This window comes from Paraburkholderia sp. BR10882, assembly GCF_040948855.1.
GTDB lineage: Bacteria > Pseudomonadota > Gammaproteobacteria > Burkholderiales > Burkholderiaceae > Paraburkholderia > Paraburkholderia nodosa_A.
On record NZ_JBFPKP010000013.1, the window covers coordinates 1 to 57103 of the forward strand.

Below are 57103 nucleotides of genomic sequence, written 5' to 3' on the forward strand. Positions count from 1 at the left end.
GCTAATTCCATTAGGGCCTGCAGGCGCATACCGACCTGCGAAAACGGGCCGGACATAAGCGTGCTGCCTTTACCTGAAAGCCAAAAATCGCAACACTGTTTGCAATCCGGGAGGCGTCCACATAAGACCTTCCCTACCCATGACGCCTCCTTGAATGCATTGACCGAGCGTATTCGGAACCGATGGATTGCACGCGATGCGCGTCACAGTATCGGTCATTCGGCGCGAAGTCGCATTGCCACACGCGCCGCCATCCTGCGAGCTGAAATTTCGTTTTTTTAGCGCCTCGAGTCGCAGTATGTGTGGGGTACACTACCGGGCGACAAAATACAGAATTACAGCGGGGGGCTGCGATGGGCGAGACGGAAACATATTCCTGGCCCGGGAAAGCGTTGTTTCGTGCATTTCCGAAGGACCCAGAGAAGGAGCAGGCCGTACTGCGCATCACGCTCGGTTCCGTCGTCCTTCTCGCCTACCTCGTTGCCTGCTCGATCTATCGCTCGACCCACGTCTACGCAACGCTTCTGGCGGTCACCGCTTATGTGGCGTTCGGCGTCATATCGTATGTAGCAGTCACCGTCGCGCCAGCGCGCTCGCTCGTACGCCTCACGCTCGCCACGTTCGCCGATCAGGCCATCGTCACCGGCGCGCTGGCCGTAGGCGGAACGGCCGCGCTGCCGCTCTTGTGGGTGGCCTTCTGGTTTCTGGTCGGCGCGGGCTGCCGCTATGGCCAGCGCATGCTGGGCCTTTCCTGCTTCGTGGCGCTCGTCGGCATCATGGGCCTGATGCATTGGCAACCGTGGTGGGGCGCCAATATCACGGCCGCGCTCGGCATTGCGCTCAGCATCGTTGCGACGTCCATCTATCTGGCGGTACTCGTCCACCGGCTGGAACGTCAGGCCTCGACCGATCCGCTCACCGGGCTCTACAACCGCGTGCGTCTCGAGCAGGCCATTGGGCGCACGCTCTTTACGCGCACCGCCGAAGTCGATCGCACGGCCATGCTGCTCGTCGATCTCGACGGCTTCAAGGAAGTGAACGACTCCTTCGGGCACGCGGTAGGCGACGAACTGCTGCGCAGCTTCGCCGCGGCACTGGTGCGCCGCATGCGGCGCGGCGACACGCTCGCACGATTGGGCGGCGACGAGTTCGTGGTGCTGGCGCGTCACGTCTACGACAAGAACGACGCGCTCACCGTCGCCAACAGCATCCACGCGATTCTCGCCAACATGCGCACCGTGGGCGGCTATCCGGTGACCGTATCGTGCAGCATCGGTGTGTGCCTGCTCACGGAAGGCAGCGGCAGCCGCTCGCTCGATGCGCGAACCTTGATGCGCGCCGTGGACAGCGCCATGTACCGGGCCAAGTCGCGCGGCATGGGCAAGACCGAGTTCGTCGATACGGTCGGTGTCGCGCCGGGCATAGTCTGACCCCATTCGCTCCCGCCGCGTTCGGGGAATTGCTGGCTCGTGCCACCGTCGTGCCCGGATTGTTCTCCTGGCGGAAACAGTGAATTCGGCTATTAGGTATTTACCCTAGTGCCCGGCCCTCCTACACTGACTTCACCGCTGCTTACAACCCTGTAGGCAGTTCAAGAAGAAAGTAAATCTGGAGGTTAGTCATGAAATCGCTCGTCCAAGCCGTCGTTATCGCTGCCGCCCTCGCCGCTCCCGTTGCCGTGTTCGCCCAGTCGAACCAGCCCGTGACGCGCGCGCAAGTGCGTGCAGACATGGTCCAGGTCGAAAAGGCCGGCTTCAATCCGGCACGTTCGAACCCCAATGAATATCCGGCGAACGTTCAAGCCGCCGAAGCTCGCGTCGCTGCGCAAAACAGCGCAGTGGGCGGCGTGAACAACGGTTCGTCGCAAGCCGGTCAGGCAGCGCAGTAAGTTGCCAGGCTGAATAGCCGCGCTTTTGTAGTCGTTGCCTTCTGGCCCGCCATCGCAGTGTGTTGCGATGGCGGGCCAGTTGTATTTCTGGCGTTTGCAACGCTTCGCGTTGCGCGTTGTTAAGCCCGAATGCGCAACACGACCTCTCCGCCGCCCGACGGCAACTGCACCTGCACGCCCGACTCTGCCGCTTGCGCCTTCAGCTCGCCGGCATCGCGCAGTTCGGGCCATTGCCGCAGGGTGAGCGGCAACGATTCGTTCACGCCGTCAGGCGCGCGACACGGCCGAAACGGACAGCTTCACTACATTGGCGAGTAGGGAGCGCTGGGCCGAAGTGGCGGAAGAAACGAAAAAGCCAGCGGACGATTTTCACGTCCGCCGGCTGTGTGCCAAGGCCTGAAACTTTGCGGCTACTGCGTCGAGAACACCGATATCCCGCCATTCGGGAATGCCGTCGACCCGGGCTGGTACGGCACGAAGACCTCACCAAGGCTGCTGTCGATGCCCACCGAGTGCGCGCCTGTCCCCACCGCCACGGTATAAATGAGCTTGCGCGTCGCGCCGTCGATCACACCCATGGTCGGCGTATAGCCCGAAGACGCCGCGGTCCCGCTCGTGACGTAGTGGCGCGCAGGCAGGAAGTAGCGATTCGACGCGGGATCATAAGCCACCTGGTCCACGCCGCCGAACGGCACCGACGCGAGTTGCGTACCCGCATTGCGATCGAGGATCAGCGTAATGAGCGGATCGCCCGCAGAAGGATCGCAACCAATCAGCACGTCGCTGTTGGGACCGAGCGCAATGCCGGAGGGGCCGCATTTGCCGAGCGCAAACGCCTTGCTCACCGCAGGCGCGCCCGACGTGACCGAACTCGCGGTGATCACGTCGAGTTCGCCGTCGGGGTTGGCGGCGGTTCCGTCGTTGTTGATGAGAAAGTTCTTCGAGACCGGATCGTACACGCAGGCTTCCAGGCCTGAAGAGCCGTTGAATACCAGTTTGTTGACGACGGCTTGCGTCGTGGTCGAAATGAAGGTCACGTAGGGCGGCGTGTCGCCGGGGCTCGCAAACATGACGAGATGGTCGTCGGGATCGTAGCAGCCTTCATCGACGCGCGAGCCCGACGTGCTGATGGGGATCGTCTTGACCGTTTGCATCGCGGACGTGTCAACGATCTTCACGCTATCGACGTCCCCTACGTACAGCGTATTCGTTCCCGTCACGCCCACGATGCCGTCGGGCCCGGACGCATCGGTGCTCGCGCCCGCACCCGTGAAGTTGCCCGGAATCTGCGCGAGCAGCGCTTTCGTTTTGGTATCGACGACATCGACGGACTTGTTGTTGCGATCGGCCAGATAGTACCGGCCCGCTTCGACATAGCCGATATCGAAGCTGAACGCCGGGCTCGTCGTATTGGGCACGACAATGTTCGAGAGCAGTTTGGGCGCAGACGGTGTGGCCGCGGCCGACGCCGGGTTGGAACTCGATGAGTCCGAGCCTCCGCAACCGGCAACGGCCACCGTCGCCGCGAGTAGAAAGGCCAATAAGGGTTTATTCATCAGTCGGCTCCTTTGAGCAACAGAACAAGTGGATCAACACGCGAATGCCTCTCGGAATCTGCGGGAGCGCCTCGATGAATCCTCATCGCGCCGCGGCTCACGTCATCCATTTTCTTGAAGCGGCGCAATGGCGGGCTTCGATATGGACGTAAGGATGCGCAACGAGCGGTAATAATGCACAGCAAAAGAAATTGATCGTTTCTATTTAAAAGCGCCTATGAATGTATGGCTGTAGAAACTTATCGAGGACTAGAAGCATCGCGCTCAGTAAGTTTCGGTTCACATCTTTTTTTCTGGAATGAAACTCAGAATTGATCAGATCGGCAAAAGAATCCAGACGTGCTGTGCCGCGCCATTTCCTGCACTGCAATGCCGCGAGGGCCTTGAAGCGCGAGCTTTAGCTTGTCTTGGGAGGTTTTGATGCGGGGGCACATCGATATGCGGCGTTTGGCGCGGCGTCGATTGAGCCGCGCGCAAACGGGACACGCATGTAAGGTTCGGTTGTGAAGTCGAAAGCGACATTGGCGGTCATTCGAAGATCAAGCCGCCAGAAATGAATTAGAGGCCAGGGAAAAGCCTGACCTCCGTTTGATTCACCACGAATATAAGCGCGCGGGAATCAGAAGTTCAAAGCGGCACATCCTCGATCAAACGCGCTTTCAACGCACGGATACGCTGATCGACGAAATAGCCGCCACCTTCCGTATAACGAAGGTAAAGCCGTCCGCACAGCGTGCATTTCCACACGCCGCAACGGTTATACGGAAAGTACCGGGGCGCGATCGGCGCATTCTCCGACCAGTAGCCCGTCTCTCCAGGCAGATGTTCGGCGAAGGTCGGTTCGGCCTCGTCCGCACTAACGAGCGTGCCGATCTGTTCCAGTTGCCGCTCGTCGAGCGAGAGCGGCTGCGATTGCCAGCCATCCAGCGGCGTTTTCGTGCAGGTACAAAGCGGCGTGTCGGTTTGCTCCGCGTGTTCGGCGAGTTCGCGCAGCGCGGCAGCGTCAAGATATCGGGTCATGGAACAAGAGGGGATCTGCGATTGAGCGAGGGAGCACAAGCTCCAGCGCGCATCTTAACGCCTGGAGCCGCCTGGGCTCATCAGGCGCCGCTTCTCATGCGCTCGATGTGGGGCATCACCCATGCGCGGTCGAAGCGCCCTTCGGCGATCGCCTGCAATGCGGCGGCCTCCTTTTCGGCCTGCCGGCGCGCGCCCGCAATGACGGCCTCCACATCCGCGGGCGCGATGGCGAGCAAGCCGTCCTCGTCGCCCACGATGATGTCGCCGGGATTGACGACCATCCTGCCGATGGTCACCGGCACGTTGATTTCGCCCGGTCCGTTCTTGTAGGGCCCGCGGTGTGTCACGCCGCGCGCATACACCGGAAAGTCGCGCTGACGAATCGCGCCGACGTCGCGGATCGCGCCGTCGATCACGAGCCCCTGCACACCGAGGCTTTCCGCGTAGCTCGACATGATGTCGCCCATCAGGGCCTGGGTCACCTCGCCCGCCCCATCGATCACGAGCACGTCGCCCGGCCGGCAGAAGTCGAACGCGCGATGGATGGCGAGATTGTCGCCGGGACGCGTGCGCACCGTCACCGCCGTGCCCGCCATCGGCCTCGGCTTGTGGAACGGCTGCAGGCCGAGAATGCCGCTCGAGCGCGCCATGTTGTCGCTCAGGAGCGACACCTGCAGTTCGCGCAACGCGGCGAGCGTCGCTGCGCCGGCCTGCGGGGCAGACTCGTTTTCGCGCCAGCCAATCTGGTTCATTTTGTGATCCCTTCCAGTGCGGTTTGTCGTTCGATCTGCGCGGAAAGCCGGCTGTACACCGCGCGCGCGTTGCCTTCGTAGATGCGTTGCCGGTCGGCGTCGCTGAGCCATTCGATCGCGTCGATATAGCGGCGCGTGTCGTCGTAGTAGTGGCCGGTTTCCGGGTCGATGCCCTGCACCGCGCCGATCGTCTCCGAGGCGAACAAAATGTTCTCAACCGGTATCACCTTGGCGAGCAGATCGGAGCCCGGCTGGTGATAAACGCAGGTATCGAAGAACACGTTCTTGAGCAGGTAGTCCTTCAGGAGCGGGCGCTTCATGTCCTGCGCCAGGCCGCGATAGCGTCCCCAGTGATACGGAACCGCGCCGCCGCCGTGTGGAATGATGAAGCGCAAGGTCGGGAAGTCGGCGAACAGGTCGCCCTGCAGCAACTGCATGAACACCGAGGTGTCGCCGTTGATGTAATGTGCGCCCGTCGCATGAAAGTTGGGATTGCACGACGACGAAACGTGGATCATCGCGGGCACGTCGAGCTCCACCATGGCCTCGTAAAGCGGATACCACGAGCGATCCGTGACCGGCAGCCCCGACCAATGCCCGCCCGAGGGGTCCGGGTTGAGGTTGCAGCCGACGAACCCCAGTTCCTCCACGCAGCGGCGCAGCTCGGGAATGCAGTTTTCCGGCGTCACGCCCGGCGCTTGAGGCAACTGGCAAACACCCACGAAATGCTGCGGGAAAAGCGCGCACACGCGATGCACGAGATCGTTGCATTCGCTGGACCAAAGCGCATTTGCCTCTGCGCCCGCCTGATGGTGGCCCATACCCGCAGCGCGCGGGGAAAAGATCGTCAGGTCCGTGCCGCGCTCGCGCTGAATGCGGCGCTGGCCGTTTTCGATGCTTTCGCGAATCTCGTCGTCGCTGATCGACGGGCGCGGCGGCATCGGCGTGCCGTCCTTGAGCGCGGCGATCTGTTTGGCGCGCCAGGCTTCGTGCTGGGGCGGCGAGGTCGTGTAGTGACCGTGGCAATCAATGATCATGTAGCAATTCCATCAGGTGTACGGATGAATCAAGTCAGCTTTCCGTCGCTTCGTCATGGCCGACGAGCGCCGGGTTCGAGGCGCCGCTCTCGGCAGGCTTCACGCGCATCACGATGGCGATGAGCGTGGCGACCACGAGAAAAGCGGCGATGGTGAGCAGCGCGAGCTTGAAGTTGCCGGTGGCGTGACGCACGAGACCGATGGTCCACGGCCCCACCACGCCGCCGAACTGGGCGATCGTGTTGATGAGCGCGATCGTCGCCGCGCCCGCCGCACCGGTTCTGAACGAAGCGGCAAGACTCCAGAACAGCGGGTTGCCCGCATAGATGAAGAGGCCCGTCACGCAAAGCAGCGCATACGCAAGCAGCGGATTCGGCGCATACGCGCTGCCCGCAATCGCCAGCGCGCTCATGCCGTAGACGAATGCGAGGTGGTACTTGCGGTCGCCGGTGCGATCCGAGCTGCGGCTCACGAGAAACGTGCCCAGCACGCCCAGCAGCGGCGGCGCGGCGGAGAGGAAGCCCACTTCGATGTTGTTGAGGTGGCCCAGGCTCTTCACGATCTGCGGCAGCCACAGGAACAGGCCATAAATGCCGACCAGCGCGCAGCCGAACAGACACGCGAGACTCCAGACGCGAATGTCACTCGCGACCTTCAGCAGCGGGAAATGCCGATGGCGTCCCAGCGCCTCGCGCTCCGTGGCGAGTGTGGCTTCGAGCCATTGCTTCTCTTCCGTGGAAAGCCAGTCGGCGTCGGCGGGGCGCTCGGTCATGATGCGCAGCGTGACGAGGCCGAGCAGCATGGCGGGCACGCCTTCGATAATGAACATCCACTGCCAGCCGTGCATGCCGAGCACGCCATTCGCGTAAGTCATGACGGTGGTCGAGAGCGGGCCGCCCAGCACGGCCGAGAACGACCCCGCGATGATGTACCCGCCCACGGCGCGGGCGCGATAGCGCTCCGGAAACCAGTAGGTCAGATACACGGCGATACCCGGCAGAAAGCCCGCTTCCATCACGCCGAGCAAAAAGCGCAGCACGTAGAAGCTCGACGCGTTGAACACGAAGGCCGTTGCGGCCGCAACGGCACCCCACGTGAGCAGAATGCGCGCGATCCAGCGGCGCGCGCCCACGCGGTGCAACAACAGATTGCTGGGCACTTCCAGCAGCATGTAGCCGACAAAGAAAATGCTGCCCGCGAAGCCGAACACGGCAGGGTCGAAGCCCATGTCCGAGTTCATGTCGAGTGCGGCGAACCCGATATTGATGCGGTCCAGATAATTGAAAAACATCATGCAGAAAAGGAGCGGCACGAGCCGCTTGTAAACCTTTCGCATGGTTGCTGCTTCATCGAAGTGACTCATGCTGTCTCCGCTTCATGGCGACGGGCGGTGCCGTCGCTGCATAGTTATCGGCCGGCAGCGGTGAGCGTTGCCGGCGGCACCCCTCGAGACAGGGCGCCTGAGTTTCGATAATAAGAAGCGGGGGGCGTCGAGTCCAAGACGCGATACTTATGCTTCTATAAGCGTGCGCTTATAGTGTGCTGGCGAGCGGCGGCGGCAGGCATTCGAGAAACGCGCGCAGATGCGGCGAGGCGTCGTCGCTGCGGAACGTCGCGGCCAGCACGGTGCGCTGTGCGGCGCCAGGGCCCGCGAGGTGGCGCGCCACGACGTCGGCGCGGCCATGACGCGCCACCGACTCGCCCACCACGGTCACGCCGAGCCCCGCCGCCACGAGCGCAATGGCGGTCTGGATCTCATAGGCCTGGTGCGCGACGAAGGGCGTCACGCCCGCGTCGCGGTAGAGCGCCTGAACCGTGCGCTTGAACTGCGCGTTCTGATGCTTCGGGTAGAGGATCAATGGCGTATCGGCGAGCTCATCGATGCGCACCATCTTTCGTTTGGCGAGCGGGTGATCCGACGCCATCAACACCACGAGCCGCTCGCGCAGCAGCGGCAAGGTCGTGTAGCCGGGCACGGCGAGCGGCTGCCGCCCAATGCCGATATGGATGCGCATGTCGCGCAACGCGTCGGTCTGCTCGTCGGTCAGCATTTCGAACAGCTTGAGCTCGACCTGCGGATACGCCTGATGAAACGCCTTGAGCGCGGGCGGCAGCACGCTGTACATCGACGAGCGCGTGAAGCCGACACTGAGCCAGCCGCGCCGGCCCACGCCGATCTCCAGCGCGCCGTGCGTCACCTCGGCGAGCGAGCCGAGAATCTGCCGCGCTTCGGTGGCCAGGTACTGGCCCGCTTCCGTCAGGCGCAGCGGGCGGCGCGTACGATCGATCAGTTGCGTACCCACCCGGTCCTCGAGGGAGCGGATCTGCTGGCTCAAGGCCGGCTGCGCAATGTGCAGACGCTCCGCGGCGCGGCTGAAGTTCAGTTCCTCGGCGAGTGTCACGAAACACTGCAGGCCCCGAAGCTCGTTCATCTCGTCATCTCCGTATCGATTTGCCCAGCATCGTAATACAGTGAACAACCTGCGAACTGGGCACGTCATTTGCTGGCGATCGAACGGCGCATGCCGATCGCCATGTTGAGCGATGGCCCTCTCGGCTCTGGAGGCTCGATGAAAGGCACGCGGGTACGGATGGCGGGCATGGCCGTCGTCCTTCTTGCTCTCGCTGCCGCCTATGGCGGCCACGTTGCGCGTGCCTGGGAGCGAGGGCTCGCGCCGGTGGCCGCGCCCTCGCCGCCTGCGGGCGACGCCGCGGCCATCGCGCGCGGCGCGAAGCTCGCGGCCGTCGGCAACTGCATGACGTGCCATACCGCGACTCAAGGTCGGCCGCTCGCGGGCGGTCTGCCGTTGCAAACGCCCTTCGGCGTGATCTACTCGACCAACATCACCCCGGACAAGGACACCGGCATCGGCGACTGGTCGCTCGACGCGTTCACGCGCGCGATGCGGCGCGGCGTTTCGCGCGACGGGCATCTGCTCTATCCCGCGTTCCCGTACCCGCACTTCGCGCAGATGAGCGACACCGATATCGCCGCGCTCTATGCGTGGCTGATGAGCCGCGCGAGCGTCAACGCGCCGGCGCCGCACAATGCGCTGATTTTTCCGTTGGGGTTCCGGCCGCTCATGGCAGTGTGGAATAAGCTCTATCTGCCGCCTACGTCTGCTCCGTCTGCCACCTCGACAGACACACAAGCGCCCGAGGTCGCGCGCGGCCGCTATCTCGTCGAGAGCCTCGGTCATTGCGGCGCGTGCCACACGCCGCTCAACCGTCTCGGCGCCGAGCGCCGCGACCATGCGTTGCAGGGCGGCACCCTCGAGGGCTGGGACGCGCCCGCGCTCACCGACCTCACGGCACGCCCAAGACCCTGGACGCAAGCACAACTGACGAACTACCTGCGTACGGGCTACGCCAGCGAGCATGGCGCGGCGGCGGGCCCGATGCGTACGGTGACGCGCTCGCTCGGCGACGCGTCTGCCGAAGACGTCGAGGCGATCGCCGCGTATCTGATGACACTGCAGTCCAATCCGAATGCCGCCGCGCCGCCCGCCGCCGCCAGCGTCCATGTCTCGACTGCGCCCGCCAACGGCGCTACCCTGTTTGCCGCGGCCTGCGCGTCGTGCCACGGCGAAGGCGCGGCGATGTCGATCGACGGCCATCGTCCGTCGCTGTCGCTCTCCACCGCCGTCAACGCCGATAGCCCGCGCAACATGGTGCGCATCATGCTCGACGGCATTGCCTGGCACGAGAGCGAAGCCGGGTCTTTCATGCCGCCATTTGCCGGCACCTTCACGGACACGCAGATCGCGGAGCTTGCCAACTACACGCGCGTGCGCTTCACCGCGCTTGGCCCCTGGTCCGCGCTCGACGCCCAGGCCGTGGCGCGTCTTCGCAAGGAAAGCCCATCACGATGATTACGCTCAACGTCAACGGCGTCAGCCATACCGTCGATGCCGATCCGTCCACGCCGCTGCTCTATGTGCTGCGCAACCAGTTGCGGCTCAATGGCGCAAAGTTCGGCTGCGGGCTCGGGCAATGCGGCGCGTGCACGGTGAGCGTGGGCGGCGAGCCGGTGTTCTCGTGCCTGCTGCCGGTCGTGGCCGTGGCCGAGCGGCCCGTGCGTACCGTCGAAGGGCTCGGCAGCGCGGATCATCCTGGGCCGCTGCAACAGGCCTTTATCGATCAGCAGGCCGCGCAGTGCGGCTACTGCATCGCGGGCATGATCATGCGCGCGCAAACGCTTCTGGAGCGCACGCCGCACGCCACGGACGACGAGATTCGCCGTTATATGCAGCCGAATCTGTGCCGCTGTGGCACGCATATGCGCATCCTCGCGGCGATCCGGCAAGTAGCGGCGGGCACGCAGTCATGAGCCGCACTCGCCCATCCTCTTCGCTCGACCCTGGCGGCCCCGACGACGCCACGCGCCGTCGCTTCCTCGTGGGCGGCTCGCTCATGGTGAGCTTCGCCATCGTGCCGGGCATGGCCGCCCTCGCCCAAACCACCACCGAAGCGGGCACTTTCCACGCGAGCGCCCCGAAGCTGCCCGGCAGCCTCAAGACCACGCCATCGCTCGACGCGTGGATCAAGGTCGCACCGGACGGTCACGTGAGCGTGTTCACGGGCAAGGTGGAGTTGGGCACCGGCGTTCGCACGGCGCTCCTGCAACTCGCCGCCGAAGAACTCGACCTCGCGCCTCACGCGATCGAAATGATCACCGCCGATACGGCCGCCACGCCGAATGAGGGCTACACGGCGGGCAGCCACACGATGGCGGACAGCGGCACGGCCATCCTCAACGCGGCGGCCCAGGTGCGCACGCTGCTCGTCGAAAGCGCAGCGGCGCAGTTGGGCGTCGATGCCGCCGCGCTCACCACGCGCGACGGCGCGATCCTCGCCGCCGACGGAAGGCGTGTGACCTACGGTGAAGCGGTGCAGAACGCGAACCTGCATCAGGACGCGCAACCCAACGCCGCGAAAAAGCCGCCCGCGCACTACGCCGTGATCGGGCACACGCTGCCGCGCGTGGATATTCCGGGCAAGGTCACGGGCGGCCCGAGCTATGTTCAGGACCTACGGCTCGCCGGCATGCTGCACGCGCGCGTCGTGAGGCCGCCCTCCTATGGCGCGCGGCTCGTTGCTGTCGATAGCGCGCGCGTGGCGGCGCTGCCTGGCGTCGTCAAGGTCGTGCGCAACGGCGACTACCTCGCCGTGGTCGCCGACGACGAATGGCGCGCCATCGTCGCCATGCGCGAACTCGCGCTCGCGGCGCAGTGGCAGCCGGGCCCTCCGCTGCCCGATCCCGCCGGAATTCACGCGTTTCTAATGAACCTGCCCGCACAGGAAATCGTCGTGGCGGATCAGGGCGCGCCCGCACGCCAGTCGGCGGTGACGTTGAAAGCCCGCTATTCGAAGCCCTATTTGACGCACGGATCGATCGGGCCTTCGTGCGCGCTCGCGCAACTCGACAACGGCGTCATGACGGTCTGGACGCACACGCAAGGCGTCTATCCGCTGCGCGCCGGCATAGCCGAGATGCTCGGCATGCCGCGCGAGAAAGTGCGCTGCGTGCACGTGGAAGGTTCGGGCTGCTACGGACACAACGGCGCGGACGACGCCTCCGGTGACGCCGCGCTCATCGCCCGCGAGCTGCCCGGCCGGCCGGTGCGCGTGCAGCTCATGCGCGAGCAGGAACACCTGTGGGAGCCGTTCGGCCCCGCGATGACCGTGGAGGCGAGCGCGTCGCTCGACGCCGGCGGATCGATCGTCGCCTGGCAATACGAACTATGGAGCAATACCCATAACAATCGCATCGAGAACGCGGGCCGGCTCTTGCCGGCGCAGCTGCTCGCGCAACCCTTCACGCCCGCGCCGCCCAAGCCGATTCCCATGCCGGAAGGCGGCGGCGACCGCAACAGCATTCCGCTCTACCGCGTGCCGATGCTGCACGTGCAGCATCACTTCCTGCCCGATATGCCGATACGCGTCTCGGCCATGCGCTCGCTCGGCGCGCATATGAACGTGTTCGCCATCGAGAGCTTGATCGACGAGCTTGCGAGTGCCGCGCAAGCAGACCCTGTCGCGTTCCGGCTCAAGCATCTCGACGACCCACGCGCGCAAGCCGTCATTCATGCCGTGGCCGATCGATTCGGCTGGCGTGCACATGCCGCGCGTGCGACGCACCCGGACGTGCGCGCGTCCGGCTCCGGCTTTGCATTCGCCCAATACAAGAACCTGATGGCCTACCTCGCCATTGCCATGGACGTGACCGTCATGCGCGATACCGGCGAGGTGCGTATCGAGCGCGTGGTCTCCGCCATCGACTGCGGTCAGATCGTCAATCCGGATGGCGTGCGCAACCAGGTCGAAGGCGGCATTTTGCAGTCCGCGAGCTGGACGCTCTTCGAGGAAACGCATTTCGACCGCGAAGGTATTACGAGCTTCGACTGGAGCACTTACCCGATCATGCGCTTCGCGTCGGTGCCCGGGCGCGTGGAGGTTGTGCTGATCGATCGCCCCGGCCTGCCGTTTCTCGGTGTGGGCGAAGCGGCGCAAGGACCGGCCGCGGCAGCGCTCGCCAACGCGATTGCCGACGCGACCGGTGTGAGAATCCGCGACTTGCCGCTGCTCGGGCCGAAGTCGCGGAACGCGCTCAAGGCGTAGCGAAGCCGCCGCGTGTTTCGCTAGTGCTGTTTAGGCGGCAGAGGCTGATCGAGGCCGGGCTCGACCGGCGTGGGCACCGCATCGCCCAGCGGCCTGGAAATGTCGTTGTGCGGCGCCCGATCTTTCTCGCCTGGGTCCTTGCCCGCCTCCTCCGTTGGCAAAGTCTTGGGTGGCAGCGGCTGATCGAGACCCGGCTCAGTGGGTGCAGGCACAGCGTCCCCAATTGGCTTGGGCAGATCCGTGCCGCGCGGTTCCGGTGCATCGTCGGGCTGTTCGGGATGTTCGGACTCGTCGGACTGGTTGCTCATCGTATCGACCTCCCTTCGCGATGGATATCGCATGGTCCCGCCAGATCATGCAGGGACCGTGCCAGTGGCAGCGGGGCCAACTTCAGTAGAATGAGGGACACTGAGCGCCGAATCCGGCGGCCGACGAAGAATCACGCCCGGAAAATCCTGGAACACGCCCTGATGCCGCACGCCCTCGATCGCCGCACCGCCGTCGCATTCCTTGTGGCCGCAACGTTCTTCATGGAGAACCTCGACGCCACCGTCATCACCACCTCGCTGCCCATCATCGCGCGCGACTTTCACACGGCGCCCGCGTATCTCTCGATCGGCGTCTCCGCGTACCTCGTCGCGCTGACGATGTTCATCCCCGTGAGCGGCTGGTTCGCCGAGCGCTTCGGCGCGCGGCGCGTGTTCGCCACGGCCATCACCGTGTTCAGCGTGGCCTCGCTGCTGTGCGCGCTGAGTTCGGGCCTGTTCGCCTTCACCGCCGCGCGCGTGCTGCAGGGGCTGGGCGGCGCGATGATGGTGCCGGTGGGCCGGCTCGTCGTGCTGCGCGACACGCCGAAGCACGAGATCGTGCGCGCCATTGCGATCCTCACCTGGCCCGCGCTGGTCGCGCCGATTCTCGGACCGCCGCTCGGCGGCTGGATCAGCACGCACTGGAGCTGGCACTGGATCTTCCTGCTCAACCTGCCGCTGGGCGTGGCCGCGCTCGTGGCCGCTCTGCTGCTCCTGCGCGACGAGCATACGCAACCGCGGCGCTTCGATACCTTCGGCTTCTTGTTGAGCGGCCTCGGCTTCGCGTTCGTCATGAGCGGCATCGAGATGGCGAGCCGCTCCGACGTCACCGCGCCCGTGTCGATCGGCACCTGCGTGGCGGGCATTGCACTGTTGGCGGCGGCCGTCGTGCATGTGCGGCGCGTGCCGCATCCGCTGTTCGATCTCGCGCCCGTGAAGATCAACACCTTTCGCGTGACCGTGTTCGGCGGCTCGCTGTTTCGCACGGCCATCGGCACCGCGCCGTTTCTGCTGCCGCTCATGTTCCAGGTGGCGTTCGGGTGGAGCGCCGTGGCATCGGGCGCACTGCTGCTGTGGCTGTTCGCCGGCAATCTATGCATGAAGCCGGGCACCACGTGGGTCATGAACCGCTTCGGCTTTCGCACCGTCTTGATCGGCAACGGCACGCTGGTCGCGCTCGGCTTTGCGGGCTTCACGCTGCTCGGGGCCGATACGCCGCGTGTCGTCGTGGCCGCGTTGCTGTTCTTCAGCGGCCTCGTGCGCTCGATGCAGTTCACCGCCCTGAACACCATTGGTTTCGCCGACGTGCCCCAGGCGCAGATGCGCGACGCGACGACGCTCTTCTCCGTGCTGCAGCAGATGAACGCCGGCATGGGGATCGCCGTGGGTGCGCTGGCGCTTTCGGTTGCCGAGGCGCTGCGCGGCACCCATGCGGGCACGGCGGGCGCAGCCGACTTCCATCTCGCGTTCTGGTTCATCACGGCGCTCGCGGCGCTTGGCGTGGTCGACAGCGTGCTGCTGCCGCGCAGCGCGGGCGCGCATATTCTCGCGCGACGCTAGCGAACCTCCGATCCCTGATTCCGTTCTTCGTTCAACACGATGCTGACCGTTGCGCTATTCGTCTTTCCAGGCGTCCAGGCCCTCGATGTGTTCGGGCCCACCGACGTCTTCTCGGAGGCCAATCGCCTGCTGCCGCCCGAGGCGCAATACCAGCTCGAGCTGATCGCAACGGAACGCGACACCGTACGCTGTTCCAGCGGTGTGCGGATCGGCGCGGACCGGTACTTCGACGAAGCAGGCGGCCATTACGATTTGCTGCTCGTTGCGGGCGGCCCATCGCTCGTTGAGCAGCCGCTTGCCGATGCGGCGCACGCGTGGCTGCGCGAAGCCAGCAGGCGCGCCCGGCGCTTCGGCTCCATCTGCAACGGCGCGCTGACGCTGGGGCGCGCGGGCTTGCTCGACGGCCGCACCGTGACGACACACTGGAACGATGCAGCCGCGCTCGCCGCGATGTGCCCGAGCGCGAACGTCGAATTCGACCGCATCTTCATACAGGACGGCAATCTCTATACCTCGGCGGGCGTGACGGCGGGCATCGATCTCTCGCTGTACCTGCTCGCTCAGGATCATGGCCCGGAAATCGCGCTGCAGGTGGCGCGACGGCTCGTGGTGTTCGTGCAGCGCGCGGGCGGCCAGTCGCAATTCAGCCCGTATCTCACGCCCTACGCGGAAGCGACGTCGCCCATCGCCCAGGTGCAGCAGTACGTGCTCGGGCATCTGAATGAAGATCTTGGCGTTGAGGTGCTCGCCGGCGTCGCGCAGATGAGCAAGCGAAACTTCGCGAGAATTTTTGTGCGCGACACCAATGTGACGCCCGCCGAATTTGTCGAGAGCGCACGCATCGACGCCGCGCGCGTGATGCTGGAAAACAGCACGGCGCCGTTGAAGACGGTGGCCTTTCGATGCGGCATGCGCGACGCCGACCAATTGCGCGTGGCGTTCAAGCGCAAGCTGGGCACCACGCCGCAGCAATATCGCGCGCACTTCGGCGCTGTCACAGCAAAAGCCAAACGCACCGCAAAGGCCGATACCTAGCAGCCTCGTTGCGCCTACGGCCCCGCCCGCACCTCGCGCCGCACCGCCTGCGGCGGCACGCCGAACCCACGCACGAACGCTTCGCGCATGTGCCGCCGGTCGCGAAAGCCGGTCTCGCGTGCGATGACATCGAGCGGATGCGTGCTCTGTTCGATCATGAGGCGCGCCGCCTCGAGACGCAGGCCTTCCACGGCGCGCGCCGGCGACTGCCCCGTTTCCGCTGTGAACACGCGGCTGAACTGGCGCGGGCTCAGGTGCACGGCCTCTGCAAGCTGCTCCACCGTGAGCGCGCTGCTCAGGTTGCGGCGCGCGTAGTCGAGCGCGTTCTGAATGCGGTCCGATTTCGGCGCGAGCGCGAGCATTTCGGAATGCTGCGACTGGCCGCCCGAGCGCCGCTGATGCATGACTAGCTTGTGCGCCACCGAGCGCGCCGTCTCAGCGCCGAGGTCGCGTTCGACCATGGCAAGCGCGAGATCGAGCCCCGCCGTCATGCCCGCCGAAGTCCAGACCGGCCCGTCGACGATATAGATGCGGTCGTCTTCCACGCGCACTTCGGGAAAGCGCTGCTGCAGATCGCGCGCGTAGTACCAGTGCGTGGTGGCGCGGCGACCGTCGAGCAGGCCCGCCTCGGCCAGCACGAAACCGCCCGTGCAGATACCCGCCACCCGTCGCGCGCGGCCGCTCGCGCGGCGCAGGAACGCCAGCACCGCGGGCTCCGCGTCCACGGTACGCGGGTCGTTCACGCCCGCCACGATCCAGGTGTCCACGCGGCTGCGCGCGGGCGCGGGGGTGCGCAGCGTCTCCACGCTCATGCCGAGCGACGAACGCACCGCGCCACCCTCCACCGAATAGTTCTCGATCGCGTAGAACGGCGAGTCGGCCATCATGTTCGCGTATTCGAAAACGCTTTGGGTTGCGAGCGCCATCACCTGGAATTCGTCGCTCAAAAGGTAGCCGATGCGGTGCATGTCCTGTTCCTGTCGCTGCATGTCCTGAATCACGACCTTATACGTCATTTGCGCCACGGTCAATCGCGGCCAGAATGTATTCACAGCAGCGCCACTTGCACGTTACCTAACCACCCGCGCCGCTACGCCAAGGAGCTTGATCATGAACCAGCCAACCCATCGCGGCACCGCGCTCGTCACCGGCGCATCGTCCGGCATCGGCGCCGTGTACGCCGCGGAACTCGCGCGCCAGGGCTACGACCTCGTGCTCGTCGCGCGCAATCGCGAGCGGCTCGCCGCGCTCGCTGAGCGCATCACGAGCGAAACCCGGCGCGACGTGGAAGTGCTCGCCGCCGATCTCAACGACCGTGACGATCTCGCCGCCGTGGAAGCTCGTCTGCGCGACGACGCAAGCCTCACGCTGCTCGTGAACAACGCGGGCATCGGCACGCACACGCCGCTCGTGGAGAGCGACGTCGATTACATGACGCGCATGATCGAGCTGAACGTCACCGCGCTCACGCGGCTCACGTATGCGGCCGTGCCGGGTTTCGTGGCGCGCGGCCAGGGGGCGATCATCAACATCGCTTCCATCGTGAGCATCGCGCCCGAGATCCTCAACGGCGTGTATGGCGGCACCAAGGCCTTCGTGCTCGCGTTCAGCCAGTCGCTGCATCACGAACTGGCGGGCATGGGCATCCGCGTGCAGGCGGTGCTGCCCGGCGCCACGGCTACGGAGTTCTGGGAGACGGGCGGCCTGCCGCTCGAACATCTCGACAGCGCGATCGTGATGTCGGCGCAGGACATGGTGCGCGCCGCCCTCACCGGCTTCGAGCGCGGTGAAACCGTGACGATTCCGTCGCTGCACGACGTTGAGCATTGGAACGCGTTCGAGACGGCTCGCCGCGCGATGTCCACGCAGCTGTCCAGCAACACGCCCGCGCCGCGCTATCGCGTCGCGCAGTGACGTTCCGGTTCGTTCAGATGGATTGAGCATGAAGCGGGGGCTCGCCCCCGCGCCCTAGACTTCGCGCTTGCTGCGCCCGTACAGCAGCAGCATGGCCGCGATCACCACGCCGTAAATGATCTGCCGCCCCGCCTCCGGCATCTGCGCGACCGAGAGAATGGACTGCAGCAGCGTGATGAGGATCGCGCCGGCGACAGTGCCGAGGTACGACCCGCGGCCGCCCAGAATGGAGGTGCCACCCAGCACCACCGCCGCGATCGCGGGCAGCAGGTAGGCGTCGCCCATCGACTGCGCGGCCTTCGACGCATAGCCCGCGAGCAGCACGCCGCCGAACGCGGCGAAGGCGCTGCACACCGCAAACGCGGCCACGGTCACGAGCCGCGTATCGATGCCGGAAAGATACGCCGCGCGCTCGGTGTTGCCGATCGCGTACAGCGTGCGGCCGAAGGTCGTGCGCGAGAGCAGGAACATCGTCGCGGCCCCGATCACCACCCACAGTGCCACGGCATTCGGCACGCCCGGCAAGAGCCAGCCCGCGGCGAGCCAGCGCATGACGAGCGGCGCGGAATCCTGCGGCGACGATCCGCCCGTATAGACGATCATGATGCCCTGCGCGACCGCGTTGGTCGCGAGCGTCGCGATCATCGAAGGAATACGCAGGAGTGCGACGAGAATGCCGTTGACGATGCCGATCAGCACGCCGCAGCCAATGCCGACCGGAATCGCGAGAATCTGCCCGAGTTCGCCATGTCCGGCGACGGCACAGGCCATCATTGCGCCCACCGTGATCGTCCACGGCAACGAGAGGTCGATGTGGCCGAGCAGAATCACCATCATCAAGCCGGTGGCGATGATGCCGAGAAACGCGCCGACCTTCAGCTGCAGCAGGATGTATTCCGGCGACGTGAAGTTGCGCGAATACATCCCGCCGACGAGCAGCAGCGCAACGATGCACCCGAACGAGATCAGGATCGGCTTGTCGATCCTGCGCGTGAGCCTCGACACGAAGGTGGTGCGGGTGCTTGCAGAAACGCCGCTCATTGGAACCACTCCAGACGGTTGCGCACGCTGAACAACCCGCACGCGCCGATCGCGACGGCAAGCAGCAGAATCACGCCCTGGAATAGCGGCTGCCAGAGCGCGTCGACGTTGAAGACGAACAGCAGGTCGCCGATGGAGCGGAACGCGAACGCGCCGAAGATCGCGCCTATCGCGCTGCCCTTTCCGCCGAGCAGCGACACGCCGCCGATCACCACGGCGGCAATCGAAAAGAGCGTGTACGAGTTCGCGCTGCCAAGGCTCGCTTCGCCGGTGTCGGTGAAGAAGGTCAGAAACAGGCCGCCGATTGCGGCGAGCAGGCCCGCCAGCGTATAGCTCGCGAACTTGGCGCGACGGATCGGCATGCCGGAGAGGAAGGCCGCGGGTTCGGAGGAGCCTGTCGCATACGCCGCGCGGCCCACCGCCGAGCGTTTGAAAGGAATCCAGACGATCACCACGGTCGCGATCAGGATCAGCAGACTCGCCGGCACGGCGCCCGCGACCTTGCCGGTCAGGGCGTCGGCGAGATCTTCGTTGATCGTGCCGCCGGGCACGGGGCGCAGCAGCAGCGCCAGCCCGTAAAACACGGCGCCGGTCGCGATCGTCGTCACGATCGGCTGCAGGCGGCCGAAAATGATGATCACGCCGTTGAGCGCGCCGCACAGCGCGCCCGCCGCGAGCACGCCGACGATACCGAGCGCGCTGTGCAGCGCGTCGCCCGTGACGATCCACGAGGCGATGCAATTCGTCAGCACGAGCATCATGCCGATCGAGAGGTCGATGCCGGCCGTGAGCACGACGAGCGCCTGCCCCATCGACACCAGCGCGAGCAGCACGGCCTTGTTCGCCGCGGTCTGAAACACGTTCGCCGATAAGCTCGACGGATAGTTGACGAGGTAAATCGCGAACATCAGCACGAACAGGCCGAACGCGAACACCGTTCCGCGATTTTCCGCATACCAGTAACGCAGCCCGCTCATGGCGCGACTCCCGTGGAAGACGAACCCTGCGCAACCTGTCCGACTTGTCCAAGCGGCAGGTCCAGTGCGCTCGCGATCAGGTTCTGTTCGGTGATCGCCGGCCCGACGAGTTCCTTCTTGATCCTGCCTTCGTACAGCACGAGCACGCGGTCGCAGCAGCCGATCAGTTCGTCGTAGTCGGTCGAATAGAACAGGATCGCGGCGCCTTCGTCGGCGAGGCGCCTGAGCAGCTGATAAAGCTCCTGCTTGGTGCCCACGTCGATGCCGCGCGTCGGGTCGCTGAGGAGCAGGATTCTGGGCTTGCGGATCAGCCACTTCGCGATGACCACTTTCTGCTGATTGCCGCCCGATAAAGAGCCCACGGGCGCGTCGACGCCGTGCGATTTGATCGCGAGAAGCTCCATCATCCGGTCGACGAAGGACTGCTGGCGGGTGCGATCGATTACGCCTGCGGTCGACATGCGATCGAGCGCGGCAAACGAGAGGTTCTCGCGCACCGACATCGGCAGCATCAGGCCTTCAGTCTTGCGGTCCTCCGGTATCAGCGCCATGCCGATTCCCTTTGCGCGCGCGGCAACGGGGCTGCCGATCGACACGGCCTTGCCGTCGATCTCGATCTTGCCCGCGCAGCCGCGCAGCACGCCGAACAGCGCGAGCAACAGTTCGCGCTGCCCTTGCCCGTCGAGACCTCCCAGCCCGAGAATTTCACCGGGCTGCAGCGAAAAGCTGATGCCCTGCAGCGTGTCGCTCCACGCGAGATCGTGACAGGCGAGCACCGGCGGGCGCTCGGCCTTTTCCGCGGGTTTGTCGGGGAAGACATGCTGGTACTTCCGCCCGATCATCATTTCGATGACCTCATTATCCGAGCGCGTGCCCGCCTCGAAGCTCATCACATGACGGCCATTGCGATACACCGTGCATTCGTCCGCGAGCGCCTTCACCTCGTGCATGCGGTGCGAAATGAAGAGCAGCGCGAGCCCCTCTTCGCGCAGCCGCTTGAGCACCTCGATCACGCGCGCCACGTCGGCGGCGGTCAGCGCCGAGGTGGCCTCGTCGAGAATCAGGATGCGCGGTTCGTGCGCGAGCCCCTTGGCCAGCTCGACCATCTGCTGGCGCGACAGCGGCAGGTCGCGCACTTTCGCGAGCGGGTTGATGTCGGCCGCGCCCGCGCGGGCCAGCGCTTCCTCGGCCTGGCGGCGCTGGGCCCGGCGGTCGATCATGCCGAAGCGGCGCGGCGGGTTCGACGCGAAGATGTTGTCGGCCACGCTCAGGTCGGGGATCAGCGACAGCTCCTGATACACGCAGACGATGCCCGCCGCATTCGCCTCGGCGGGCGAGTCGAACGCGACTTCACGGCCTTCGAGGTGCATCACGCCCTCGTCCGGCTGCACCACGCCGGACATCACCTTCAGCAGCGTCGACTTGCCCGCGCCGTTCTCGCCGAGGATCGCGTGAATGCGGCCTCGGCGCACCGCGAGGTCCGCATGATCCAGCGCCACCGCGCCGCCATAGCTTTTCGACACGCCAGACATCTGAAAGAACGGCTGCCCTGCATCCTGCTGCATGCTTCGCCTCCCGTCACGTCACGTGGCAATCACGCGGTCACTGGTTGCCCTGGCTCTGCTTCATGATTGCCTGGGCGGAGAAGTTGATGCCGCAAGTGGGAAACGAGTTGCCCACGAAGAAGTTGTCCGACTCGTTCGGGAAATAGTTGGTGCCCGCCTTCAGCATCGAATCGTCGGTGACGTCCAGCGGCAGCTTGATCGCCACGGGAATGGTCTGTCCATCGAGCGCCGCGAGCGCCGTCTTGATCGCCACGGCCACCTGCGCGGGACCGGTGCCCGCCGACGTGCACTTCAGACCCTGGGCGCCGTACTGCGCGCAGAACTTGCGAAAGCCGTTCTCCGTCTCGCCGCCGAACGGCACGAACGGATGTTTCGCATCGATCATCGCGCGCACCACCCCCGTGTCGCCGCCCTGCGCCGAAATACCGTCGAAATGGCCCTGCACGGCGATGGCGTCGGCGGTGGCCTTCTGCGCGACCGCGTCGTCCCACTTGCCGTAGACCTGCACGACGTTCCACTTCTTGCCGGTCTCGTCGAGCGTCTTCGTGAAGCCGTTGTGCCGATCGGTGTCGACCGAGGTGCCAGCCACGCCGCGGACTTCCAGCACCTTGCCGCCGTTGGGCACATGAGTCGCGAGCCACTTGGCCCACAGCACGCCGAGCCCGTACTGGTCGACGTCCACGTTGATCGCGTCTTCGCTGTCGAGCGTATTGTCGAACGCGACCAGCACGACGCCGGCTTTCTTCGCGCGGCGGATCGCGGGTCCGAACGAGGCGGGATTCTGCGCGTCGACGATGATCGCGTCGTAGCCGGCGTCGATGAAGTTGTTGACGGCCGAGATCTGCGCGGGCACGTCCTCGCCCGTCGAGACGACCTTGAACTCCTTGAGCTTGGCGGCGACGGCCGGTTCCGCCGTATAGGCCTTGGCCGTCTTGATCATCTGGATGCGCCAGGTATTGGCGATGTAGCCGTTCACGAGCGCGACGCGATACGGCCCGCTCTTCTTTGGATACTTGATGAATTTGGTGTCGGTCTTCCAGGGGACCATGCACGTTGGGTCGCTGGACGGGCCGGAAACGATCGATGCCTGCGCGAAAGCCGCGCCTGCGCACAGCGCCATTGCCGCGGTCGCCGCCGCTCGAAGCACCTGGATTCCTGAAAGCATGTTGTCTCCTTTTTGTCGGATAGAACTTACTGATTGCCGGCACACCGGGTTCGTCGGGAATGGCCGACACCGTGTGCGTGACGCAGGGAATCTTGCTGGATGTGCTGCAGCGGGACTGGACCGGACGCGCCGGACCAGCGGAATGACCTCTTCAAAGGCGTCCCCTCGAAGCAAAACGACGGGCATGCGTGAACGCCTCCCCGTCTGACAGTACTGGCATACCAATCCGCGCGCGATAGTGGTTTACCACTGGACCCGGCGCAGGCCCGATTGGCCGGCAATCGGGCGGAAACCCGCGCCATCCGTAAGCTTGGCGGCGCGGGAACTGGTGTACCATTCTGCGAACTTCAACCGCCGCCCGGCGGCTTCGACGCTTTCGAGAATCCTGGATGGCCGATCTTTCGCACACGCCAACCGGTCGTGCCGCCGATGCGGACGCAACCGACCGCTCCTACGTCGGCCTCGCGAAACAGATCTACGACCTGATCGCGGCAGGCGACGTCGGGCGCGCGCCGGGCGCGCCTCGCGCCCGTCTGCCCTCGGAGCGCACGCTCGCCGAGCGTTTCGGCGTGAGCCGCACACAGGTGAGAGAGGCGATCATTGCGCTCGAAGTGCAGGGCGTGGTCGAGGTGCGCGTGGGGTCGGGCATCTATGTGGCCGACGCGCAGGAGGCGCGCGCCATCGCGTTCGAACTGCCGCGCGCGCCGGGCCCGATCGAGACGCTGCGCGCGCGCGAAGTGATCGAGAGCGGGATCGCGGCGCTCGCCGCGACCGAACGCAAGGATTCGGACCTCGACCGCCTGTTCGCCGCGTTGCGCGCGATGCGCGAAACCATGGACGACAAGGCCGCGTACGAGGCCGCCGACCGCGAATTCCATCTGGCGATTGCGGGCGCGACCGGCAACGACATGCTGCGGCACGTGGTGAGCGCGATGTGGGACAACTCGCGCGCCGACCCGTTGTGGAAAAAGATCGAGGAGCACTTCCATACGCCCGCGTTACGCGCGGCGTCGCAGGAAGATCATCAGCGAATTTTTTCGGCCATCATGGCGCGCGACGCAGAGGCCGCGCGTGCGGCGATGCAGGCGCATCTCGCACGCGTGATCGGCGAGTTCACGCAGGCCTGGCGTTAGCCGCTTATGCCGCCGCAGGCAGCGCGCTTTCCTCGTGCGCAACCGCCAACGGTGTCACGGGCGGCGTCACGGGCAGCGTGTCCGCCGTCTCGCTCACGCGGAAAGTCGCCACGGCCTCGGCCATCTGGCTCGCCTGCTGCTCGAGCGACTCGGCGGCCGCCGCCGCCTGTTCCACGAGCGCCGCGTTCTGCTGCGTGACCTGATCCATCTGACTCACCGCGGTCTCGACCTGCTCGATGCCGGCGCTCTGCTCGACGGTGGCCGAGGCGATCTCCTTCATGAGGCCCGACACCTTGTCCACCGAAGCGACGATCTCCGCCATCGTCGCGCCCGCCTCGCCGACGAGCGAGCGGCCATTGCGCACATCGTGCACCGAGGCGTCGATCAGCGACTTGATCTCGCGCGCCGCGGAGGCACTGCGCTGCGCGAGCATGCGCACCTCGCCCGCGACGACGGCGAAGCCACGCCCCTGCTCGCCCGCGCGCGCGGCCTCGACCGAAGCGTTGAGCGCGAGAATATTGGTCTGAAACGCAATGCCGTCGATGATGCCCGTGATGTCCGCGATCTTGCCCGAGCTGCGGCTGATCTCCTCCATCGTGTCGATCACCTGCTCGACCACGCGTCCGCCGCGCTGCGCGACATCCGCAGCCCCCGTGGCGAGTGCGCTCGCGGCGTTCGCATGCTGCGCGTTCTGGCGCACGCTCGACGTGAGCTGCTCCATGCTCGACGCCGTCTGCTCGAGCGACGCAGACTGCTGTTCCGTGCGGCTCGACAGATCGAGATTGCCCGCGGCGATTTCGCGTGCGCCCGTGTTGATCGCATCGCAGCTCGATCGCACGCTGCGCACCGTGTGGCTCAGGCCTCCCTGCATGCGCCGCATCGCGCCGAGCAACTGGCCGATTTCGTTGCGCCCGCCACCTTCGATGTGGACCGAGAGATCGTTCGCGGCAATCTGGTTCAGCACTTCCACCGCCTCTTTGAGCGGTGCCGTCACGAGGCGGCGCAGCGCCATGTGGGTCGCAACGACGAGCGCCAGCGCGCCCAGCAGGCCCACCGCCACCATCGCCATCACCCAGTTGTGCTCGCGCACGGACTGGTCGAGCGTCGCGCGCGTGGCAGCATCGGCGTTCGCGCGCAATGCGGCCACGCTCGCCGAAAACTGCGTGTTCGCATTGGCGACATCCCCGGCGGCCAGCGTGGCATAGGTTGTCGTGTCGCCCGATTCGAGCGCCGTGGCCGCGCGCTGCAGCGACTGCGCGAGTGCGCTCCACGCGCCGAGCAAGGTGTCGCGCTGCTGGGCCGCATCAGCGTCGAACGGTGCGCTCTCGCGCAACGCATTGCTGCGCGTCGAGGCTTGATCGAGGAGATCGCGTGCTTCCTGCTGCGCGTGCTGTTGTGCTTCGGCGGCGCCTTTCTCCTTCTCGGCCTGATAAGCACGCGCCAGCGCCGTTTGCGCAAGCGCCGCGTCCTCGCGCAAGGCGAGCGCGAGCGCGTCCTGGCGCGCAACTTCGTGGATGAAGCGCGCCGAATCGTCGGCGCGGCCGATCATGAGGACACCTACCGCTGCACCCACCACAAGCATCGCCGCAAAGGTGCAGAGCACGAGCAGCAGCCCTTTTCGAATCGTCAGATTTCGCATTACCTTATTCCCGCGTCAGGGCCTCAACATGGTTGGCACTGCATCGCTGCCCAGCCGGGCCAGCAGCATGTTCGCCTGTTCGATCAGCGTGGCGCGGTATTCGCTGGGCAACAGCACGTCGTCGGCCACGGCCATCGCTTCGGCAAGCTGCGCGCGAAACGCGAGGAGGGTGCGGTCGATCTGCGCCGTGGACAGTTGCGGCAGCACCGCTTCAACGAACTTTGTCATCACCACCACACTCGCGCCGAAGCGCGAGATGGCCTTGCCATGCGCGCTCACTAGCGCGGTCATCGAGTTCAACAACATCTCGTCACTGGTGCTCACGGAACTCTCCAGATACTTCGGCTAAAGGGAAAAGAGAAGGCGGCCTTCAGCCAGCCACGCACGCTTCGAGCGCGCGCGGCATCAATTCAGCCGGCGCGGGACGCGCAAGCAGGAAACCTTGTGCGCGGTCGCAGCCGATCTCGCGCAGGAACTCGAGTTGCCGCGGCGTCTCGACGCCCTCGGCTACCACCGTGACACCGAGCGTGCGCGCCATCGCGACGATCGCGCGCACGATCGAGCGGTCTCGCGCGGCGCTTTTCTTCACACGCGGCGACATCCCCGGCCCCGGTTCGGCCATGTCCGCGAGGAACGACCGGTCCACCTTGAGCGTGTCGACCGGCAAGGACTGCAGATACTTGAACGACGAATAGCCGGTGCCGAAGTCGTCGATCGCGAGGCTGATGCCGCGCGCCGCGAGTTCTTGCAGCAACGCTTCGATACCGCCGCGGCCCGACGTCATCGCCATGCTCTCCACGAGTTCGAGTTGCAGGCGCGTGGCTGGCAGGCCCGTTTCGCTGAGTAGGGTCGTGAGCTGATGCAGAAAGCCGTCGTGCAGGCATTGCCGCGCCGAAAGATTCACGCTGATACGGCCGAAGTCGAAGCCCTCGTCCAGCCAGTCGCGCGCCTGCCGGCAGGCCTCGCGCAGCACCCACGCGCCGAGCGGCACGATCAATGAGGATTCCTCGGCAATCGGTATGAACTGGTCGGGCGGCACGAGCCCGCGGCGCGGGTGCTGCCAGCGCACGAGCGCCTCGATGTTAACGAGCGCCCCGCTCGCCACATCGAATTCAGGCTGATAGTGGAGCACGAGTTCGCCAGCTTCCAGCGCGTGGTGCAGCTCGCTTTCGAGCACGATGCGCTCCATTGCCGACGACGTCATCGGCGCGGCGAAGAAGCGGAAGTTGTTCTTGCCCGCGTCCTTGGCCTCGTACATCGCGCGGTCGGCCTGCATGAGCAGTTGCCGAGGATCGTGCGCGTCGTCCGGATACATGCTGATGCCGATGCTCGGCGTGACGAACAGCAGTTGCTCGCCGATGTGCATCGCGGCGCCCACGCGGGAGAGCAGCCCTTGGGCGATCTGCCCGACATGACGAACGTCTTCGATATCCTCGATCAGCAGTGTGAACTCGTCGCCGCCGAGGCGCGCCACCGTATCGGTCTCGCGTACCGCTTCACGCAGGCGCGTGGCAATCACGGTGAGCGCCTCGTCGCCCACGCCGTGGCCCATCGTGTCGTTGATGAGCTTGAAGCGGTCGAGGTCGAGGAACATCACGGCGACGCGCTTGCCCGAGCGGCGTGCGCGAGCGAGCGAGAGCGTGAGGCGCTCCGTGAAGAGCGTACGATTGGGCAGGCCCGTCAAGGCGTCGTGCGTCGCGAGGTAGCTCAGGCGCTCCTCGGTCTCGCGGCGCTGCGTGATATCCGCGAAGATCGCGGCGTAATGTGTGCAGCGGCCGCTCGGGTCGCAGATGCTGGAAATCGTCAGGTATTCCAGGTAAAGCGCACCGTCCTTGCGGCGGTTCCAGATTTCGCCCTTCCAGTGGCCGTTCTGCTGCAGGCTGCGCCAGAGCGCGCTGTAGAACGCCGCGCCCTGGCGGCCCGAGTTGAGCAGGCTCGCGTTGCGCCCTAGCGCCTCGTGCTCCGTATAGCCCGTGAGCCGTGTAAAAGCGGGATTCACGCGCTCGATGGTGCCGTCGAGGTCGGTGATCATCACACCATCGAGCGTCGATTCCACCACCTGGTCGGCGAGGCGCAGGTTCGCGCGCGAGGCGAGCAGCGCGTCGTCGCGCTCGCGCAGCGCCAGCTGCAGCTCGCGCACGAAGCCGTCTTCGATGTCGTGCAGGATATGCGAGAGGTCGAGCAGGCCCGCGAGACGCCCGTCTTCGCCGATCACGCCCACGTGGCGCATGCGGTGTTCGACGAGATACTGACGCGCCGCATAGAGGCTTTGCGAGTGCGCAAGCGAGCGCAGCGGCCGGCTCGCGCGCGCCCCGACCGTGCCGTCGAGCGCGCCGGCCGCAGCGAGGCGCACCACGTCGCGCTCGGTCACGATGCCGAAGTCGCCTTCGGCATAGCTCACGACGAGCGCGCTCAGACGCCGCGCACGCATGCGCTGCATGGCTTCGTGCATGGACATGCGCGCGTCGACCACGAGCGGCATCGCCGCGTTGACCGAGCCGACCGTCTTCAGCCGCAGAAAGCACTCGAGCCCCTGGTTCATGACCAGGTCGGTTTGCGTGACGATGCCGAGCGAGCGGCCCGCCTGGTCCACCACGAGACAATGGCGGATGCCCTCGCGCTTGAAGCGCAAGGCGGCGTCGCGCAGGCGCGTGCTCGCAGGCAGCGCGCGCACTGGATGGCTCATGGCATGGCGGATGGGTAGCGCGAGCGCGGCGGCGTCTTCGCCCAACGCGAGCGCGTCGTGCTCGGTCCAGATGCCAACGGGCCGCCCCATTTCGGTAATCACGATGGCGCTATAGCGCCGCTCGCTCATCATGCGCGCCGCTTCGCGAATAGGCAGGTCTGGCCCGCAGGCAAGCGGCGGCCCTGAAAGTAGCTGCCCGATTTCCAGGTCCAGCGTGTGGTGTTGCATTTGCGCCCCGAACCGCACTGCGATGTCTTTTGAGATAGCGGGAAGCTAACAGCGGGCTGGAGGCCGTCAATTGACGAAAATCAAGGTTTTGGCCGCCGAGGATGACGCAAACGTTTGCGCATCGGCTAACCGGAATATCAGGGCGGCATCATGTGTCGCACGCCTGCGACAAACTTGATGCGCATAAACTTTTTCTATGTGCAATCGCACAATCTAGTTTACTGGAGGAATGAATCCATTAAACTGGACAACATGGATATCCACACCAACATCGCCCGCCGTCTGCGCGAACTGCGCGACGCCAAAGGCTGGTCGCTCGAAGCGCTGGCCGAACGCAGTTCGGTGAGCCGCTCGAACATCTCGCTCATCGAACGCGGCCAAAGCAGCCCCACGGCCGTCGTGCTCGACAAGCTCGCTACGGCACTCGGCGTCTCGCTCGCGTCGCTCTTCGAGGCGCCGGGCGACGATGTGCGGCAGGCCCCTTCCCCGCACGCCGCGGCCCGCGAACAAGCGTTCTGGACCGATCCCGAGTCGGGCTATGTGCGGCGCAATCTCTCGCCGCCCGCATGGTCGCCCATCCAGCTCGTGGAAGTGCACTTTCCGCCCGGCCAGCGCGTGGCCTATGACACGAGCCTGCGCGACGCGGAGATTCATCAACAGGTTTGGGTGATGGAAGGCGTGATGGAGATGACGGTGGGCGAGCGCCTGTGGCGGCTCGAAACCGGCGACTGCCTCGCGATGCGCCTGGATTGCCCTATCGTTTATCGCAATCCCACGAAGGAGCCGGCGCGTTATGTCGTCGCGCTCTGCAGGATCACTAATTAACCGGGTTCACCTTCCCATGAGCGAAGCCATCAAGGTACGCCGCCTCACCGCCGAACAGGCGCAAACCTGCGCGAGCGCGCTTGCAGACCTACTCATCGACTGCGTCGAAGGGGGCGCTTCGGTGAGCTTCATGCTGCCGATTGCGCGCGAGACGGCGCTCGCGTTCTGGCTCGGCGTGGCGCAAAACGTGGCGCGCGGCGAACGCATTCTGCTCGCGGCCGAAGACGCGCAGCAGCGCATCGTGGGCACGGCGCAGCTCGTGACGGCGCAGCCGGAAAACCAGCCGCATCGCGCCGATGTCGCCAAGGTGCTGGTGCACCGCACCGCGCGCGGACAAGGTGTGGGACTGCGCCTCATGCTCGCGATCGACGAGGCGGCAAGGCAGGCCGGAAAATCGGTGCTCGTGCTCGACACCGTGACGGGCGGCGCGGCCGAACGGCTCTATGTGCGTGCGGGGTGGGAGCGCGTGGGCGCCGTGCCGAATTACGCGCTAATGCCGGACGGCGCATTCTGCGGCACCACGTTCTATCACAAGCAACTGCTGAGTCGGTGAGACACCGCCGGTTCCTCACGCGCCTCGTTCTAGCCTATTGCTGATGGCGCGCGCGAGGCCATCCGGATTGTCGTATGCCATCATGTGCTCGGTATTGGCAACGAGTTCGACGGCGCAGCCGGCTTGCTCGAACTGGGCAATTTCCTCACTCGCAGCCGTATCCGGAAGAATCACCCCTTTATTCGAACTCAGCCTCGCGAAATCTTCGAGCCAATTTTCCGCGTTATCGTCCAGCGCGGATTTTGCCCATTGGTAAATGGCATGAGGCGATGCGACGGCAAACGGCCCCAGCCAGGCGTCGTTGCCGCCCGCCGCTTTTAACTGCGCCAGAAGCTGCGAAACCCCTTCCGCGACGAATTGCGCTTCAGTCATCGACGTGATTTCCGACAACATCGCTTTGCCGTACTCGTTCAGACCGGGCGCACATAAAATCACGCTACCCTCGGGGACCGCCAGGCGCTTTGCGAGCTTCAGTGCGATGAACGCCCCAGCGCTATGACCGAAGATATTCGCCCGCGTGAAATGCTCGCTCGTGACGAGGTTTGAGATGACATTCGCCTGGGCATCCGAAGTATAGGTTCCGTCCTCTGGCTTATCGCTGAACCCCGCTCCGATGAGATCGATGAGGAGCGATCGGCGTTTCGAGTACGAATGTGAACCCACTACCAGTGGGTAATCGCTGCTGGACGCACAACCCAAACCATGAACGAAGAGAAGCGGCTCGGACGAGTTCGTGGCGGAATATAAATCCACGTAGCGAAGGACGTTCTCCCTGTCATCGATGGCAAATGAATTCATAGTCTCGTCCAGGAAATTCAAGGCATTGCCACCGCGCGCAATGCCTCCGAAGGCCGCATGCCGAACATGCGCCGGTAATCGGTGGCGAACTGGCTCAGATGCCAGAAGCCCCAGGCCGCCGCAACGTCCTGCACCGAACCGGCCGCGCGCCCGCACAGGTCGCGGCGAGCGCCGTTCAGACGCAGCGCGCGCAGGTAGGTTGCGGGCGCCATGCCAAGCACGTCCTGAAAGCAGTACTGGAGCGTGCGCCGGCTCACATGCAACTGCTCGCAAAGCTCCGGCACCCCGACTGGCCGTCCGCGATGCGCGAGCACATAGTCTCGCGCCTGCGCCACGATCCAGCGGCGTCGCGATGCGGGTTCGGCAACCGCACCCTCACCCTCACTGCCCGCGCAGGCGTCGAATAGCGCGGCGAGCACTTCCGCCTGCAATGCATTGCGCTCGACGTTCGAAAGCGGTGAGACCGGCACGTTCTCATGCGCCTGGCCGCCATCGTCGAGACACCTCGCGAGCCGTGCACAAAGGCGCTCGATGCACGCAGCGGCCGCCTGCACGACAGGCGCACCCGTGAGACGTTCCTCGAGCGCCGTACGCTCGACCGTGGCTGCGTAGTGGCGCAGCACGTCGCCGCGCACGACCACGCCGTAGATCGAAAATTGCGCCGGTGTGAGAAGCTCGAACTCGACGTTGCCCGGGCGCAGCGCAAACGCCTGCGCGCCAAAGGCCTGCGCGTCGATACGCGCCGCGCCTTCGCGCGCAACCGGTATGCCGAACCACCAGGCGTCGCCGCGCACTTCGCACGCCTGGCGCAGCGTATGGCTCGTGGTCTCGCGAAACACCTTCATGGTGTCGAGCGGCAGCTCCGTGAGCGTGCCGACGAAGCGGCCCGCCGCGAGCTGGTCGTAGGTCTGCCGCCATCCCACGAGGTTGCGCGCCTGCTCGTCGGCGTCGTGCGCGACGCTAACGACGGTGCGGGCGCCATGCGCGCTGCATTGCGCTTGGCCTGCCGTGGCTTCGGTTCGCTCTGCCGTTTCGTTCATGATTGCCTCCCAGCACGCACTTGCTTCGATCGATCGTCGAGTGATGCAAGAGTCGGGCCAGCGACAACGGTATGCGCAATGGCCATGCCGGGCGCCGCGCTGCTCCACGGCGGCGCAATGGCGGTTAGCGGAGTGCTCAATCCCTGCGCAAGAGGCAGCACCGCCGGGTGCGTCGCCGGCTTCGATGGTTGCAGCCGATGCAGCCGCGTGTGGCCCGTCACGCAGACGTGATCTGCCCACGCGCACCGATGCCCGGCAGCGTCGCGTCGCTATCGTCCTTCAGCCCGACGCCGGTCAGCCCGAGCCGCCGCGCGTGCGTGAGGAGGTAATGGAGCTTGTGCGCGGCCGCCTCATACGGCAGCCCCTCGGGACGCACGTTCGAGATGCAGTTGCGCTGCGCGTCATGACAGCCCACCTTCGGCGCGTAGGTGAGATAGACACCGAGGCTGTCTGGCGAACTCAGCCCAGGCCGCTCGCCGATCAGCATGGCCACGAGCTTCGCGCCCAGCAGCTCGCCGATCTCGTCGCCAAGCGCCACGCGTGCCTGGCGCGCGACCACCACTGGGCCGATGCGCCAGTCCGCAAGACGCGCGCGAACCGCGAGGAGCAGCGGCGCGGCCTGTTTCGCGGCAGCGATCGCCGAAAGGCCGTCGCCGATCACGAATACGACTTCAGGCGGCTCCTCATGCGCTGCAGTGGCCGAATCCGCCGCTTCGACCAACGCTGCCCGGCTCGCCTCCGACAAGCGCCGCCCGAGGTCCGGCCTGCGCAAATAATGCTGCCGGTCCGGCGCCGCGCTTTCCACGCCGAGCGTGGCGAACCCTTCGGCTTCGAGGGTGCGCCGCAATGCTTCGGCGTCGAGCGGGTGATGCACGGCGTCGCGCGCCTGCGCGTGCGAGAGATTGAACGCGAGCAGCGGCGCCGTGGGCAAGCCGCTGCCCGCGCGCCCGAGCGCGATGCGCGCGTTCGTGAACGCCTTGAGACCGCCCCACGGGTTCTTTTCGACGGCGTCGCTCATGCGTCGATCCCCATCCATTCGTGCGCGCCCGCGAGCAGCGGCACGCGCGCGGAGCCCGGCAGGAGCGCGCCTTTCGCGTCGACGATCTCCATGGTCTCCAGCCACTCCTCGAACTCCGGCGCGCGGCGCAGGCCGAGCAGATCGCGCACATAGAGCGCGTCGTGAAATGAGGTGCTCTGGTAGTTGAGCATCACGTCGTCAGCGCCCGGAATGCCCATGATGAAGTTGACGCCGGCCGCGCCCAGCAGCGTGAGCAGCGTGTCCATGTCGTCCTGGTCGGCTTCGGCGTGGTTCGTATAGCAAATGTCGCAACCCATCGGCACGCCTAGCAGCTTGCCGCAGAAGTGATCTTCGAGACCCGCGCGAATGATCTGCTTTCCATCGTACAAATATTCGGGGCCGATGAAACCGACCACCGTATTGACGAGAAACGGCTCGAACTTGCGCGCGACCGCATAGGCACGCACCTCGCAGGTTTGCTGGTCCACGCCGTAGTGCGCATTCGCCGACAGCGCGCTGCCCTGCCCCGTCTCGAAGTACATGAGGTTGTTGCCGACCGTGCCGCGCTTGAGCGAGAGCGCCGCCTCGCGCGCCTCTTTTAAAAGCGCCAGCGAAATGCCGAAGCTCGCGTTCGCCTTTTCCGTGCCCGCGATCGACTGGAACACGAGATCGACAGGGGCGCCCTTTTCGATCGCCGCGATCGTGTTGGTGACGTGCGTAAGCACGCACGATTGCGTGGGCACGCGGTAGCGCTCGCGAAATCCGTCGATCATCGCGAGCAGCTTCACGATGGCCGCCAGGCTGTCCGTGGCGGGATTGATGCCGATCATCGCGTCGCCGCAGCCGTACATCAGGCCGTCGAGCATCGAGGCGGCGATGCCCTTCACGTCGTCGGTGGGGTGGTTAGGCTGCAGGCGCACCGACATGCGGCCCGGCAGCCCCACGGTGTTGCGAAAGCGCGTGACCACGGGGCGCTTTTTCGCCACGGCGATCAGGTCCTGATTGCGCATGAGCTTCGACACCGCCGCGACCATCTCGGGCGTGAGGCCCGGCGCCAGGCATTCAAGCGCCTCGGTCGTTGCCGCGCCGGAAAGCAGCCAGTCGCGAAAGTCGCCCACGGTGAGGTGCGCGACGGCTGCGAACGCGGCTGCGTCGTGATCGTCGACGATCAGGCGCGTGACCTCGTCGTCTTCATACGGCACGAGCGCTTCGGAAAGAAACACCTTGAGCGGCACCGCGGCGAGCGCCATTTTCGCGGCCACGCGCTCCTCTTCGCTCGCCGCCGCCACGCCCGCGAGCTGGTCACCCGAGCGCAGCGGGCTGGCTTTGGCGAGCAGCGTCTTGAGGTCCGCGAAGCGGTATGTGCGCGCGCCGATCGACTCCGTATAGTTCATGCGTTGGACTCCTGCAAAGCTCACTCCTCGAGCAGCCCCTCGGCGGGCACCACCTCGCGCTGCGTGCGCGTGGCAAGGAAATATGCGTAGCCGAGCGCGAGAAACGCCACGAACACCCCCGCGACCAGCGCATTGAAATACACCATCGTGCCGAGGCAAACGAGCGCGGCCACGAGCGCGAACGCCGGGAAAAGCGGGTACAGCGGTGCGCGAAACGGCCGGTCCATGGCCGGTTGCACGCGGCGCAGCCTGAAGAGCGCCGCCATGCTGACAATGTACATCACGATCGCGCCGAACACCGACATCGTGACGATGTTGGCCGTGAGCGTCTGCCCGCCGAACTGGATCAGCTCGTCGCTATAGATCGCGGCGATGCCCACCACGCCACCCGCAAGGATCGCGCGATACGGCGTCTTGAAGCGCGGATGGATTTTCGCGAGCCACGCGGGCAGATAGCCTTCGCGGGCCAGCGCGAAGATCTGCCGCGAATAGCCGAGGATGATGCCGTGAAACGAGGCCACGAGACCGAACAGCCCGAGCCAGACGAGCATGTGCATCCAGCCGCTGTGCTCGCCGACGATGAACTTCATGGCTTGCGGCAACGGGTCGTTGATATTCGCGAGTTTGGTCCAGTCTCCCGCGCCGCCCGCGAACACCATCACGCCCACGGCAAGCGCGACGAGCGTGAGAATGCCGGCCACGTAGGCGATGGGAATCGAGCGGCGCGGGTTCTTCGCTTCCTCGGCGGCCATGGCCACGCCTTCGATCGCGAGGAAAAACCAGATCGCGAACGGGATCGCGGCGAACATGCCATGAAACGAACCCAGCGAAAAGTGATCGTTGCCCGACCAGCCGCCCTTCACGAAGTGGGTCCATGCGAAGCCCGGCGACACCACGCCCATAAACACGAGCAGTTCGAAGATGGCGAGCAGCGTGACAATCAGCTCGAAAGTCGCGGCGATCTGCACGCCCACGATATTGAGCGCCATGAACACGAGATACGCGCCCATGGCCGCGTGTTTGGGCTCGAGCCCGGGGAACTGCACGTGCAGGTACGCGCCGATGGCGAGCGCGATGGCGGGCGGCGCGAACACGAATTCAACGAGCGTGGCCGCACCCGCGAGATACCCGCCGGTCGGCCCGAACGCGCGGCGGGCGTAGGCGAAAGGACCGCCCGCATGCGGAATGGAGGTGGTGAGTTCGGTAAAGCTGAAGATGAACGTGGTGTACATCGCCGCGACGAACAGTGCCGTGACGACGAAGCCGAGCGTGCCGGCGCTGGCCCAGCCGTAGCTCCAGCCGAAGTACTCGCCCGATATCACGAGGCCGACTGCGATGCCCCACAACTGCCACGTGCCGAGCGTTTGATTGAGCGCCGGCGCACCTGGCTTGCCCGATGATGTACCGACTGTCGTGCCAATTGCAGCGGGGCGTGCGTTCGACTCGCCTTGCATGGTTGTCTCCCTCTGGGTGGCCCGGGCGGCCGGCCCTGGCCGCCACGGTTGAGTGGAACCATGCTATTGAGTCATTAATCGACGTGTTATCGAAAATCGGCAAATCGTGGCTGCGGCGCAGCACAGGCCGTTTTGGCCGCTTCCTTGCGGCAGCCTTTCGCGCGTTGTGCCTAGAGCAGCGGGTCGATCAGCGCGACCTGCCGGGCGAAGCGTTGCTTGTCCTCGCCCAGCAAGGGATCGCGATGCGGAAGGTCGACGGTGAGCGGATCCTGCGCGACCTGATCCACGTGCACCTCATAGTGCAGATGCGGGCCCGTCGCCCAACCCGTCGCGCCCACGTATCCGATCACCTGTCCCTTGCTCACCGTCTGCCCGACCTTCAAATGCTTCGCAAAGCGCGAAAGGTGGGCGAAGGTCGTGGAGTACGGGCCGAAGTTCTCGAGCTTCACGACCTTGCCGTAGCCCGTCTGCCAGCCGGCGAACGTCACGGTGCCGCGCGCGGTCGCGTGAACGGGCGTGCCGACGGGCGCCGCGAGATCGACACCTTCGTGCGGCTGCACGCGATGCGTGACCGGATCGAGCCGTCGCAGCGAGAAATACGAAGACACGCGCGTAAACTTCACGGGATAGCGCAAGAACGACGGCGCGGCGGCGTGACCGTCTGCGCAATAGTAGAACGCCTTGCCCGCAAGGTTCCGGTAGAGAAAGAGATCGTGCGAGACGTTGCCGTTCGAAATGCGGATCGCGACAGGCGTGTCGTCCGGAGACGATGCGTTTTGTGACGCGCCGGCGTTCGCAGGGCTCACATCGTCTGTATCTCCTGCGTCGCTCGCGCCATTCGCGCCATCCGCGCCGTTTGTGTCATTGCGAAACACGAAGCGGATCTCGCTGCCACGCTGCAGATCGCGCCGGAAATCGAGCCGGCCCGAGAATGCGCGCGCAAGCCTCGCCGTCGTCGCTGCATCCACGCCGAGACGCTGGGCGGCTTCGGAAAAGCTGTGTTCGATCACAGCGGTCTCCACGCGAAACGCGGGCTCGCTTTCGCTCGCAGGCGTCGCGCTGGCCGCCTGCGACGCCGCATCTTGCGCCGGCGCCGCGGACGTCGCCGTCGCCGCGTCGGCAAGCGGATCGTCGGTCGCAATGTTCGCGTGCCGATGGGCGAGCCACGCGGCGCTCGTCAAACCGATTGCGGACACAACGATGAGTCTGCCCGCGAGGCCGGGGGAGGCCGCTATTGCACGAAATGCCATGAATCGAATGACGGATTGAAGAGCAGAGAAATGCGAACGCGCGCCGCGCTTCTCGATGTGAATTCGGAAGTGAGATCGATGGCCGCATCGCTGAATCGGCGAGCATCGATGATGCGAAGGGGTTCAAAATAAATGTCGTTTCTTAAACGAAACTTAAGAAAGCCAATGAGCGCCCAATGAGCGGAACATTCTGCCGCAGTGACTATTTCTGTCACTTTTTAAACGGGAAATACTACCGAAATATTTTAATCGGATACCTGATTAATTCCCGGAAATGACATACCGAATAAAGCAAGCGATTGCCCGTCAACTCGCGATCGTTCCCCACGGTAGACGCACCTAATCGAATGATCTATACTCATCTCGTTTCGATCACCACGAAGTCGTTCTCGTGCGCATTGAGATACAGGGTCCACGCTAAAGGTCCACTGCGTCGCAAGCGCCATTCAAGCGGGCCTCCGGCCCTCGCGTAGCGGCCCAAAACCGCCGCATCCAAGCCGCCAAAGGCGGTTTCCTGCTCCAGCGCGCATCGATCTGCTCGGTGCCGTTGAGCTGAACATGACAACCAGAAGAACGCGAGAAGCGCGTTCGTATCACTGCCGCCACGTAGCTAACGTGCGTGGGCGGACTGGTTTTCGTTCGTTTTCTGGTCCGTAGTTTTAGTCGGTTCCAATCGCGGCCATGCCGGGATCACGAACTTCCTTCGCGGCGCCTTGAGCATCCTCATCGGCGTCCCCGCTGCGCAGCGTTGCGCCGCGCGGCACAAAAACAAGGAGGCGTACCTTCATGACTCGACGCTCTGCCCTGCTCGCGGGCAGCCTGATCGCCCTTGCCGTCATCGCGTGGGCACTCTCACGCGCCATCGGCGCCGATACGTGGCACAGCCACGCAGGCGACCTCGCCTACTACACTGGGCGGCACCTGCTGCTCGTCGGCTATTCGATGGCGCTCGCCATGGTCGTCGGCGTACCCGCCGGTGTGCTGCTGAGCCGGCCCCGCTTCGTGCGCCAGGCCGAACGCTTCATGCAGATCTTCAACGTGGGCAACACGATCCCCTCGCTCGCGGTGCTCGCCATTGCACTCGGCGTGTTCGGCATCGGCGACGTTCCCGCGATCGTCGCGCTCTTTCTCGCGTCGCTGCTGCCCATCACGCGCAATACGTATGAAGGCGTGAAGAACGTGCCGGCCGCGCTGCGCGAAGCCGCGCGCGGCATCGGCATGACGGGCTGGCAGTCGCTCACGCGCGTGGAATTGCCGGGCGCGCTGCCCATCATCGTGGGCGGTGTGCGCACCGCGCTCGCCATCAACGTGGGCACGGCGCCGCTCGCCTATCTGATCGGCGCCGACAGCCTCGGCTCGCTCATTTTCCCCGGCATCTATCTGAACGATCAGCCCTTGCTGCTGCTCGGCGCCGCGTTCACGGCCGCGCTCGCGCTGGTGCTCGACGGCGTGGTTGCCGCCGGCAGCCATCAGTGGCTCGCGCGTCACGGAGGGCTCGCATGATGCTCGCGTCACCGTTCAAATCTCTGCGCCGCTTCGTTCAGGCCTGCCTGATCGGCACGGCGCTCGTCGCCGCCGCCACACCCGCATTCGCACAGCCCAAGCTCGTACTGGGCGCGAAGAACTTCACCGAGCAATACGTGCTAGCCGAAGTCACCGCGCAATACCTGCGCTCGCGCGGCTATTCCGTGGAGGTGCGCTCCGGCCTTGGCAGCACGCTCATGCGCAGTGCGCTGGAGAACGGCCAGTTCGACCTCGTCTGGGACTACACGGGCACGGCGGCACTCGTCTACGACAAGCTGACGGAGAAGCTTTCGCCCGAAGCGATGTACGAGCGCGTGAAGGCGCTCGATGCGCCGCGCGGTCTCGTCTGGCTCAATGCCTCGCCGCTTAACGACACGTATGCATTAGGTTTGCCAAGCAAATTCGCCGAGGAAACCGGCATCACCACGGTCTCGCAGCTTGCGCAAAAGTTGAAGACGGACCCCGACGCGAAGCGCTACGTGTTCGGCATGGACGCCGAGTTCGCGAATCGTCCGGATGGTCTCAAGCCCCTGCTCGCCACCTACGACATGAGCTTTGACCGCTCGCAGATGAAGCAGATGGACCCCGGCCTCGTCTACACGGCGCTGCATAACAACCAGTTGAAGATCGGCCTCGTCTACACGACCGATGGCCGCGTGAAGGGCTTCGGCATCGTGCCGCTCGAAGACGACAAGCACTTCTTCCCGCCGTACAACGCCACGCCCGTGGTACGCAAGGAAGTGCTGGAGCGCAATCCCAAACTGGCCGCGCAGCTCAACGCGCTGTCCGCCGCCCTCAACAACGACGCGATGCAAGACATGAACAAGGCCGTCGATCTCGACGGCAAGTCCGCCCAGCAAGTCGCGGCGGAGTTCCTGCGCACGCATACGCTCCCCTGAAGGAGGCCAGGCCCTATGAACGTATTCGACTATCTCGCTTCGAGCTGGCCCGAGCTGCTGCAACTCACGCTCCAGCACCTCTACCTCGTGGGCATCGCCGTGGGCTGCGCGATCATCGCGGGCGTGCCGCTCGGCGTGCTCATCAGCCGCCATGACTGGCTCGCCGCACCGCTGCTGGGACTGGCGACCATCATCCTCACGCTGCCCTCCATCGCGCTATTCGGCCTGATGATCCCGGTATTCTCGCGCTTCGGTCAGGGCATTGGCGCGGTGCCCGCCATTACGGCTGTGTTTCTCTACTCGCTGCTACCGATCATGCGCAACACCTACCTCGCGCTACGCAACGTGGATGTGGGCATCAAGGAAGCCGGCACCGGCATCGGCATGACGTCGTGGCAGCGGCTGCGTCTCGTCGATCTGCCGCTGGCCGTGCCCGTGATTCTTGCGGGCGTGCGCACGGCGGTCGTGATGAACATCGGCGTGATGACCATTGCCGCCGTGATCGGCGCGGGCGGCCTCGGCACGTTGATCATTCGCGCCATTGGCCAGAGCAGCATGATGAAGCTGCTCGTGGGCGCCGTGCTGGTGAGCGTGCTCGCGATCGTCGCCGACCTGTTGTTGCAGATGCTGCAGCGCGCTTTGACACCGAAAGGAGTACAGAAGACATGATCGAACTCGACCAACTGACGAAGACCTTCACGCAGAAAGACGGCCAGGCCGTGCGCGCCGTCGATTCGGTGAGCCTTTCGGTGGCCGAAGGCGAGATCTGCGTGTTCCTCGGCCCCTCGGGCTGCGGCAAGACCACCACGCTCAAGATGATCAACCGGCTGATCGAGCCGACCTCGGGCCGCGTGCTCATCAACGGCGAAGACACCACGGGCCTGAACGAAGTGGATCTGCGCCGCCGCATCGGCTATGTGATCCAGCAGATCGGCCTCTTTCCGAACATGACGATCGCGGAGAACATCACAGTCGTGCCGCGGCTGCTCGGCTGGGACAAGAAGCGCTGCGCCGAACGCGCGGCAGAGCTGATGTCGATGGTCGCGCTCGACCCGAAGCTGTATTTGAAGCGTTATCCGCGCGAGCTTTCGGGCGGTCAGCAGCAGCGTATCGGCGTGATTCGCGCGCTTGCTGCCGATCCGCCCGTGCTGCTCATGGACGAGCCGTTCGGCGCGGTCGATCCGATCAATCGCGAGGCCATCCAGAACGAGTTCTTCCAGATGCAGCGGCAACTGAAGAAGACCGTCATCATGGTGAGCCACGATATCGACGAGGCGATCAAGCTGGGCGACCGCATCGCGGTCTTCCGGCGCGGCAGGCTCGTGCAATACGACCACCCCGATACGCTGCTCGCGCGCCCGCATGACGACTTCGTCGCGCAGTTCGTGGGTCAGGACAGCACACTCAAGCGCCTGTTGCTCGTGAAGGCCGGCGACGCCGCCACGCAACCCGAAACGGCGCGCGCCGAAACGCCGCTCTCGCACGCGTTCGCCGCGATGGACGAAAGCGATTCTCGCTATCTCACCGTGCTCGACGACGCGCAGCACGCGCTCGGCTTCGTGGCGCGCCGCGCCGCGCGCGGGGTCGAAGGCGTCTGCGGCGATCGCATCACGCCCTTCCCGGCTACGGTTTCTGTCGACGACAACCTGCGCATCGTGCTCTCCAAGATGTACCAGTTCCGCGCCTCGTGGATGCCGGTGCTCGACGCCGACGGCGCCTACGTGGGCGAGATCACACAGGATTCGATCGCCGACTATCTCAGCTCGGGCCGCTCGCGGCAGCAGACCGGACAGCCGCCGAGCGCGGCGGTGCGTCCGGCGGCCGCGATCGCGTGAGCGGCGGGTCAGGCTCAGCCCTAAATCCCGGCGGCTAGTCAAGAAGCACCTCTACGACAACGCGAAGATACGTTATGGGGAAGCCGAAGCGCCATCATCGAAGGCATCGCGTTGCAAACCAATATCCTCGCGCTGAACGCGGCGGCGCTGGCACCGTACAAGTGTTCCGTGTTGGCTGAGGCCGACGGACCGACGCGGCGCGAGCGCCTTCGCGGCCTCTTATAATCGGATCTCGAAGCGGCGGCGGGCGCAGTCACCCGCCGCCTTGCCTATCGATTTTTCGTACGCGAAGAGGAACGCCGCAATGTACATCGCCATGAATCGCTTCAAGGTCGCGCCGGGCTCCGAGGCCGCATTCGAGGAAGTCTGGGCCACGCGCGACACGCACTTGAAGCAAGTGCCCGGCTTCATCGAATTTCATCTGCTCAAAGGCCCGCAGCGCGAAGACCACGTGCTCTACGCGAGCCACACGATCTGGGCGAGCCACGCGCACTTCGAAGACTGGACGCGTTCCGACGCCTTTCGCGCGGCGCATCGAAACGCGGGCAATGCGGGAGGGGCAAACAGTCCGGTCTATTTGAGCCATCCCGAGTTCGAAGGCTTCGAAGTCGTGCAAACCGTGAAGTAGGCGCTGCACGCGAAGTCTGGGTCGACATCGGTAAATCTGGGCACGCGCTGCGCCAAAGCTACACGCGCGCAGCGCGCACCACCGCGGTGCCCCGTGTATCCGGCCCCTCTCTTCTCGTCTATCCGCTGCGCTGCGGGCCCTGGGCCCAAACCTTGCTTGCCACAAGCCCGCCCTCGCGCGCAACGGCATTGGTGGCGCGCGCCATCGCGTCCCCAACCGACGAGCCCATGAAGAAAAAAACCGCCACCCGTATCGTAGAAGGACAGCCGTTCCCGCTCGGCGCCACCTGGAACGGCCGCGGCGTGAACTTCGCGCTCTTCTCCGCGAACGCTGCCAAGGTCGAGTTGTGTCTCTTCGACAAGAGCGGCCTGCGCGAACTCGAACGCATCGAGTTGCCCGAATACACCGACGAGGTGTGGCACGTCTATCTGCCCGACCTCGCACCGGGCGCCATCTACGGCTATCGCGTGCACGGGCCCTACGAGCCGCAGGCGGGCCATCGCTTCAATCCGCACAAGCTGTTGCTCGATCCGTATGCGAAGGCGCACGTGGGCGCGCTGCGCTGGCATCCCGCCGTGTTCGGCTACACGATCGGGAGCCCCGACGGCGATCTCTCGTTCGACACGCGAGACAGCGCGCGTTATGTGCCGCGCTGCCGCGTGGTCGATCAGGGCTTCACATGGCACCACCCGATGCGCGAACGTGTGCCGCGCGAGCGCACGATCATCTACGAAACGCATGTGCGCGGCTTCACGATCCGCCATCCCGACGTGCCGCACGAAGAGCGCGGCACCTTCGCCGGGCTCGCGCAGACGCCGGTGCTCGAATATATCCGCGGGCTCGGCGTGACATCCGTGGAGTTGCTGCCCATCCACACCTTCGTGAATGACTCGCACCTGCTCGAACGCGGTCTCACGAACTACTGGGGCTACAACACCATCGGCTTCTTCGCGCCGGACCCGCGGTACTCGGTGGGCGCGCACGGCTCGATCGACGAGTTCAAGAACATGGTGGACCGCCTGCACCAGGCGGGTCTCGAAGTGATACTCGACGTGGTCTACAACCACACCGCTGAAGGCAGCGAACTCGGTCCGACGCTCTCGTTTCGAGGCATCGACAATGCTTCGTACTACCGGCTACCCGAAGACCGGCGCTACTACATCAACGACACAGGCACGGGCAATACGCTCAACCTCTCGCACCCGCGCGTGCTGCAGATGGTCACGGACAGCCTGCGCTACTGGGTGCTCGAAATGGGCGTGGACGGCTTTCGCTTCGACCTCGCGACGATCCTCGGGCGCGAGCCCTATGGCTTCGACGAAGGCGGCGGCTTTCTCGACAGCTGCCGCCAGGACCCGATTCTCGCGAGCGTGAAGCTGATTGCCGAGCCGTGGGACTGCGGGCCGGGCGGCTACCAGGTGGGTGGCTTCCCGCCCGGCTGGATGGAATGGAACGACCGCTTTCGCGACACCGCGCGCGCCTGGTGGAAAGGCGACGAGGGCAAGGCGCCCGAACTCGCCACGCGCCTGTGCGCTTCGGGCGACAGCTTCAACCGGCGCGGACGGCGGCCATGGTCGAGCGTGAACTTCGTCACTGCGCACGACGGCTTCACGCTGAACGATCTCGTTTCGTACAACGACCGTCACAACGAAGCCAACGGCGAAGAGAACCGCGACGGCCACGGCGACAATCTCTCGTGGAACTGCGGCGCGGAAGGCCCGACCGATGACCCCGAGATCCGCGCGCTGCGCGAGCGCCAGAAGCGCAACTTCCTCGCCACGCTGCTGCTCTCGCAGGGCACGCCGATGCTGCTCGCGGGCGACGAGTTCGGTCGCACGCAGCGAGGCAACAACAACGCGTACTGCCAGGACAACGACGTGAGCTGGGTGGACTGGGACGGCATCGACGACACGGGCCGCGCGCTCGCCGACTTCGTGCGCAAGCTCACCGCGCTGCGCCATGCGCTGCCGGTGCTGCGACGCAACCGGTTTCTCATCGGCGAGCACAACGCGACGCTCGACGTCACCGACGTCGAATGGCTCTCGCCCGCAGGCGTACCGCTCGCTCAGGAGCAGTGGGACGATGCGGCCATGCGTTGCTTCGGCATGCTGATCGATGGACGATCGCAAACGAGTGGCATCATGCGCCTCGCCTCGGATGCGACCATGCTCATCGTGTTCAACGCCTATCACGACGTGGTGGATTTCACGCTTCCTTCGGTGCCGGGCAACGACCAGTGGAACTGCCTCATCGACACGAACATGCCCGTGCGCGACGAACTGCCCGAATTCGAAGCGGGCGATATCTACCAGGTGACGGGCCGTTCGCTGCTGCTGTTCGCGCTGCATGCGCGTGGCGCGACACAGCGGGTATTCGACCGGCTGGAGGAAGACCTGACGGGTTGAACGGCAGGCTTTTGGCGGATTGGCGGCGAGGCCGCCAGTCCGTTTTGTTGGGCGTGACGGGGCTGACAGTTAGTTGCACAATACCGAGACCAGCGGCCGCCTCATCGCAGCACCGCCGACATCGCCGACAAGCTATTGAGCGTGCGCACGAGAAACTCGGCGGTTGGCGCCCCAAACCGGATCACGCAGCCCGCCGCGCGCTCGACACCCGGCCACTGCGCAAAGAGATCCGCCAGCGCAGTCGTCTGCGTGTGCAGTTCGCACGTGCGCATACGCGGCGCCGCACACGCGCGGTCCCACCATTCGCCGTCGCGTGCGATCTGCCCGGCGGCTTCGCGCGCCGCGTCGCGAACCCGTTCGCGGCTCGCGGCGGGCGTCAACAGATCGCCGCTCGCGTGGCCGCGGGCGCGCTTCACCACGACGAACTTCGCATCGGGAAAAGCGGGCCGCGTTTCGTCTTCGAATACATCGTCACCGCTGAGCAGCGCCACGCGTGCGCCGTATTCCTGCGCGAGCGCGCCATACAGCCCCGCCTCGCCCGTCGCCACGCCGTCCACGAGCACGCGCGCGAACGCAAAGCTGTTGATGGTGTGCGCAAGCATGCCGCGGCTTTGCGCCATGGCGTGATAGCCGATCATGAAAACAAGCGCGGGCCGGTGCTCGAGCCCCGCCATCATGCCAAGCGTGCGCGGCTTGCCGAGTATCACGCGTGCGCGCGCGTCGATCTCGTCGAGCAGCAGGTTGTTGAAACCGCCATGCGAGTCGTTGACCCACACTTCGCTCGCGCCGCCCGAGAATGCGCCTTCCACGGCCGCGTTCGCCTCGAGCGTCATCCAGCGGCGGGCCTGTTCGTACTCGGCGTTTCCCGCGCGCGTTTGCTGAACGTTGAAGACGCCGCCTATGCCTTCGATATCGACCGAAATGAGTACCTTCACGCGTGCACTCCGCCTGAACGAAGATCGGCGAGATCGGGCGCCGCTTCGCGCAGCGCGAGACGCACGTGGCCATCGCGGCCCTGCACAGTGCGTGCGCTCCACAAGGCGTCGAGAATCGCCTGCTCGACGCAATCGGCGCCTGCCTGAAACAGCGGATCGAGTTGCGAGTCGGCGAGCAAGGGCGGCAACGCGTGGGTCGATGCGTCGTGCGCCAATGTGTACGCGGTGCTGAACGCCATGGCGATATCGCCGCTGCCGTGTCCATAGACGGACCCCGTGCGCGCAAGACCTGCTGCCGCGCGCAGCGCAACGCGTCGAAGCTGCCGCGCGTCGAGCGGCGCGTCCGTGGCGATCAGCATGATGATCGAGCCCTTCTCGGGCTCCTGCGTCGCGTGGTTCGACGCCGCGCGCGCAGCAAGCTCGCGCCCCACGGGCACACCGTCTATCGTCAGCATCGGCAAGCGGCCGAAGTTCGCCAGCACGAGCGCGCCCACGGTGTACTGCACGCCCGCCGCCTGCACCACGCGCGACGCCGTGCCGATGCCGCCTTTCAGATCGAAGCTCGACATGCCGCGCCCCGCGCCTACGCTGCCGCGTGCGAAGTCGGCGCTCGCGGCGGCGCAGGCCGCGAGATAGTGTTCCTCATGAACGGCCAGCGCCTGAATGTCGTTCAGGTAACCGTCGTTGCACTCGAACACGAGCGGATTGACGGTCGGCAGGCCGCGCCCGATTTGCGGATTCGCCGCGACCGCCGCGCGAACCTGCGCCTGTGCGAGCGTGCCCACCGCAAACGTGTTGCTCAGCGCAACCGGCGTTTCGAGCACGCCCAACGCTTCGAGCTGCATGAGCCCGATGCTCTTGCCGAATCCGTTGATCACACAAGCGCTCGCCGGCACCTTCTCGCGAAAGAGGTCGCCTGCATGCGGCAGCAGCACGGTCACGCCGGTTTGCACGTCGCCCGCGTCGAGCGTGCAGTGCCCGACGCGCACACCGCTGACGTCGGCAATCGTTCCCGTTGCGCCGCTCGCCAGTGTGCCGATATGCGGCGCAGTATCTCCACGATCGATGCTCATGCGCGGTCCAGCTTCGGGTCGAGTGCGTCGCGCAAGCCGTCACCCAGCAGATTGAACGCGAGCACGGTGAGGAAGATGGCGAGGCTCGGGAACAGCGCGATATGCGGCGCCGTCACCATATCGGCGCGCGCCTCGTTGAGCATGGCGCCCCACTCCGGCGTGGGCGGCTGCGCGCCGAGGCCGATGAACGACAGGCTCGCGGCCGTGATGATCGACGTGCCGATACGCATGGTCAGATACACGATCACGGACGACACGGTGCCCGGCAGGATATGCCGCATGATGATCGTCCAGTCCGACGCGCCAATGCTGCGCGCGGCCTCCACATACGTGAGATGCTTGAGCATGAGCGTATTGCCGCGCACGAGCCGCGCGAACGCCGGAATGCTGAACACCGCCACCGCGCAGACCACGTTGATCATGCCGTTGCCGAGGATCGCCACCACGCCGATGGCGAGCAGAATGCCTGGGAATGCGAACAGCACGTCGGCTACACGCATGGTGATGCGATCCCACCAGCCTTCATAGTAACCCGCGAGCAAGCCGAAGAAGGTGCCGACTACAGCCCCCAGCGCCACCGAAAGAAAACCCGACGCGAGCGAAATGCGCGTGCCCGCGAGAATGCGGCTGAAAATATCGCGGCCCAGCGCGTCCACGCCGAACCAGTGGGCCGCCGAGGGACCCGCGTTGAGCGAGTCGTAATCGAAGTAATTTTCCGGGTCGTAAGGCACGAGATGCGGTGCGAACACCGCGATCACCACCAGCAGCAGCACGAACGCGCCCGCGCCGAGCGCGACGTGCTGCTTGCGGAACTTGCGCCAGAATTCGCGCCACGGCGTGCGGATCGCTTCGTCCTCTGCGCGTACGGCTTCGTTTAGGGTCGTGCTCATGGCGGGCTCACCTGAATCGAATGGTCGGATTGATGACCGCGTACAACACGTCCACGATCAGATTGATGACGATGAACTCGAGCGAGAACAACAGCACTTCGGCCTGAATCACGGGGTAATCGCGCATCGCAACGGAATCGACGAGCAGCCGCCCGAGGCCCGGCCAGTTGAACACCACCTCCACGACGATCGAGCCGCCCAGCAGGAAGCCGAACTGCAGGCCCATCATCGTGACCACGGGAATCATCGCGTTGCGCAGGCAATGCCTGATCACCACCCATTGTTCGGCGACGCCCTTCGCGCGCGCCGTGCGAACGAAGTCCTCGTTGAGCACCTCGACGAAAGAAGCCCGCGTGAAGCGCGCCATCACCGCCGCCACGGCCGCGCCGAGCGTGACCGACGGCAGCACGTAGCTGCGCCACGAACCGTCGCTCACCACGGGCAGCCAGCCCAGGTGCACCGAGAACAGCTCCATGAGCGCCATGCCGAGCGCGAAAGCCGGAAACGAAATGCCCGATACCGCGAGCGCCATGCCGATGCGATCGGGCCAGCGATTGCGCCACACGGCCGAGACGATGCCGATCGCCATGCCGAACACCACGGCCCAGACCATGCTGGTGAGCGTGAGCAGCAGCGTGGGCATGAAACGCTCGCCGATTTCGGTGACGACGGGGCGCTTGCTGCGCATCGAAACACCGAAATCGCCGTGAGCGATGCGCACGAAGAAGTGGAGGAACTGCTGCGGCAGCGGCTGGTCAAGGCCGAGATCGGCGCGCACGAGCGCAACCGTGGCGTCGTCCGCTTCGGGACCCGCTGCGAGGCGCGCCGGGTCGCCCGGCAGCAGGTGCACGAACAGGAACACGAGGACCGCGACGATCAGGAGCGTCGGCAGCAGACCCAGCGAGCGTTTGACAATGAAATTCAGCATGAGCGCGTTACTGCATCGGGGCGTGCGCGCCGCGCCGGACACTAGCGATCCGGCGCGGCGCGCAACGCATTAGCGAATCGAGATCTCGTCGAAGTTGAACGAGCCGTCCGGCGCCACATACGCGCCGGCCAGGCGCTTGCTGCGGGCGTACACGACCTTCTCCTTCACGAGGAATACCCACGGGGCGTCGGCCCAGATGCGCTTTTGCGCGTCGGTGTAGAGCGCCGTCTTTTGCGCGCGGTCCGTCGTTTCGAGCGCCTTCGCGAGGTCCTCATCGACCGCCGGGTTCTTGTAGTACGCCGTGTTCATGAGCTTGGGCGGCCACGATGCCGAAGCGAGCAGCGGCGAGATGCCCCAGTCCGCCTCACCCGTGGACGATGACCAGCCGATGTAATACATGCGCACGCCGGCCGTTGCCGGGTCCTGCGCGCTTTCCACGCGCGCGACCGCCGTGCCCGTTTCAAGCGCTTCGACGTTCGCCTTCACGCCCACTTGCGCGAGCTGTTGCTGCACGAACTGAATCGCCTTTTGCGCGGTCGAGTTGTTATACGCCGACCACAGCGTCGTTTCGAAGCCGTTCGGGTAACCGGCCTGCTTGAGCAGTTCGCGCGCCTTGGCCGGATCGTACGGCCAGGGGCCGAGCTTGATCGAGTAGTCCACGCCTTGTGGCAGTACGCCGTCCGAAGGCAGCGCGTAGCCCCCGAATGCCACCTTCGCCAGCGCGTCCTTGTTGATCGCGTAGTTCAGCGCCTGGCGCACGAGCGGGTTGTCGAACGGTTTCTTCGCGGTGTTCAGGCTGATGTAGCGCTGGATGATCGAGGGGGTGGCGATCAGATCCACCTTCGGGTTCGACTGGAACGCGCTCGCCTGCTCGAACGGAATGCGGAAGGCAAAGTCCGCTTCGCCGGTGCGCATGAGCGCCGCGCGCGTGTTGTTGTCGGCCACCGGCTTCCAGTCGATCTCGTCGATCTTCGGGTAGCCCTTCTTCCAGTAGCCGTCGAACTTGTGCACGACGAGGTCGCCGGCCGGGTCCCACTTCACGAACGCGAACGGGCCCGTGCCCACCGGATGCAGGCCGATGTCCTTGCCCCACTTCTTCATGGCCGCCGGCGAAATCATCACCGCCGACGGGTGCGCGAGCACGTTCACGAACGCCGAGAACGGCGCGTTCAGCGTGACCTTTACCGTGTACGGATCGACCGCTTCGGTCTTCGCGATGCGGCGGAACATGTTGTAGCGCTTCAGGTGATTCGCCGGGTCCGTCACACGGTCGAAGTTCGCCTTCACAGCCGCCGCGTTGAAGTCGGTGCCGTCCTGGAACTTCACGCCTTCGCGCAGCTTGAAGGTGTAGACGAGACCGTCGCCGCTGACTTCATAGCTCGTGGCGAGCACGTTGGTGAGCTTGAGGTCCTTGTCGAAACCGAACAGGCCCTGGTAGAACGACTTCGAAACCGCCTGCGAAAGCGTATCGTTGGCGTCGTACGGGTCGAGCGTCGAGAAGGTCGAATCGACGGCCATCACCGCGCGCTGTTCGGCGGCATGTACGGCAGTCGCGCCGGCGATCAGCGCGAGTGCGAGCGCGCTGCCCTTCATCCATGTTTTGACTTCTTTCATCAATCAGGTCTCCATAGCAATGAATCTTGACGACTCGGCGAAATATTCCAGCTAAACAGTGAACGATTGCGTGGCATGCGGGCGTGTTCAGTACGCGCCGCCCACCCGATGCTTTGCAACGAAGTGGCCGGGGCCGACCGACACGAGCGGCAGGACCTGCGGCTCGTCGCCGGGTGCGCGAATCGGGCTCGGCAGTTCGTCGGCGGCGAGCACGCGCTTCGCGTGGCGGCGCGCCGGATCGGCGATCGGCACCGCGCCCATGAGCTTCCTTGTATAGGCGTGCTGCGGGTTCTCGAACACGGCGCGGCGCGGGCCGATCTCGACGATCTGCCCCAGGTACATCACCGCGACGCGATGGCTCACGCGTTCCACCACGGCCATATCGTGCGAGATGAAGAGATACGCCACACCAAGCTCCTGCTGCAGGTCGAGCATCAGGTTGACGATCTGCGCCTGCACGGAAACGTCGAGCGCCGACACCGATTCGTCGGCGATCACGACTTTCGGGTTCATCGACAGCGCTCGTGCGATGGCAATGCGCTGACGCTGGCCGCCCGAGAATTCGTGCGGATAGCGGCCCGCCGCCGACTTCGGCAAGCCCACGCGATCGAGCAGCCATTCCACGCGGGCCTGCGCCTCTGCGCCCTTCGCGATGCCGTGCACGAGCAATGGCTCCATGATCGAGAAGCCCACCGTGAGGCGCGGGTTGAGCGAGGCGAACGGGTCCTGAAAAATGAACTGGATATCGCGGCGCAACGTCTGTAGCGCGGGGCCCGTGAGGGTGCTGATATTCCGGCCGCCGAATTCGATCGTGCCGCTCTGGCTCTCGACGAGCCGCAGCAGCGAGCGGCCCGTGGTCGATTTACCGCAACCGGACTCGCCCACCAGCGCGAGCGTTTCGCCGGCGTGAAGATCGAAGCTGACTTTTTCGACCGCATGCACGCGGCCCGTGACCTTGCCGAACAATCCGCTGCGCACGGGAAAGCGCGTGACGAGGTCGCGCACGCGCAGGACCGGCGGCGCGTTCGTTTCTGGCGCGTTCGCCGGAGGGTTCGACGTGGCGACCGGGCGCGCCGCTTCGCTCATCGACAGCAGCGGGAACTTCTCCGGCAAGTCCGTGCCCTGCATTGCGCCAAGCCTCGGCACCGCGGCGAGCAACGCCTGCGTGTAACGGTGCGAAGGCGCGGCGAACAGCGCATCGGATGCGCCCTCTTCCACCTTTTCCCCGCGATACATCACGAGAATGCGGTCCGCCACTTCGGCGACCACGCCCATGTCGTGCGTGATGAAGACCACGCCCATATCCATCTCGTCCTGCAGGCCGCGAATGAGTTGCAGGATCTGCGCCTGGATCGTCACGTCGAGTGCCGTGGTCGGTTCGTCGGCAATCAGGAGCGCGGGCTTGCACGAAAGCGCCATCGCAATCATCACGCGCTGGCGCATGCCGCCCGAAAGCTGATGCGGGAAGCGGTCCATCACGCGGCGCGCCTCGGGAATGCGCACGAGGTCGAGCAGGCGCAGCGTTTCGGCGCGCGCCTGCGCGGCGTTCATCTGCTGATGCAACGCGATCGCCTCGCTGATCTGGTTGCCCACCGTGAACACCGGGTTCAGCGAAGTCATCGGCTCCTGAAAGATCATCGCGATGTCCGCGCCGCGCACCGAGCGCATGGTCGAGCTACTCGCACGCGTGAGATCGAGCACGCTGCCGTTGCGACGGCGCAGGTCGATGCTGCCGCCCGTAATGCGACCGCCGCCGTGCTCGGCGAGCCGCATCAGCGAAAGCGATGTGACCGACTTGCCCGAACCCGATTCGCCGACGATGGCGAGCGTCTCGCCCCGGTCGACGTGGAACGACAGATTGCGCACGGCTTCGAACGCGCCCGCGCCGCGCCTGAACGACACGCTGAGATCGCGGACGTCGATCACGCGATTCGGCGGCAGCGCGGCCTTTTCGCTGACCGGCGCGATATCAGGACGGTTCGATGACATCTGCACGATGAGGATTCCTTCGTTTGGTGCGCAAAAAAGGATGCGCCGCTTAAGCGTAGATCGACGCAACGGGCGCTTCGCCCACGCGCGCGTAGCCGCGGTACATGCCTTCGGTATTGAACGGCAGGACCACGTTGCCTTGTGCATCCACGGCGATCAGGCCGCCGCGGCCGTCGATGCGCGGCAACTGCACCATCACGACATTCGTGGCTGCTTCGGAGAGCGAAACACCGCGATATTTCATTTGCGCCGCCACGTCGTAGGCCGCGACCATGCGCATGAACATTTCGCCCGATCCCGTGGTGGACACCGCACAGGTGGCGTCGTCGGCATAGCAGCCCGCACCGATCAGCGGCGCGTCGCCCACGCGGCCCACCTGCTTGTTCGTAATGCCGCCCGTCGAAGTCGCCGCCGCGACGTGGCCGTGCGCGTCGAGCGCCACCGCGCCCACCGTGCCGAACTTGCGGTTCGGGTCGATCGGCTCGTGCGGCAGGCTGTCCGCCGATGCGTTTGCAGCTGCCTTTGCTTCGAGCGTTGCCCCGTCGTGATCGAGCATCGCGCGCGCTTCACCGCGGGCGAGTTGCCACTGGCGGTAGCGCGCATCGGTGTGGAAGTAGGAAGAATCGACAAATTCGAGGCCCTGGGCCGCTGCAAACGCTTCCGCGCCTTCGCCCGTGAACAGCACGTGTTCGCTCTGCTCCAGCACGCGGCGCGCCGCCAGCACCGGATTGCGCACGCGCGTGACGCAGCACACGGCGCCCGCTTCGAGCGTACGGCCGTCCATGATCGAGGCGTCGAGTTCATGCGTGCCCGCGGACGTGAACACCGCGCCGTGGCCCGCATTGAATAGCGGACAGTCTTCGAGCAGGCGCACCGCTTCTTCGACGGCGTCGAGCGCGCTGCCGCCTTCCGAGAGGATGCGCTGGCCAGCCGCGAGAATGCCGCTCAGCGCGTCGAGATACTGGGTTTCGACTTCGGGCGCCATCGATGCGCGCAGGATCGTGCCGGCGCCGCCGTGAATGGCAATGACTGCGTTCGATTTCATGACTTCTTTTTCGTTGGGGAAGACGGAGCGGCTGGCGCGACAGACGCCTGCGCCGGGGCCGAAGTGAGCCACGGCAGCACCGATTCGGTGATGGCCGCCGCAGCGACGACGGAATCCTTCGCGCGCAACGCCACGGCGTCGCAAAGCGCTTCGATGACGGCCAGCACCGCGGCTTCCGAGTTCGCCGCAAGGCGACGTTCGGAACGGATCGGCAGCGTGAGATCGGCGAAGCGCGCGAGCGGCGAGTCGATGCTGTCGGTGAGCGCGAGCACGCGCGCGCCCAGCTTCGCGGCGTGGCGCGAGAGCTTGATCGTGTCGTCCACGTAGCGCGGAAACGCGATGCCGATCACCAGATCGTCCTTGTTCGCGCCGAGCAGCCTGCGCGCCGAATGCGTGGGGCCGCCGACCGAGGCGAGCGCCTGCACGTTGTCGAGATACGGCAGCAGGGCGTTCTCCATGAGTCCGGCGAGAAACGCGCTCGTGCCCGAGCCGATTATGTAGACGCGGCGCGCAGAGAGAATCGCGTCCACGGCTGCGGCAGCCGCTGCGCTGTCGATCGACTGGCGCGACAAACGCAGGTTCGACTCGGCCTGCTCCAGCGAGGCGCCGAATAGCTCGGCGCCGCTGGTCGGCGATTCCTGCGCGCTGCGCAGCCGCTCGACCGGCGCGAGCGTGGCCTCGAAGCCGCGCACGAGAGCCTCCCGAAACTGCGGATAGCCGTCGAACCCGAGCGAGCGCGCAAAGCGGTTGGCCGTGGCCACCGAAGCGCCCACCGCGTCCGCCAGTTCGTCGATGCGCATGGTCGCGGCATGGAACAGGTTTGCGAGCACATACTCGGCCATGCGCCGGTGGCCCGGTGTGAGAACGGGCATCGCGGCAGTGATGCGCGCGACGATCTCGGCTTCGGGCGTGTCGGGAGTTGACGGTCGGGTTGGCATACGTGAACGGGAGTCGGGACGCTGAGGGGAACGGCACGTGCCGTAAATGAAATTACATGGGCGGATCTTAGTGAAAATTAATTTTCATCGCGCCCGGGGTTTACCCTATTCGAGCAAAGCGCGGGAGAAATTGGCTTGATCGGGCGCAACGAGGAGCGAAGCTGCGCGCGTCGAACACGTTGCTGGAACCTGGAACGAGAAGCCGGCAGGGGCGGATGCCGGAAAGCATTTCGCCCGCAGGCGAGATAAGGCGCGGCTACGCGTGGAGAGTGGCGCCGCACTTGCCGACAACCAGACGCTAGCGGCAATCGAATCAGTCACATGAGAACGGAGCGTGCAGCTTCACGACGCCACCATCGCTTCAGCGCACGGCGCCAACCGCCACGTGTTGCGCCCCGCGCGCTTCGCTTCGTACATGGCCGCATCGGCGAGACACAGCGCATCGTCGGCCAGCGCCCTGTTCCCGGCTTCGGTCGAGAGCATCGCGCTCGTTGCATCCACCACACCGGCCGCGCCTGTCACGCCCGTCAGCACGACGCCCACGCTCGCGCTCGTCTCGATCACGCGGCCCGCGACGATGAACGCCTTCGACACTTCACGGCAAATGGCCGCCGCGATGCGCTCGCCGGTGCGCGCGTCGCACACGCCGCGGCTCGCCACCACGAATTCGTCGCCGCCCAGGCGGCTCACCACGTCGCCCGTGCGCACGGTGGCGACGAGCCTGCGCGCGACCTCCCTGAGCAAAGCGTCGCCCACGTCGTGGCCGTAACGGTCGTTGATGGACTTGAAGCCGTCCATGTCCATGAAGAAGAGTGCGAAGGGCTCACCGCTCGTGCGCAGTTCGCGCAGCGTCTCCTGCAGCGCGCGCCGGTTCGCGAGCCCCGTGAGCGGGTCGATCAGCGCGCCCTCCCGCAGGCGTTGCTCGGTACGGCGCTGCTCGGTCACGTCGTGCGCCATCACGTAAAAGCCCGTCACCTTGCCTTCGCGCTTGGCCGGAATGTAGGTGGCCGACCACACGCGGTCGGCATCGGCCCGATACCGCACCTCGTCGCAGGTCACGCGTTCACCGGCCAGCGCGCGCGCAAAGAGCGGCTGCAACTGCTCGAACACTTCGGGGCGCAACGTCTCGCTCAGGCTGCGTCCGCGCAGCGCCGCCGGCTCCGCGCCGAAAACGCGCTTGAACGTCTCGTTGTTGAACTGGTAGCACAGATCGCGATCGACCACGGCGATGAGCGCCGGCACGTTGTCGGTGATGGTCTGCAGCGCGTCGCGGCTGCGCCGCAGCTCTCCCGTGCGTTCGCGCACGCGCTCCTCGAGCTCGACGTGATAGTTGCGCAATGCCTCTTCGCTCTTCTTGCGGCTCGTAATGTCCTGCACCGCCGCGATGAAATGCAGCGGCGTGCCCGACACGTCGCGCACGAGCGACACCGCGAGATTGACCCGCACAGCCTGGCCGTCGCGCCGCAGATAGCGCTTTTCGATCGCATACGTGGCCTGGCGGCCCGCGAGCAGCTCGGCCACTTGCGCGAGATCGGCAGCGATGTCGGCCGGGTGCGTGACCGAGGCGAACGTGCGGCGGCGCAGTTCGCTCTCCTCGTAGCCGATGATCTCCGAGAACTTCTGGTTCACGTCGAGAAAACGGCCGTCGAGATCGACCACGGCCTTGCCGATCGGCGTTTGCTGGAACACGGTCCGAAAGCGCGCCTCGCTGATGGCGAGCGAACGGCGGTCGCGCTCGTGCGCCGTGCGCGAGCGGTTCAACTGCCGGCGCAATTCCAGTTCGCGCTCGACGAGATGCGCGAAATCCGCGAGCATGGCGGCCTGGGCCGCGTCGAACGTGCGCGGCTTTTCGTCGATCAGGCACAGTGTGCCGACCACCTGGCCGTCGGCGAGGCACAGCGGCGAACCTGCATAGAAGCGGATGTTCGGCGCGCCCGTGACGAGCGGATTGTCGAGAAAGCGCTCGTCGTCGAGCGCGTCTTCCACCACGAGCATGCGCTTGCTCAGCACGGCGTGCGCGCAGAACGACACGCTGCGCGGCGTTTCACACGCGGCCAGCCCGTGGTGCGACTTGAACCATTGGCGGTCTTCGTCCACGAGCGAGATCAGCACGATCGGCATGTCGAACGCGAAGGCGGCGAGCCGCGAGATGCGATCGAACGCCTCTTCGGGATCGGTGTCGAGTATGTCGAGTTGCCGCAGCGCCCGAAGGCGGACGTCCTCATCCAGAGGAAGCGGAGCAGTGATCATCGTGTGGGGGGCCCGGCAGGACGGATACGGTTTGCGTGGCGCTTTCCGCACCGGCGCGCCTCACCTGGGTTTACGGCCGGATCAAGCGAAAACTGAAGCGCGGGAATGCCCACACAGCGCCTATCGCGCCAGCCTTGCGCGCCAGGCATTTCCCTTATGCAGGAATCGCAATATAAGCGCACGAACGTTCGGTATACGCGTGGTCGCGCAATCATCGAGCGACACGGCCGTCACACCCGCGCTGCTCGCGTAGCCCGGCCCAACGGACGTTGCGCACTTTCTGCATGAAATGTCACAGCGGTCTAATTACTTCGATATCCGAATTACAGGCGGTTTTTAACCCGGTTCGTTAACGCGTTGCGAAATCGATCAAGCCCTCAAAAAAAACTTGTCTGGCGACTTCAGCAACGCTTTTTCAAGGCCGTAAAAAGGGCAAAGCTCCACCCTTCCGGTGTCACCATGAGAACCCTCGCGCAAACCCTGCGACTGAAACAGACTACCCGCATCGCCAACGCAGCGCGTATTGCCGCCGGCCGCGGCGCCGGCGCGCGCATGAGCGCCGCGCCGCGTGCGCGCCGCGCGCCGTCACGCAGCGCTCATGAGCAGACCGGCACGTCGTGTCACTACGCCGTGCGCCGCCTCGCGGCGCAGGTGCGCACACGCAGAATCTAATGCCACACGGACATCGAGACATGAGACAGGAAACCGTGGCGGCCATGCCCGGTCCCGCCGCTGCCTTGAATCCCTCAGCGGCGCTTCCCTGGTTAGTGCGTGCGCGCGCAACGTTGCGCGCCTCGATCCGCGCACGCACGAAGTTTTTCATCGGCCTGTTCTTTGCATTGTTCGCCACGCAAACCACACTGCTTGCGAGCCAGTTGATCGCGTTTGGCCACGCCTTCGAACGCGTGGATACGAGCTGGCACGATGAAAGCGCCGGGCAGGAAACCGAAGCACCACCGAGGCAAGCCGTCTCCGCCGCGCCGCGCGAACTCGCGGTCGAGCGGCTGCACAACCAGGTCCAGCGCGGCATCCTGCGCGTGCATCACACACTCGAAGCCGCCTTCGCGATCGCGCTCGCCACGCTCGCCTTTGGCCTCGTTCTGCTGCACTACCTCGAGCGTACGCTGCTGCGTCCGCTGCATACCTTGACCGATTCGCTCGTGCGCCTCGCGCACGGCGAAGACATGCGCGCATTGCCCGACATGAACCGCACCGACGAGATCGGCGCGATGGCGCATGCCTTCGATACGTTGTGCGAGAAGTCCCGCGAGCTGCATCTCGCCCACGAAGCCACGCGCGCCGCCGAGGCCCATGCCCAGGCGCTGGCGCGCCACGACCCGCTCACGGGCCTGCCCAACCGGCGTCTGCTCGCGGCGGAGATGAGCGCGGCGCTGGAGCGCACGCAGCACCGCTCGCCCGATTACCTCGTGTTCGTGATCGACCTCGACCGCTTCAAGCCCGTGAATGACTTTCACGGTCACGCCGCGGGCGACACGGTACTGTGCGAGATTGCCGCGCGTCTGCGTCGCGTGGTGCGTGACGGCGACACCGTTGCGCGCCTGGGCGGCGACGAGTTCGCCGTGCTCGCCCGCGTGCACCGCGACGACCACATCGAGGCCGCGAGCGAGCTGGCGCAGCGCCTGCTTGCCGCCACACGCTCGCCCATCGACATCGGCAAGCTGCGCATCAACGT

At 65.4% G+C, this 57103-nt stretch carries 51 protein-coding genes (1 of these 51 cut by a window edge); 19 read left to right on the top strand and 32 right to left on the bottom strand.

From position 1 onward, the window contains the following. Window positions 1-392 precede the first annotated feature (392 nt). Together AB3X99_RS27590 and AB3X99_RS27595 are read left to right on the top strand one after the other, a co-directional pair. A complete protein-coding gene (locus AB3X99_RS27590) occupies window positions 393-1430 on the top strand; it encodes a GGDEF domain-containing protein (RefSeq protein WP_256094807.1) in 1038 nt (345 codons plus the stop codon). Between the two features lie 191 nt (window positions 1431-1621). Then, window positions 1622-1888 (top strand): DUF4148 domain-containing protein, encoded by a 267-nt coding sequence (locus AB3X99_RS27595; protein ID WP_069265932.1) that lies wholly within the window; start codon window positions 1622-1624, stop codon window positions 1886-1888. Window positions 1889-2007: 119 nt separating this feature from the next. Here AB3X99_RS27595 and AB3X99_RS27600 read toward each other — a convergent pair whose 3' ends face one another. From AB3X99_RS27600 to AB3X99_RS27630, 7 genes are all read right to left on the bottom strand, one after another. Continuing rightward, on the bottom strand, window positions 2008-2151 hold the full coding sequence (locus AB3X99_RS27600; RefSeq protein WP_368618709.1) for a hypothetical protein: 144 nt from the start codon (window positions 2149-2151) through the stop codon (window positions 2008-2010). 147 nt (window positions 2152-2298) lie between these two features. Continuing rightward, window positions 2299-3444, bottom strand: coding sequence for a hypothetical protein (locus AB3X99_RS27605; RefSeq protein ID WP_342948950.1), 1146 nt, complete (start codon window positions 3442-3444; stop codon window positions 2299-2301). Window positions 3445-4071: 627 nt separating this feature from the next. Further along, on the bottom strand, window positions 4072-4464 hold the full coding sequence (locus AB3X99_RS27610) for a hypothetical protein (protein ID WP_342948951.1): 393 nt from the start codon (window positions 4462-4464) through the stop codon (window positions 4072-4074). Window positions 4465-4544: 80 nt separating this feature from the next. After that, window positions 4545-5216, bottom strand: a complete 672-nt coding sequence (locus AB3X99_RS27615; protein WP_368602457.1) for an RraA family protein — start codon at window positions 5214-5216, stop codon at window positions 4545-4547. Beyond that, the gene (locus AB3X99_RS27620) at window positions 5213-6253 is read right to left on the bottom strand and encodes an amidohydrolase family protein (RefSeq protein ID WP_368618710.1); all 1041 of its coding nucleotides are present in this window, start codon (window positions 6251-6253) and stop codon (window positions 5213-5215) included. Before AB3X99_RS27620 ends, AB3X99_RS27615 begins: the two co-directional genes overlap by 4 nt. Before the next feature lie 34 nt (window positions 6254-6287). Next, window positions 6288-7616 carry an MFS transporter gene (locus AB3X99_RS27625; RefSeq protein ID WP_368618711.1) on the bottom strand — a complete coding sequence of 443 codons (1329 nt, stop codon included), beginning with the start codon at window positions 7614-7616 and terminating at the stop codon, window positions 6288-6290. 169 nt (window positions 7617-7785) lie between these two features. Next, a complete protein-coding gene (locus tag AB3X99_RS27630) occupies window positions 7786-8685 on the bottom strand; it encodes a LysR family transcriptional regulator (RefSeq protein WP_368618712.1) in 900 nt (299 codons plus the stop codon). 138 nt (window positions 8686-8823) lie between these two features. On the opposite strand from AB3X99_RS27630, the gene AB3X99_RS27635 reads away from it, so the two are divergent. Genes AB3X99_RS27635 through AB3X99_RS27645 form a run of 3 tightly spaced genes read left to right on the top strand, consistent with a single transcriptional unit; the run spans window position 8824 to window position 12874 of the window. Continuing rightward, entirely contained in the window at window positions 8824-10125 is a 1302-nt protein-coding gene (locus tag AB3X99_RS27635; RefSeq protein WP_368618713.1) for a cytochrome c, read from the top strand. Continuing rightward, entirely contained in the window at window positions 10122-10583 is a 462-nt protein-coding gene (locus AB3X99_RS27640) for a (2Fe-2S)-binding protein (protein ID WP_342948962.1), read from the top strand. The genes AB3X99_RS27635 and AB3X99_RS27640 overlap by 4 nt, the downstream gene beginning before the upstream one ends. Then, window positions 10580-12874 carry a molybdopterin cofactor-binding domain-containing protein gene (locus AB3X99_RS27645; protein WP_368618714.1) on the top strand — a complete coding sequence of 765 codons (2295 nt, stop codon included), beginning with the start codon at window positions 10580-10582 and terminating at the stop codon, window positions 12872-12874. The genes AB3X99_RS27640 and AB3X99_RS27645 overlap by 4 nt, the downstream gene beginning before the upstream one ends. 20 nt (window positions 12875-12894) lie before the next feature. Here AB3X99_RS27645 and AB3X99_RS27650 read toward each other — a convergent pair whose 3' ends face one another. Beyond that, a complete protein-coding gene (locus AB3X99_RS27650; protein ID WP_069265923.1) occupies window positions 12895-13182 on the bottom strand; it encodes a hypothetical protein in 288 nt (95 codons plus the stop codon). 162 nt (window positions 13183-13344) lie between these two features. Here AB3X99_RS27650 and AB3X99_RS27655 point away from each other — a divergent pair, with 162 nt between their 5' ends. Together AB3X99_RS27655 and AB3X99_RS27660 are read left to right on the top strand one after the other, a co-directional pair. Then, the gene (locus AB3X99_RS27655; RefSeq protein WP_342948964.1) at window positions 13345-14742 is read left to right on the top strand and encodes an MFS transporter; all 1398 of its coding nucleotides are present in this window, start codon (window positions 13345-13347) and stop codon (window positions 14740-14742) included. A 39-nt stretch (window positions 14743-14781) separates the two neighbouring features. Then, window positions 14782-15777, top strand: coding sequence for a GlxA family transcriptional regulator (locus AB3X99_RS27660; protein WP_368618715.1), 996 nt, complete (start codon window positions 14782-14784; stop codon window positions 15775-15777). 14 nt (window positions 15778-15791) lie between these two features. Here the strand turns inward: AB3X99_RS27660 and AB3X99_RS27665 are convergent, their stop codons facing one another. Beyond that, on the bottom strand, window positions 15792-16745 hold the full coding sequence (locus tag AB3X99_RS27665; protein WP_069265994.1) for a GlxA family transcriptional regulator: 954 nt from the start codon (window positions 16743-16745) through the stop codon (window positions 15792-15794). Window positions 16746-16887: 142 nt separating this feature from the next. Here AB3X99_RS27665 and AB3X99_RS27670 point away from each other — a divergent pair, with 142 nt between their 5' ends. Continuing rightward, entirely contained in the window at window positions 16888-17691 is an 804-nt protein-coding gene (locus AB3X99_RS27670; protein ID WP_368618716.1) for an SDR family NAD(P)-dependent oxidoreductase, read from the top strand. Between the two features lie 54 nt (window positions 17692-17745). On the opposite strand, the gene AB3X99_RS27675 is transcribed toward AB3X99_RS27670, so the two are convergent. Genes AB3X99_RS27675 through AB3X99_RS27690 form a run of 4 tightly spaced genes read right to left on the bottom strand, consistent with a single transcriptional unit; the run spans window position 17746 to window position 22439 of the window. Beyond that, complete coding sequence (locus AB3X99_RS27675; protein WP_368618717.1) at window positions 17746-18732, bottom strand: ABC transporter permease; 987 nt, start codon at window positions 18730-18732, stop codon at window positions 17746-17748. After that, window positions 18729-19709, bottom strand: coding sequence for an ABC transporter permease (locus AB3X99_RS27680; protein WP_069265918.1), 981 nt, complete (start codon window positions 19707-19709; stop codon window positions 18729-18731). Before AB3X99_RS27680 ends, AB3X99_RS27675 begins: the two co-directional genes overlap by 4 nt. Continuing rightward, a complete protein-coding gene (locus AB3X99_RS27685) occupies window positions 19706-21274 on the bottom strand; it encodes a sugar ABC transporter ATP-binding protein (RefSeq protein ID WP_368618718.1) in 1569 nt (522 codons plus the stop codon). The genes AB3X99_RS27680 and AB3X99_RS27685 overlap by 4 nt, the downstream gene beginning before the upstream one ends. Before the next feature lie 37 nt (window positions 21275-21311). Further along, window positions 21312-22439: a sugar ABC transporter substrate-binding protein gene (locus AB3X99_RS27690; RefSeq protein WP_069265916.1), complete on the bottom strand. Its 1128-nt coding sequence runs from the start codon at window positions 22437-22439 to the stop codon at window positions 21312-21314. A 389-nt stretch (window positions 22440-22828) separates the two neighbouring features. On the opposite strand from AB3X99_RS27690, the gene AB3X99_RS27695 reads away from it, so the two are divergent. After that, the gene (locus AB3X99_RS27695) at window positions 22829-23572 is read left to right on the top strand and encodes a FadR/GntR family transcriptional regulator (protein WP_368618719.1); all 744 of its coding nucleotides are present in this window, start codon (window positions 22829-22831) and stop codon (window positions 23570-23572) included. Window positions 23573-23576: 4 nt separating this feature from the next. On the opposite strand, the gene AB3X99_RS27700 is transcribed toward AB3X99_RS27695, so the two are convergent. Genes AB3X99_RS27700 through AB3X99_RS27710 form a run of 3 tightly spaced genes read right to left on the bottom strand, consistent with a single transcriptional unit; the run spans window position 23577 to window position 28125 of the window. Continuing rightward, window positions 23577-25211, bottom strand: coding sequence for a methyl-accepting chemotaxis protein (locus AB3X99_RS27700; RefSeq protein ID WP_368618720.1), 1635 nt, complete (start codon window positions 25209-25211; stop codon window positions 23577-23579). A 15-nt stretch (window positions 25212-25226) separates the two neighbouring features. Beyond that, a complete protein-coding gene (locus AB3X99_RS27705; RefSeq protein WP_141710729.1) occupies window positions 25227-25535 on the bottom strand; it encodes a hypothetical protein in 309 nt (102 codons plus the stop codon). Window positions 25536-25581: 46 nt separating this feature from the next. Continuing rightward, a complete protein-coding gene (locus tag AB3X99_RS27710) occupies window positions 25582-28125 on the bottom strand; it encodes an EAL domain-containing protein (protein ID WP_368618721.1) in 2544 nt (847 codons plus the stop codon). Between the two features lie 252 nt (window positions 28126-28377). Between AB3X99_RS27710 and AB3X99_RS27715 the strand changes: the two genes are divergently transcribed. Both AB3X99_RS27715 and AB3X99_RS27720 read left to right on the top strand, forming a co-directional pair. Next, entirely contained in the window at window positions 28378-28950 is a 573-nt protein-coding gene (locus tag AB3X99_RS27715; RefSeq protein WP_368618722.1) for a helix-turn-helix domain-containing protein, read from the top strand. Window positions 28951-28966: 16 nt separating this feature from the next. Further along, on the top strand, window positions 28967-29503 hold the full coding sequence (locus AB3X99_RS27720) for an N-acetyltransferase family protein (RefSeq protein ID WP_368618723.1): 537 nt from the start codon (window positions 28967-28969) through the stop codon (window positions 29501-29503). A gap of 15 nt (window positions 29504-29518) precedes the next feature. On the opposite strand, the gene AB3X99_RS27725 is transcribed toward AB3X99_RS27720, so the two are convergent. From AB3X99_RS27725 to AB3X99_RS27755, 7 genes are all read right to left on the bottom strand, one after another. Further along, the gene (locus AB3X99_RS27725) at window positions 29519-30301 is read right to left on the bottom strand and encodes an alpha/beta fold hydrolase (protein ID WP_368618724.1); all 783 of its coding nucleotides are present in this window, start codon (window positions 30299-30301) and stop codon (window positions 29519-29521) included. A 17-nt stretch (window positions 30302-30318) separates the two neighbouring features. Next, a complete protein-coding gene (locus AB3X99_RS27730; RefSeq protein ID WP_368618725.1) occupies window positions 30319-31341 on the bottom strand; it encodes a helix-turn-helix domain-containing protein in 1023 nt (340 codons plus the stop codon). A 217-nt stretch (window positions 31342-31558) separates the two neighbouring features. After that, window positions 31559-32359, bottom strand: a complete 801-nt coding sequence (eutC, locus tag AB3X99_RS27735; protein WP_368618726.1) for an ethanolamine ammonia-lyase subunit EutC — start codon at window positions 32357-32359, stop codon at window positions 31559-31561. Continuing rightward, window positions 32356-33753 carry an ethanolamine ammonia-lyase subunit EutB gene (locus tag AB3X99_RS27740; RefSeq protein ID WP_368618727.1) on the bottom strand — a complete coding sequence of 466 codons (1398 nt, stop codon included), beginning with the start codon at window positions 33751-33753 and terminating at the stop codon, window positions 32356-32358. The genes eutC and AB3X99_RS27740 overlap by 4 nt, the downstream gene beginning before the upstream one ends. Window positions 33754-33773: 20 nt before the next feature. Beyond that, complete coding sequence (gene eat / locus AB3X99_RS27745) at window positions 33774-35207, bottom strand: ethanolamine permease (RefSeq protein WP_368618728.1); 1434 nt, start codon at window positions 35205-35207, stop codon at window positions 33774-33776. 170 nt (window positions 35208-35377) lie between these two features. Further along, window positions 35378-36403: a M23 family metallopeptidase gene (locus tag AB3X99_RS27750; protein ID WP_368618729.1), complete on the bottom strand. Its 1026-nt coding sequence runs from the start codon at window positions 36401-36403 to the stop codon at window positions 35378-35380. Window positions 36404-37116: 713 nt separating this feature from the next. Further along, a complete protein-coding gene (locus AB3X99_RS27755) occupies window positions 37117-37245 on the bottom strand; it encodes a hypothetical protein (RefSeq protein WP_256094806.1) in 129 nt (42 codons plus the stop codon). Here AB3X99_RS27755 and AB3X99_RS27760 point away from each other — a divergent pair. The 6 genes from AB3X99_RS27760 to glgX all read left to right on the top strand — a co-directional run bounded on the left by AB3X99_RS27760 (window position 37244) and on the right by glgX (window position 43748). Continuing rightward, window positions 37244-37960, top strand: a complete 717-nt coding sequence (locus AB3X99_RS27760; RefSeq protein WP_368618730.1) for an ABC transporter permease — start codon at window positions 37244-37246, stop codon at window positions 37958-37960. The genes AB3X99_RS27755 and AB3X99_RS27760 overlap by 2 nt on opposite strands. Next, window positions 37957-38880 (top strand): glycine betaine ABC transporter substrate-binding protein, encoded by a 924-nt coding sequence (locus AB3X99_RS27765; protein ID WP_368602433.1) that lies wholly within the window; start codon window positions 37957-37959, stop codon window positions 38878-38880. Before AB3X99_RS27760 ends, AB3X99_RS27765 begins: the two co-directional genes overlap by 4 nt. Before the next feature lie 15 nt (window positions 38881-38895). After that, on the top strand, window positions 38896-39549 hold the full coding sequence (locus AB3X99_RS27770) for an ABC transporter permease (protein ID WP_342948981.1): 654 nt from the start codon (window positions 38896-38898) through the stop codon (window positions 39547-39549). After that, window positions 39546-40715: a betaine/proline/choline family ABC transporter ATP-binding protein gene (locus tag AB3X99_RS27775; protein ID WP_069265902.1), complete on the top strand. Its 1170-nt coding sequence runs from the start codon at window positions 39546-39548 to the stop codon at window positions 40713-40715. The genes AB3X99_RS27770 and AB3X99_RS27775 overlap by 4 nt, the downstream gene beginning before the upstream one ends. A 304-nt stretch (window positions 40716-41019) precedes the next feature. Continuing rightward, window positions 41020-41343, top strand: coding sequence for an antibiotic biosynthesis monooxygenase (locus AB3X99_RS27780; protein ID WP_368618731.1), 324 nt, complete (start codon window positions 41020-41022; stop codon window positions 41341-41343). A 227-nt stretch (window positions 41344-41570) separates the two neighbouring features. Then, window positions 41571-43748 (top strand): glycogen debranching protein GlgX, encoded by a 2178-nt coding sequence (gene glgX / locus AB3X99_RS27785; RefSeq protein ID WP_069265900.1) that lies wholly within the window; start codon window positions 41571-41573, stop codon window positions 43746-43748. A 101-nt stretch (window positions 43749-43849) separates the two neighbouring features. Here glgX and AB3X99_RS27790 read toward each other — a convergent pair whose 3' ends face one another. From AB3X99_RS27790 to AB3X99_RS27830, 9 genes are all read right to left on the bottom strand, one after another. Beyond that, window positions 43850-44683, bottom strand: coding sequence for a M55 family metallopeptidase (locus AB3X99_RS27790; protein ID WP_368602431.1), 834 nt, complete (start codon window positions 44681-44683; stop codon window positions 43850-43852). Further along, entirely contained in the window at window positions 44680-45756 is a 1077-nt protein-coding gene (locus tag AB3X99_RS27795) for a P1 family peptidase (RefSeq protein ID WP_368618732.1), read from the bottom strand. The genes AB3X99_RS27790 and AB3X99_RS27795 overlap by 4 nt, the downstream gene beginning before the upstream one ends. Next, window positions 45753-46646, bottom strand: coding sequence for a glutathione ABC transporter permease GsiD (gsiD, locus tag AB3X99_RS27800; protein WP_368618733.1), 894 nt, complete (start codon window positions 46644-46646; stop codon window positions 45753-45755). The genes AB3X99_RS27795 and gsiD overlap by 4 nt, the downstream gene beginning before the upstream one ends. 7 nt (window positions 46647-46653) lie before the next feature. Then, the gene (gene gsiC / locus AB3X99_RS27805; protein WP_069265896.1) at window positions 46654-47574 is read right to left on the bottom strand and encodes a glutathione ABC transporter permease GsiC; all 921 of its coding nucleotides are present in this window, start codon (window positions 47572-47574) and stop codon (window positions 46654-46656) included. Window positions 47575-47643: 69 nt separating this feature from the next. Continuing rightward, on the bottom strand, window positions 47644-49188 hold the full coding sequence (gsiB, locus tag AB3X99_RS27810; RefSeq protein WP_069265895.1) for a glutathione ABC transporter substrate-binding protein GsiB: 1545 nt from the start codon (window positions 49186-49188) through the stop codon (window positions 47644-47646). Between the two features lie 87 nt (window positions 49189-49275). Then, window positions 49276-51177, bottom strand: a complete 1902-nt coding sequence (locus AB3X99_RS27815; RefSeq protein WP_368618810.1) for a dipeptide ABC transporter ATP-binding protein — start codon at window positions 51175-51177, stop codon at window positions 49276-49278. Between the two features lie 49 nt (window positions 51178-51226). Beyond that, complete coding sequence (locus tag AB3X99_RS27820) at window positions 51227-52222, bottom strand: isoaspartyl peptidase/L-asparaginase family protein (protein ID WP_368618734.1); 996 nt, start codon at window positions 52220-52222, stop codon at window positions 51227-51229. After that, window positions 52219-53160, bottom strand: a complete 942-nt coding sequence (locus AB3X99_RS27825; RefSeq protein WP_342948988.1) for a MurR/RpiR family transcriptional regulator — start codon at window positions 53158-53160, stop codon at window positions 52219-52221. The genes AB3X99_RS27820 and AB3X99_RS27825 overlap by 4 nt, the downstream gene beginning before the upstream one ends. A 342-nt stretch (window positions 53161-53502) precedes the next feature. Then, window positions 53503-55410 carry a PAS domain S-box protein gene (locus AB3X99_RS27830; RefSeq protein ID WP_368618735.1) on the bottom strand — a complete coding sequence of 636 codons (1908 nt, stop codon included), beginning with the start codon at window positions 55408-55410 and terminating at the stop codon, window positions 53503-53505. A 459-nt stretch (window positions 55411-55869) separates the two neighbouring features. Here AB3X99_RS27830 and AB3X99_RS27835 point away from each other — a divergent pair, with 459 nt between their 5' ends. Together AB3X99_RS27835 and AB3X99_RS27840 are read left to right on the top strand one after the other, a co-directional pair. Continuing rightward, on the top strand, window positions 55870-56082 hold the full coding sequence (locus AB3X99_RS27835) for a hypothetical protein (RefSeq protein ID WP_368618736.1): 213 nt from the start codon (window positions 55870-55872) through the stop codon (window positions 56080-56082). Window positions 56083-56102: 20 nt separating this feature from the next. Then, a protein-coding gene (locus tag AB3X99_RS27840) for a putative bifunctional diguanylate cyclase/phosphodiesterase (protein WP_368618737.1) crosses the window boundary here: on the top strand, window positions 56103-57103 show its 5' portion. The gene runs 952 nt beyond the window's last position; 1001 of the gene's 1953 nt are visible here — the first part of the coding sequence; it begins with the start codon at window positions 56103-56105; the stop codon falls past the right edge of the window.

Excerpts from the sequence above, each read along its gene's own strand:
- AB3X99_RS27595 (WP_069265932.1), top strand. The coding sequence starts at position 1,622 with ATGAAATCGCTCGTCCAAGCCGTCGTTATCGCTGCCGCCCTCGCCGCT.
- AB3X99_RS27605 (WP_342948950.1), bottom strand. The coding sequence starts at position 3,444 with ATGAATAAACCCTTATTGGCCTTTCTACTCGCGGCGACGGTGGCCGTT.
- AB3X99_RS27610 (WP_342948951.1), bottom strand. The coding sequence starts at position 4,464 with ATGACCCGATATCTTGACGCTGCCGCGCTGCGCGAACTCGCCGAACAC.
- AB3X99_RS27615 (WP_368602457.1), bottom strand. The coding sequence starts at position 5,216 with ATGAACCAGATTGGCTGGCGCGAAAACGAGTCTGCCCCGCAGGCCGGC.
- AB3X99_RS27620 (WP_368618710.1), bottom strand. The coding sequence starts at position 6,253 with ATGATCATTGATTGCCACGGTCACTACACGACCTCGCCGCCCCAGCAC.
- AB3X99_RS27625 (WP_368618711.1), bottom strand. The coding sequence starts at position 7,616 with ATGAGTCACTTCGATGAAGCAGCAACCATGCGAAAGGTTTACAAGCGG.
- AB3X99_RS27630 (WP_368618712.1), bottom strand. The coding sequence starts at position 8,685 with ATGAACGAGCTTCGGGGCCTGCAGTGTTTCGTGACACTCGCCGAGGAA.
- AB3X99_RS27635 (WP_368618713.1), top strand. The coding sequence starts at position 8,824 with ATGAAAGGCACGCGGGTACGGATGGCGGGCATGGCCGTCGTCCTTCTT.
- AB3X99_RS27640 (WP_342948962.1), top strand. The coding sequence starts at position 10,122 with ATGATTACGCTCAACGTCAACGGCGTCAGCCATACCGTCGATGCCGAT.
- AB3X99_RS27645 (WP_368618714.1), top strand. The coding sequence starts at position 10,580 with ATGAGCCGCACTCGCCCATCCTCTTCGCTCGACCCTGGCGGCCCCGAC.
- AB3X99_RS27650 (WP_069265923.1), bottom strand. The coding sequence starts at position 13,182 with ATGAGCAACCAGTCCGACGAGTCCGAACATCCCGAACAGCCCGACGAT.
- AB3X99_RS27655 (WP_342948964.1), top strand. The coding sequence starts at position 13,345 with ATGCCGCACGCCCTCGATCGCCGCACCGCCGTCGCATTCCTTGTGGCC.
- AB3X99_RS27660 (WP_368618715.1), top strand. The coding sequence starts at position 14,782 with ATGCTGACCGTTGCGCTATTCGTCTTTCCAGGCGTCCAGGCCCTCGAT.
- AB3X99_RS27665 (WP_069265994.1), bottom strand. The coding sequence starts at position 16,745 with ATGCACCGCATCGGCTACCTTTTGAGCGACGAATTCCAGGTGATGGCG.
- AB3X99_RS27670 (WP_368618716.1), top strand. The coding sequence starts at position 16,888 with ATGAACCAGCCAACCCATCGCGGCACCGCGCTCGTCACCGGCGCATCG.
- AB3X99_RS27675 (WP_368618717.1), bottom strand. The coding sequence starts at position 18,732 with ATGAGCGGCGTTTCTGCAAGCACCCGCACCACCTTCGTGTCGAGGCTC.
- AB3X99_RS27680 (WP_069265918.1), bottom strand. The coding sequence starts at position 19,709 with ATGAGCGGGCTGCGTTACTGGTATGCGGAAAATCGCGGAACGGTGTTC.
- AB3X99_RS27685 (WP_368618718.1), bottom strand. The coding sequence starts at position 21,274 with ATGCAGCAGGATGCAGGGCAGCCGTTCTTTCAGATGTCTGGCGTGTCG.
- AB3X99_RS27690 (WP_069265916.1), bottom strand. The coding sequence starts at position 22,439 with ATGCTTTCAGGAATCCAGGTGCTTCGAGCGGCGGCGACCGCGGCAATG.
- AB3X99_RS27695 (WP_368618719.1), top strand. The coding sequence starts at position 22,829 with ATGGCCGATCTTTCGCACACGCCAACCGGTCGTGCCGCCGATGCGGAC.
- AB3X99_RS27700 (WP_368618720.1), bottom strand. The coding sequence starts at position 25,211 with ATGCGAAATCTGACGATTCGAAAAGGGCTGCTGCTCGTGCTCTGCACC.
- AB3X99_RS27710 (WP_368618721.1), bottom strand. The coding sequence starts at position 28,125 with ATGCAACACCACACGCTGGACCTGGAAATCGGGCAGCTACTTTCAGGG.
- AB3X99_RS27715 (WP_368618722.1), top strand. The coding sequence starts at position 28,378 with ATGGATATCCACACCAACATCGCCCGCCGTCTGCGCGAACTGCGCGAC.
- AB3X99_RS27720 (WP_368618723.1), top strand. The coding sequence starts at position 28,967 with ATGAGCGAAGCCATCAAGGTACGCCGCCTCACCGCCGAACAGGCGCAA.
- AB3X99_RS27725 (WP_368618724.1), bottom strand. The coding sequence starts at position 30,301 with ATGAATTCATTTGCCATCGATGACAGGGAGAACGTCCTTCGCTACGTG.
- AB3X99_RS27730 (WP_368618725.1), bottom strand. The coding sequence starts at position 31,341 with ATGAACGAAACGGCAGAGCGAACCGAAGCCACGGCAGGCCAAGCGCAA.
- eutC (WP_368618726.1), bottom strand. The coding sequence starts at position 32,359 with ATGAGCGACGCCGTCGAAAAGAACCCGTGGGGCGGTCTCAAGGCGTTC.
- AB3X99_RS27740 (WP_368618727.1), bottom strand. The coding sequence starts at position 33,753 with ATGAACTATACGGAGTCGATCGGCGCGCGCACATACCGCTTCGCGGAC.
- eat (WP_368618728.1), bottom strand. The coding sequence starts at position 35,207 with ATGCAAGGCGAGTCGAACGCACGCCCCGCTGCAATTGGCACGACAGTC.
- AB3X99_RS27760 (WP_368618730.1), top strand. The coding sequence starts at position 37,244 with ATGACTCGACGCTCTGCCCTGCTCGCGGGCAGCCTGATCGCCCTTGCC.
- AB3X99_RS27755 (WP_256094806.1), bottom strand. The coding sequence starts at position 37,245 with ATGAAGGTACGCCTCCTTGTTTTTGTGCCGCGCGGCGCAACGCTGCGC.
- AB3X99_RS27765 (WP_368602433.1), top strand. The coding sequence starts at position 37,957 with ATGATGCTCGCGTCACCGTTCAAATCTCTGCGCCGCTTCGTTCAGGCC.
- AB3X99_RS27770 (WP_342948981.1), top strand. The coding sequence starts at position 38,896 with ATGAACGTATTCGACTATCTCGCTTCGAGCTGGCCCGAGCTGCTGCAA.
- AB3X99_RS27775 (WP_069265902.1), top strand. The coding sequence starts at position 39,546 with ATGATCGAACTCGACCAACTGACGAAGACCTTCACGCAGAAAGACGGC.
- AB3X99_RS27780 (WP_368618731.1), top strand. The coding sequence starts at position 41,020 with ATGTACATCGCCATGAATCGCTTCAAGGTCGCGCCGGGCTCCGAGGCC.
- glgX (WP_069265900.1), top strand. The coding sequence starts at position 41,571 with ATGAAGAAAAAAACCGCCACCCGTATCGTAGAAGGACAGCCGTTCCCG.
- AB3X99_RS27795 (WP_368618732.1), bottom strand. The coding sequence starts at position 45,756 with ATGAGCATCGATCGTGGAGATACTGCGCCGCATATCGGCACACTGGCG.
- gsiD (WP_368618733.1), bottom strand. The coding sequence starts at position 46,646 with ATGAGCACGACCCTAAACGAAGCCGTACGCGCAGAGGACGAAGCGATC.
- gsiC (WP_069265896.1), bottom strand. The coding sequence starts at position 47,574 with ATGCTGAATTTCATTGTCAAACGCTCGCTGGGTCTGCTGCCGACGCTC.
- gsiB (WP_069265895.1), bottom strand. The coding sequence starts at position 49,188 with ATGAAAGAAGTCAAAACATGGATGAAGGGCAGCGCGCTCGCACTCGCG.
- AB3X99_RS27815 (WP_368618810.1), bottom strand. The coding sequence starts at position 51,177 with ATGTCATCGAACCGTCCTGATATCGCGCCGGTCAGCGAAAAGGCCGCG.
- AB3X99_RS27820 (WP_368618734.1), bottom strand. The coding sequence starts at position 52,222 with ATGAAATCGAACGCAGTCATTGCCATTCACGGCGGCGCCGGCACGATC.
- AB3X99_RS27825 (WP_342948988.1), bottom strand. The coding sequence starts at position 53,160 with ATGCCAACCCGACCGTCAACTCCCGACACGCCCGAAGCCGAGATCGTC.
- AB3X99_RS27830 (WP_368618735.1), bottom strand. The coding sequence starts at position 55,410 with ATGATCACTGCTCCGCTTCCTCTGGATGAGGACGTCCGCCTTCGGGCG.
- AB3X99_RS27835 (WP_368618736.1), top strand. The coding sequence starts at position 55,870 with ATGAGAACCCTCGCGCAAACCCTGCGACTGAAACAGACTACCCGCATC.